The organism is Roseovarius sp. MBR-51, assembly GCF_053628575.1.
The window spans coordinates 1-54,297 of record NZ_JBRJGQ010000016.1 but is presented as its reverse complement, the minus strand read 5'-3'; the positions used below and the strand labels follow the sequence as shown (position 1 = coordinate 54,297).

The 54,297-nt window shown below is 61.1% G+C and carries 63 protein-coding genes and 1 pseudogene (1 of these 64 only partly in view); 40 read left to right on the top strand and 24 right to left on the bottom strand.

The features are described from left to right. Together ACSSVY_RS18920 and ACSSVY_RS18915 are read left to right on the top strand one after the other, a co-directional pair. Positions 1-1,070: the 3' portion of a heavy metal translocating P-type ATPase gene (locus ACSSVY_RS18920; RefSeq protein ID WP_454271304.1), read on the top strand. The gene continues 1,327 nt to the left of window position 1, outside the view; the window shows 1,070 of its 2,397 coding nt (coding positions 1,328-2,397); its start codon lies beyond the left edge, outside the window; its stop codon occupies positions 1,068-1,070. Positions 1,071-1,169: 99 nt separating this feature from the next. Beyond that, complete coding sequence (locus tag ACSSVY_RS18915; protein WP_040643433.1) at positions 1,170-1,646, top strand: L,D-transpeptidase family protein; 477 nt, start codon at positions 1,170-1,172, stop codon at positions 1,644-1,646. A gap of 3 nt (positions 1,647-1,649) precedes the next feature. Here the strand turns inward: ACSSVY_RS18915 and phnE are convergent, their stop codons facing one another. From phnE to ACSSVY_RS18895, 4 genes are read right to left on the bottom strand one after another with little or no spacing between them, the layout of a single operon-like run. Next, a complete protein-coding gene (gene phnE, locus ACSSVY_RS18910; RefSeq protein WP_046002642.1) occupies positions 1,650-2,408 on the bottom strand; it encodes a phosphonate ABC transporter, permease protein PhnE in 759 nt (252 codons plus the stop codon). Beyond that, the gene (locus ACSSVY_RS18905) at positions 2,408-3,190 is read right to left on the bottom strand and encodes a phosphonate ABC transporter ATP-binding protein (RefSeq protein WP_046002643.1); all 783 of its coding nucleotides are present in this window, start codon (positions 3,188-3,190) and stop codon (positions 2,408-2,410) included. The genes phnE and ACSSVY_RS18905 overlap by 1 nt, the downstream gene beginning before the upstream one ends. Further along, on the bottom strand, positions 3,187-4,062 hold the full coding sequence (locus tag ACSSVY_RS18900; protein WP_454271302.1) for a phosphate/phosphite/phosphonate ABC transporter substrate-binding protein: 876 nt from the start codon (positions 4,060-4,062) through the stop codon (positions 3,187-3,189). Before ACSSVY_RS18900 ends, ACSSVY_RS18905 begins: the two co-directional genes overlap by 4 nt. Further along, positions 4,062-5,942 (bottom strand): cytochrome c peroxidase, encoded by a 1,881-nt coding sequence (locus ACSSVY_RS18895; RefSeq protein ID WP_454271300.1) that lies wholly within the window; start codon positions 5,940-5,942, stop codon positions 4,062-4,064. The genes ACSSVY_RS18900 and ACSSVY_RS18895 overlap by 1 nt, the downstream gene beginning before the upstream one ends. Before the next feature lie 94 nt (positions 5,943-6,036). Here ACSSVY_RS18895 and mntR point away from each other — a divergent pair, with 94 nt between their 5' ends. Next, positions 6,037-6,507 carry a manganese-binding transcriptional regulator MntR gene (gene mntR, locus ACSSVY_RS18890; RefSeq protein WP_005641374.1) on the top strand — a complete coding sequence of 157 codons (471 nt, stop codon included), beginning with the start codon at positions 6,037-6,039 and terminating at the stop codon, positions 6,505-6,507. A gap of 237 nt (positions 6,508-6,744) precedes the next feature. Here the strand turns inward: mntR and ACSSVY_RS18885 are convergent, their stop codons facing one another. From ACSSVY_RS18885 to ACSSVY_RS18825, 13 genes are read right to left on the bottom strand one after another with little or no spacing between them, the layout of a single operon-like run. Next, positions 6,745-7,737 (bottom strand): cytochrome c oxidase assembly protein, encoded by a 993-nt coding sequence (locus tag ACSSVY_RS18885; protein ID WP_076695163.1) that lies wholly within the window; start codon positions 7,735-7,737, stop codon positions 6,745-6,747. Continuing rightward, positions 7,734-9,671: a penicillin acylase family protein gene (locus ACSSVY_RS18880; RefSeq protein ID WP_454271298.1), complete on the bottom strand. Its 1,938-nt coding sequence runs from the start codon at positions 9,669-9,671 to the stop codon at positions 7,734-7,736. Before ACSSVY_RS18880 ends, ACSSVY_RS18885 begins: the two co-directional genes overlap by 4 nt. Before the next feature lie 24 nt (positions 9,672-9,695). Continuing rightward, complete coding sequence (locus ACSSVY_RS18875) at positions 9,696-9,863, bottom strand: hypothetical protein (protein WP_008282832.1); 168 nt, start codon at positions 9,861-9,863, stop codon at positions 9,696-9,698. Next, a complete protein-coding gene (gene lnt, locus ACSSVY_RS18870) occupies positions 9,863-11,434 on the bottom strand; it encodes an apolipoprotein N-acyltransferase (RefSeq protein ID WP_050775788.1) in 1,572 nt (523 codons plus the stop codon). Before lnt ends, ACSSVY_RS18875 begins: the two co-directional genes overlap by 1 nt. Next, positions 11,431-11,925 (bottom strand): signal peptidase II, encoded by a 495-nt coding sequence (gene lspA, locus ACSSVY_RS18865; protein WP_008282830.1) that lies wholly within the window; start codon positions 11,923-11,925, stop codon positions 11,431-11,433. The genes lnt and lspA overlap by 4 nt, the downstream gene beginning before the upstream one ends. Further along, on the bottom strand, positions 11,906-12,691 hold the full coding sequence (locus ACSSVY_RS18860; RefSeq protein ID WP_008282829.1) for a ZIP family metal transporter: 786 nt from the start codon (positions 12,689-12,691) through the stop codon (positions 11,906-11,908). The genes lspA and ACSSVY_RS18860 overlap by 20 nt, the downstream gene beginning before the upstream one ends. Positions 12,692-12,713: 22 nt before the next feature. Next, the gene (locus ACSSVY_RS18855) at positions 12,714-13,172 is read right to left on the bottom strand and encodes a DUF411 domain-containing protein (RefSeq protein ID WP_454271296.1); all 459 of its coding nucleotides are present in this window, start codon (positions 13,170-13,172) and stop codon (positions 12,714-12,716) included. Between the two features lie 3 nt (positions 13,173-13,175). Continuing rightward, entirely contained in the window at positions 13,176-14,549 is a 1,374-nt protein-coding gene (locus ACSSVY_RS18850; protein WP_058243489.1) for a M23 family metallopeptidase, read from the bottom strand. Next, complete coding sequence (locus tag ACSSVY_RS18845) at positions 14,546-15,172, bottom strand: SCO family protein (protein WP_037275514.1); 627 nt, start codon at positions 15,170-15,172, stop codon at positions 14,546-14,548. Before ACSSVY_RS18845 ends, ACSSVY_RS18850 begins: the two co-directional genes overlap by 4 nt. Next, on the bottom strand, positions 15,172-15,639 hold the full coding sequence (locus ACSSVY_RS18840; RefSeq protein WP_008282825.1) for a copper chaperone PCu(A)C: 468 nt from the start codon (positions 15,637-15,639) through the stop codon (positions 15,172-15,174). The genes ACSSVY_RS18845 and ACSSVY_RS18840 overlap by 1 nt, the downstream gene beginning before the upstream one ends. 28 nt (positions 15,640-15,667) lie before the next feature. After that, positions 15,668-16,327, bottom strand: coding sequence for a DsbA family protein (locus ACSSVY_RS18835; protein ID WP_008282983.1), 660 nt, complete (start codon positions 16,325-16,327; stop codon positions 15,668-15,670). Continuing rightward, on the bottom strand, positions 16,324-16,746 hold the full coding sequence (locus ACSSVY_RS18830; protein ID WP_037239850.1) for a disulfide bond formation protein B: 423 nt from the start codon (positions 16,744-16,746) through the stop codon (positions 16,324-16,326). Before ACSSVY_RS18830 ends, ACSSVY_RS18835 begins: the two co-directional genes overlap by 4 nt. A gap of 5 nt (positions 16,747-16,751) precedes the next feature. Further along, positions 16,752-17,318 carry an SCO family protein gene (locus tag ACSSVY_RS18825; protein ID WP_008282981.1) on the bottom strand — a complete coding sequence of 189 codons (567 nt, stop codon included), beginning with the start codon at positions 17,316-17,318 and terminating at the stop codon, positions 16,752-16,754. A gap of 618 nt (positions 17,319-17,936) precedes the next feature. Between ACSSVY_RS18825 and ACSSVY_RS18820 the strand changes: the two genes are divergently transcribed. From ACSSVY_RS18820 to ccmI, 4 genes are read left to right on the top strand one after another with little or no spacing between them, the layout of a single operon-like run. Next, positions 17,937-19,928, top strand: coding sequence for a heme lyase CcmF/NrfE family subunit (locus ACSSVY_RS18820; RefSeq protein ID WP_008282980.1), 1,992 nt, complete (start codon positions 17,937-17,939; stop codon positions 19,926-19,928). Position 19,929: 1 nt separating this feature from the next. Further along, complete coding sequence (locus tag ACSSVY_RS18815) at positions 19,930-20,484, top strand: DsbE family thiol:disulfide interchange protein (RefSeq protein ID WP_273183981.1); 555 nt, start codon at positions 19,930-19,932, stop codon at positions 20,482-20,484. Further along, on the top strand, positions 20,481-20,966 hold the full coding sequence (locus ACSSVY_RS18810; RefSeq protein WP_454271292.1) for a cytochrome c-type biogenesis protein: 486 nt from the start codon (positions 20,481-20,483) through the stop codon (positions 20,964-20,966). Before ACSSVY_RS18815 ends, ACSSVY_RS18810 begins: the two co-directional genes overlap by 4 nt. Beyond that, positions 20,963-22,114, top strand: a complete 1,152-nt coding sequence (gene ccmI, locus ACSSVY_RS18805; protein WP_027263709.1) for a c-type cytochrome biogenesis protein CcmI — start codon at positions 20,963-20,965, stop codon at positions 22,112-22,114. Before ACSSVY_RS18810 ends, ccmI begins: the two co-directional genes overlap by 4 nt. 99 nt (positions 22,115-22,213) lie before the next feature. Here ccmI and ACSSVY_RS18800 read toward each other — a convergent pair whose 3' ends face one another. After that, the gene (locus tag ACSSVY_RS18800) at positions 22,214-24,316 is read right to left on the bottom strand and encodes a protein-disulfide reductase DsbD family protein (protein WP_008282976.1); all 2,103 of its coding nucleotides are present in this window, start codon (positions 24,314-24,316) and stop codon (positions 22,214-22,216) included. A 573-nt stretch (positions 24,317-24,889) separates the two neighbouring features. Between ACSSVY_RS18800 and ACSSVY_RS18795 the strand changes: the two genes are divergently transcribed. From ACSSVY_RS18795 to ACSSVY_RS18775, 5 genes are all read left to right on the top strand, one after another. Then, the gene (locus ACSSVY_RS18795) at positions 24,890-25,318 is read left to right on the top strand and encodes a MerR family transcriptional regulator (RefSeq protein WP_008282975.1); all 429 of its coding nucleotides are present in this window, start codon (positions 24,890-24,892) and stop codon (positions 25,316-25,318) included. Position 25,319: 1 nt separating this feature from the next. Further along, positions 25,320-25,646, top strand: a complete 327-nt coding sequence (locus tag ACSSVY_RS18790; protein WP_454271290.1) for a YnfA family protein — start codon at positions 25,320-25,322, stop codon at positions 25,644-25,646. Positions 25,647-25,824: 178 nt separating this feature from the next. Beyond that, positions 25,825-26,355, top strand: a complete 531-nt coding sequence (locus ACSSVY_RS18785) for a c-type cytochrome (RefSeq protein WP_111405380.1) — start codon at positions 25,825-25,827, stop codon at positions 26,353-26,355. A 105-nt stretch (positions 26,356-26,460) separates the two neighbouring features. Beyond that, positions 26,461-27,231, top strand: a complete 771-nt coding sequence (locus ACSSVY_RS18780; RefSeq protein WP_454271288.1) for a transglutaminase-like domain-containing protein — start codon at positions 26,461-26,463, stop codon at positions 27,229-27,231. Further along, a complete protein-coding gene (locus tag ACSSVY_RS18775; RefSeq protein WP_454271286.1) occupies positions 27,221-28,183 on the top strand; it encodes a cation diffusion facilitator family transporter in 963 nt (320 codons plus the stop codon). The genes ACSSVY_RS18780 and ACSSVY_RS18775 overlap by 11 nt, the downstream gene beginning before the upstream one ends. Before the next feature lie 415 nt (positions 28,184-28,598). Here the strand turns inward: ACSSVY_RS18775 and ACSSVY_RS18770 are convergent, their stop codons facing one another. Beyond that, a complete protein-coding gene (locus ACSSVY_RS18770; RefSeq protein ID WP_454271284.1) occupies positions 28,599-29,021 on the bottom strand; it encodes a MerR family transcriptional regulator in 423 nt (140 codons plus the stop codon). A gap of 106 nt (positions 29,022-29,127) precedes the next feature. Between ACSSVY_RS18770 and ACSSVY_RS18765 the strand changes: the two are divergent. The 17 genes and pseudogenes from ACSSVY_RS18765 to ACSSVY_RS18685 all read left to right on the top strand — a co-directional run. Further along, positions 29,128-29,892 (top strand): annotated as a pseudogene (locus ACSSVY_RS18765) (HAD-IC family P-type ATPase); the annotation flags it as partial. 10 nt (positions 29,893-29,902) lie between these two features. Then, positions 29,903-30,307, top strand: a complete 405-nt coding sequence (gene cueR, locus ACSSVY_RS18760; RefSeq protein ID WP_454271282.1) for a Cu(I)-responsive transcriptional regulator — start codon at positions 29,903-29,905, stop codon at positions 30,305-30,307. A gap of 95 nt (positions 30,308-30,402) precedes the next feature. Then, a complete protein-coding gene (locus ACSSVY_RS18755) occupies positions 30,403-30,750 on the top strand; it encodes a hypothetical protein (protein ID WP_454271281.1) in 348 nt (115 codons plus the stop codon). A 138-nt stretch (positions 30,751-30,888) separates the two neighbouring features. Continuing rightward, positions 30,889-32,337 (top strand): multicopper oxidase family protein, encoded by a 1,449-nt coding sequence (locus ACSSVY_RS18750; RefSeq protein WP_454271279.1) that lies wholly within the window; start codon positions 30,889-30,891, stop codon positions 32,335-32,337. 10 nt (positions 32,338-32,347) lie between these two features. Further along, complete coding sequence (locus tag ACSSVY_RS18745; protein ID WP_454271278.1) at positions 32,348-33,283, top strand: WD40/YVTN/BNR-like repeat-containing protein; 936 nt, start codon at positions 32,348-32,350, stop codon at positions 33,281-33,283. Between the two features lie 16 nt (positions 33,284-33,299). Next, positions 33,300-33,779, top strand: coding sequence for a DUF411 domain-containing protein (locus ACSSVY_RS18740; RefSeq protein WP_454271277.1), 480 nt, complete (start codon positions 33,300-33,302; stop codon positions 33,777-33,779). Positions 33,780-33,911: 132 nt separating this feature from the next. Continuing rightward, on the top strand, positions 33,912-34,088 hold the full coding sequence (locus ACSSVY_RS18735) for a hypothetical protein (protein WP_454271275.1): 177 nt from the start codon (positions 33,912-33,914) through the stop codon (positions 34,086-34,088). Then, entirely contained in the window at positions 34,085-34,567 is a 483-nt protein-coding gene (locus tag ACSSVY_RS18730) for a c-type cytochrome (RefSeq protein ID WP_454271274.1), read from the top strand. The genes ACSSVY_RS18735 and ACSSVY_RS18730 overlap by 4 nt, the downstream gene beginning before the upstream one ends. Then, positions 34,564-35,136, top strand: coding sequence for a DsbE family thiol:disulfide interchange protein (locus ACSSVY_RS18725; protein ID WP_454271273.1), 573 nt, complete (start codon positions 34,564-34,566; stop codon positions 35,134-35,136). Before ACSSVY_RS18730 ends, ACSSVY_RS18725 begins: the two co-directional genes overlap by 4 nt. Continuing rightward, a complete protein-coding gene (locus ACSSVY_RS18720; protein WP_454271271.1) occupies positions 35,133-35,648 on the top strand; it encodes a TlpA family protein disulfide reductase in 516 nt (171 codons plus the stop codon). Before ACSSVY_RS18725 ends, ACSSVY_RS18720 begins: the two co-directional genes overlap by 4 nt. 8 nt (positions 35,649-35,656) lie before the next feature. Continuing rightward, positions 35,657-35,929 carry a hypothetical protein gene (locus tag ACSSVY_RS18715; RefSeq protein WP_454271270.1) on the top strand — a complete coding sequence of 91 codons (273 nt, stop codon included), beginning with the start codon at positions 35,657-35,659 and terminating at the stop codon, positions 35,927-35,929. A 28-nt stretch (positions 35,930-35,957) separates the two neighbouring features. Beyond that, positions 35,958-36,221 (top strand): hypothetical protein, encoded by a 264-nt coding sequence (locus tag ACSSVY_RS18710; protein ID WP_454271268.1) that lies wholly within the window; start codon positions 35,958-35,960, stop codon positions 36,219-36,221. Positions 36,222-36,298: 77 nt separating this feature from the next. Further along, the gene (locus tag ACSSVY_RS18705) at positions 36,299-36,928 is read left to right on the top strand and encodes an SCO family protein (RefSeq protein WP_454271266.1); all 630 of its coding nucleotides are present in this window, start codon (positions 36,299-36,301) and stop codon (positions 36,926-36,928) included. Then, a complete protein-coding gene (locus ACSSVY_RS18700; RefSeq protein ID WP_454271265.1) occupies positions 36,925-37,365 on the top strand; it encodes a copper chaperone PCu(A)C in 441 nt (146 codons plus the stop codon). Before ACSSVY_RS18705 ends, ACSSVY_RS18700 begins: the two co-directional genes overlap by 4 nt. After that, positions 37,362-37,964 (top strand): TlpA family protein disulfide reductase, encoded by a 603-nt coding sequence (locus ACSSVY_RS18695; protein ID WP_454271263.1) that lies wholly within the window; start codon positions 37,362-37,364, stop codon positions 37,962-37,964. The genes ACSSVY_RS18700 and ACSSVY_RS18695 overlap by 4 nt, the downstream gene beginning before the upstream one ends. Continuing rightward, entirely contained in the window at positions 37,961-38,461 is a 501-nt protein-coding gene (locus tag ACSSVY_RS18690; protein WP_454271261.1) for a hypothetical protein, read from the top strand. The genes ACSSVY_RS18695 and ACSSVY_RS18690 overlap by 4 nt, the downstream gene beginning before the upstream one ends. Continuing rightward, a complete protein-coding gene (locus ACSSVY_RS18685; protein WP_454271260.1) occupies positions 38,454-39,182 on the top strand; it encodes a cytochrome c biogenesis CcdA family protein in 729 nt (242 codons plus the stop codon). Before ACSSVY_RS18690 ends, ACSSVY_RS18685 begins: the two co-directional genes overlap by 8 nt. 109 nt (positions 39,183-39,291) lie before the next feature. Here the strand turns inward: ACSSVY_RS18685 and ACSSVY_RS18680 are convergent, their stop codons facing one another. Together ACSSVY_RS18680 and ACSSVY_RS18675 are read right to left on the bottom strand one after the other, a co-directional pair. Continuing rightward, positions 39,292-39,915 carry a methyltransferase family protein gene (locus ACSSVY_RS18680; RefSeq protein ID WP_454271258.1) on the bottom strand — a complete coding sequence of 208 codons (624 nt, stop codon included), beginning with the start codon at positions 39,913-39,915 and terminating at the stop codon, positions 39,292-39,294. Positions 39,916-39,918: 3 nt separating this feature from the next. Continuing rightward, complete coding sequence (locus ACSSVY_RS18675; RefSeq protein ID WP_454271256.1) at positions 39,919-42,186, bottom strand: heavy metal translocating P-type ATPase; 2,268 nt, start codon at positions 42,184-42,186, stop codon at positions 39,919-39,921. Between the two features lie 89 nt (positions 42,187-42,275). On the opposite strand from ACSSVY_RS18675, the gene ACSSVY_RS18670 reads away from it, so the two are divergent. The 5 genes from ACSSVY_RS18670 (at position 42,276) to ACSSVY_RS18650 (ending at position 48,561) form a co-directional block, all read left to right on the top strand. Further along, positions 42,276-42,716, top strand: coding sequence for a MerR family transcriptional regulator (locus ACSSVY_RS18670; protein ID WP_454271254.1), 441 nt, complete (start codon positions 42,276-42,278; stop codon positions 42,714-42,716). After that, on the top strand, positions 42,713-43,048 hold the full coding sequence (locus ACSSVY_RS18665; protein WP_454271252.1) for a YnfA family protein: 336 nt from the start codon (positions 42,713-42,715) through the stop codon (positions 43,046-43,048). The genes ACSSVY_RS18670 and ACSSVY_RS18665 overlap by 4 nt, the downstream gene beginning before the upstream one ends. Before the next feature lie 487 nt (positions 43,049-43,535). Further along, the gene (locus ACSSVY_RS18660) at positions 43,536-43,931 is read left to right on the top strand and encodes a FixH family protein (protein ID WP_454271251.1); all 396 of its coding nucleotides are present in this window, start codon (positions 43,536-43,538) and stop codon (positions 43,929-43,931) included. Continuing rightward, positions 43,928-45,391, top strand: a complete 1,464-nt coding sequence (locus ACSSVY_RS18655) for an efflux RND transporter periplasmic adaptor subunit (protein ID WP_454271250.1) — start codon at positions 43,928-43,930, stop codon at positions 45,389-45,391. Before ACSSVY_RS18660 ends, ACSSVY_RS18655 begins: the two co-directional genes overlap by 4 nt. After that, positions 45,388-48,561: an efflux RND transporter permease subunit gene (locus ACSSVY_RS18650; RefSeq protein WP_454271247.1), complete on the top strand. Its 3,174-nt coding sequence runs from the start codon at positions 45,388-45,390 to the stop codon at positions 48,559-48,561. Before ACSSVY_RS18655 ends, ACSSVY_RS18650 begins: the two co-directional genes overlap by 4 nt. Positions 48,562-48,631: 70 nt before the next feature. On the opposite strand, the gene ACSSVY_RS18645 is transcribed toward ACSSVY_RS18650, so the two are convergent. Both ACSSVY_RS18645 and ACSSVY_RS18640 read right to left on the bottom strand, forming a co-directional pair. Then, positions 48,632-49,474, bottom strand: a complete 843-nt coding sequence (locus ACSSVY_RS18645) for a hypothetical protein (protein ID WP_454271246.1) — start codon at positions 49,472-49,474, stop codon at positions 48,632-48,634. 238 nt (positions 49,475-49,712) lie between these two features. Next, positions 49,713-50,369 (bottom strand): hypothetical protein, encoded by a 657-nt coding sequence (locus ACSSVY_RS18640; protein ID WP_454271245.1) that lies wholly within the window; start codon positions 50,367-50,369, stop codon positions 49,713-49,715. Between the two features lie 300 nt (positions 50,370-50,669). Between ACSSVY_RS18640 and ACSSVY_RS18635 the strand changes: the two genes are divergently transcribed. Beyond that, positions 50,670-51,866 (top strand): Fic family protein, encoded by a 1,197-nt coding sequence (locus ACSSVY_RS18635; RefSeq protein WP_454271243.1) that lies wholly within the window; start codon positions 50,670-50,672, stop codon positions 51,864-51,866. Between the two features lie 67 nt (positions 51,867-51,933). On the opposite strand, the gene ACSSVY_RS18630 is transcribed toward ACSSVY_RS18635, so the two are convergent. Next, positions 51,934-52,209 (bottom strand): hypothetical protein, encoded by a 276-nt coding sequence (locus ACSSVY_RS18630; RefSeq protein WP_454271241.1) that lies wholly within the window; start codon positions 52,207-52,209, stop codon positions 51,934-51,936. A gap of 189 nt (positions 52,210-52,398) precedes the next feature. Here ACSSVY_RS18630 and ACSSVY_RS18625 point away from each other — a divergent pair, with 189 nt between their 5' ends. From ACSSVY_RS18625 to ACSSVY_RS18605, 5 genes are all read left to right on the top strand, one after another. Then, positions 52,399-52,764 (top strand): hypothetical protein, encoded by a 366-nt coding sequence (locus ACSSVY_RS18625; protein WP_454271240.1) that lies wholly within the window; start codon positions 52,399-52,401, stop codon positions 52,762-52,764. After that, on the top strand, positions 52,712-53,488 hold the full coding sequence (locus ACSSVY_RS18620; RefSeq protein ID WP_454271318.1) for a lytic transglycosylase domain-containing protein: 777 nt from the start codon (positions 52,712-52,714) through the stop codon (positions 53,486-53,488). The genes ACSSVY_RS18625 and ACSSVY_RS18620 overlap by 53 nt, the downstream gene beginning before the upstream one ends. Continuing rightward, positions 53,485-53,775 carry a TrbC/VirB2 family protein gene (locus ACSSVY_RS18615; RefSeq protein ID WP_028095512.1) on the top strand — a complete coding sequence of 97 codons (291 nt, stop codon included), beginning with the start codon at positions 53,485-53,487 and terminating at the stop codon, positions 53,773-53,775. Before ACSSVY_RS18620 ends, ACSSVY_RS18615 begins: the two co-directional genes overlap by 4 nt. A gap of 9 nt (positions 53,776-53,784) precedes the next feature. After that, positions 53,785-54,063 carry a type IV secretion system protein VirB3 gene (locus ACSSVY_RS18610; RefSeq protein ID WP_045682577.1) on the top strand — a complete coding sequence of 93 codons (279 nt, stop codon included), beginning with the start codon at positions 53,785-53,787 and terminating at the stop codon, positions 54,061-54,063. Further along, the coding region (locus ACSSVY_RS18605; protein ID WP_454271237.1) for a hypothetical protein at positions 54,053-54,297 on the top strand (245 nt) is incomplete at its 3' end. The genes ACSSVY_RS18610 and ACSSVY_RS18605, both read left to right, overlap by 11 nt.

Here is a 54,297-nt window from a genome sequence, read left to right as displayed (position 1 = left end):
CGGCACGGGCGGGGGTGCTCATCAAGGGCGGCGCCTATGTCGAGGCGCCGGGGCGGACCACGGCACTGGCGATGGACAAGACCGGGACGATCACCATGGGCGAGCCTGAGGTGGCGGCGGTTCACCCACTGGTCGGCGTTTCCGCACGCGATCTCATGGCGCTGGCAGCAAGTCTGGAGGCGCGGTCTTCACACCCGCTGGCACGCGCCATCCTCTCGCGCGCCGAAGCCGATGGTGTTTCCGTGTCTGCCGCAGAGGACACCCGCACCGTGCCCGGGCGCGGTCTGGAAGGACGCGCCGACGGGCGCGCTATCTGGCTCGGCTCGGATCGCTTCGCCGAAGAGAAGGGGTTCGGCAATGCCATTCCGGCGGATCTGCGGGATCGGATCGAAGGGGCAGGGAGCACCCTCGTTGCCGTGGGTGACGAGACCGGCGTGACCGGCGTACTGGAGCTTCGCGACCGCATCCGCCCAGATGCAAAGGGGATCGTTGCGCGCCTACACGCGCAGGGCGTGAAGACAATCGTCATGCTGACCGGCGATAACGAGCGCACCGCGCGTGCAGTGGCGGCCGAGGTCGGCATTGACGAGGTGCGTGCCGATCTCTTGCCAGAAGACAAGGTGACGGCCATCGAGGAACTGGTGGCAACCCACGACATGGTGGCGATGATCGGTGACGGCGTGAACGACGCACCGGCGATGGCGCGGGCGCATTATGCCATCGCCATGGGGGCTGTCGGTTCGGACGCGGCCATCGAGACGGCCGATATCGCGCTGATGACCGACGATCTGGCTCGAGTGCCGTGGCTGATTGCTCACTCTCGCCGGACAATGACGATTATCCACCAGAATATCGGTATATCGCTGGCAACCAAGGCGCTGTTCGTCGGGCTGACCGCGTTCGGGATGGCCTCGATGTGGGGCGCCATCGCTGCGGATGTAGGCGTATCCCTGTTGGTGGTCGCCAATGCGCTGCGGCTTTTGAACGGGCATCGGATCAAGGACGGGCCTTCGGGCGGTGAACCGGTGGGCGAGCAGATGGCGAAGGGAGCACTGGCGCACGGTCATTGATCCGACGTCTTCGTTAGAGTAACCTCTGGCACCAACAGACCTCGCAAAAAGGGGCGTCGAGCAGTGACAAACACCAGATTTCCACGGCGCGCCTTTTTGATGGGCGGATTTGCCGCCTTCCTGTCAGGCTGTGCCAGCAAGTTCCGGTCGTACAACGGACCCGAAGTGGCCCGGCTACGCATGTACAAGGCAGAGCGGTTTCTGGTTCTGGACGGGGCGGATGACGTCTTGCGGACCTATCCCATCGGATTAGGCTTCGCGCCCGAAGGTCACAAGCAGTTCGAGGGGGACGGCCGTACGCCGGAGGGTTCCTACGTGATTGATCGGCGCAACCCGGACAGCCTCTTTCACCTGTCAATCGGCATCTCATATCCCAACGCGGCAGACATCGCTTTTGCGCAGGCCCAAGGAAAGTCGCCCGGTGGCGACATTTTCATCCACGGCGGACCGCGCAAGGGGACTGACCCAATGAATGTCCGCGACTGGACAGCAGGCTGCATCGCCGTCACTGACCGCCAGATCGAGGAAATCTATGCCATGGTCAGGGACGGGACACCGATCGACATATACGCTTAAGGATCAGGTGAAGCGGCGCCGCAGCGCGACGTTGATCGCCTCAATGGCGATGACCATGGCGACGACCGCCATCGTGACGCTGGCCGCCTTATCATACTGGAAAGAGCGCACGTAGGTCTGGATGTAAAAGCCTATCCCGCCCGCGCCGACAATGCCGAGGATTAGCGACTCGCGCAGGTTCAACTCGAACCGGAAAATCGTGTCGCGGGCGACGACCGGCGCCATCTGCGGCCAGATCGCGTATCTGAGCCGCACGAGCGGCCCGGCGCCCGCGCTTTCCAGTGCGGCGATCGGCGCGCGGGACACGCCGTCGATCGCCTCGGCATAGAACTTGGCGAGCATCCCCGTTGCATGAAAGGCGACCGCGATGATGCCGGGCAGCGGCCCGAGCCCCACAGCGCCCACCATGAGCATGGCCACGAGGATCAGCGGAATCGCCCGGATGAAGGCAAGCAGCGTTCGGATCGGCCGGAACACCGCAGGCGATACCATCGTTTCGGAGGCGAGGATGGCCAGAGGGATCGACAGGATCACAGCGCCGAGGGAACCGAGGATCGCTATTCTCAGCGTTTCCGCGCTGCCCTTCCTGATCTCGGCCATCACTGTCGGATCGGGCGGGAACATCCGCCCGAGAAAGTCAGCGATCCGCGGACCGGCCGAAACGAGACGCGACAACTCGACATCGGTCGTGGCGAAGGACCAGAGGATCGCGCCGGCGATCAGGGCGCTGGTAACGAACCCGCCAAACCCGCCAAACTGCATCAGGACACCGCCCTGAGGCTGAGACCGGGCAATGGTTCGACCTCGCGGTAGAGCTCCGCCGTCGCATCATCGTTCAACTCGGAGGTCGGTACATCGAAGGCGATCCGCCCATCCCGCATGCCGATGATGCGCTGCGCGAAACGCCGCGCCAGGTCGGGCTGGTGCGAGGAAAACAGCGCCGTTGCGCCGCGCGCTTGCGCCGCCCCGGTCAGCAGCGCCAAGACCTCCCCAGCGCGGGTGGGGTCGAGGTTGCTCACCGGCTCGTCGGCGAGGATCAGCCGTGGCTCCTGCGCGAGACACCGCGCAATGGCCACGCGCTGCCGCTGGCCGCCGCTGAGACTGTCGACCCGGCGTTCGGCGAGATCGGCAATGCCGCAATCGGTGAGGGCTGTGCGCGCAATGTCGAGATCATGTGGCGTTGGCGACCCCAGCAGGGCGCGCAGGGGCGCCATCCGGCCTAGGCGGCCGTTCAGCACGTTGCGCAGAACCGTGGAGCGTTCGACCAAGGCGAATTCCTGAAACACGAAACCGGTATCAGGTCGGCTTGCGCGCGGCGGCGGTTGGTCGGGATCGAGCGGCGCACCCAAGACTGAAACGCGCCCGCGCCAGCCCTGAAGCCTGCCGTCGAGCAATGCCAGCAGCGTTGTTTTTCCTGCCCCGGACGGGCCGAGCAAAGCGACGCTTTCGCCGGTCGAAATTGTAAGCGAGACCCGCTCCAGCGCCGGAACACTCCCGCCCGGATGGGCAAAGTTCAGGTCGTCGATCCGGATCGCAATGTTCATTCCAGGAGCCCATATCGCCGTGCCATGTCGCGCACGCCGCCATAGGCGGCGGAGTCGGCCCTGACATAGCCGTCCGGCCCGTAGAGATAGCGCAGCTTGTCGCGGTTCTCAGGTTCGTTGAGCTGCAGCATCGCGTTGGTGAAGCGGTCTTGCACCTCGGCATCCAACCCGGGTCGCGCGATCACGACATGGCTCGGGATTGGCGGGCTTTCCGCGATCCATGTCACCTGTGCCTGCTGCTGCGGCGTCAGGAGCAGGTCCGCATACTGGCTGGCACCCGCGGCATCGACCAGACCTTCGGCCATCGCCTGCATGGCCTGCTGATAGCCGCCTGCGAAGAAGACGCGGCCGAAGAATGCCTCCGCCGCGCCCGGACCGTCGATCAGCCCAGCCTCGACGAATTCGGCGAGCGGATAGAGATAGCCAGATTCCGAGATCGGATCGGCAAAGGCGATGTCGCGCCCGCGCAGGTCGGCAAGCCCTGCGATGCCACTATCGCGCCGGACGAAGATGCGACCCGTGTAGCTCGGCGCGTCGCGGTAGACCTCGGACAGGAGTGGCACGGCACCGATCTCGGCCTCGGCCAGGACGAAAGGCAGGGCGCCCATGAAGTAGATATCCGCGTCGCCATTGCGCAGCGCCTCGACCGCTGCCGCATGGTCGATGGTAACAAACCCTTCGACGGGGACGTCGATCTCACTAGCCAGCCAGCCGGTGATGGCTTCAATGTCGCCCAGAAGCTTCTCGGGGTTCTCCTGCGGGATGAAAGCCAGCCGCAACGCAGTGTCCTGCGCGGCCAACGGGGTTGCGAGCGATACTGCGCCCGCACCGGCCAGTGCCAACATCGTTCTGCGATTCAGATGGATTGCCATCAGAATGCCCTCTCTTCGATTGCGTCGGCTTCGGACTTGAACGCGGTCCAACTGGCTTCGGCGGCCACCCAGTCTTCACCGCGCACGGCGGCACCGACCTCGGCCAGCCGCTCGGCCAACGCGTAGACCTCGGGCCGCGCAGCCAAGTTCGACATTGTGCTGGCGTCCGCCGAAAGGTCCGCGGCGACGGTGTCGGTCAGCAGCAGAATGTGCTCCGCATCCCTCTGTGGCAGCAACGTATTGAGCGTCGAGGCGAATGTCGTCAGTTCGGAGAATGCCAGCCGGAAGGCGGTGTTCTCGGCGTCGAATGCCTCATAGGGCTCATTCGCTGCGCCCACGGTCTCCAGATAGGCCGTCAGGTCAGCCCTCTCCGCCGCGGTCAGCCCGAGCGCTTTCGATTCGTCGAACCAGTCCACGACAGCGGCCAGCGTCGGCAGAGATCCGTCATGGAAATAGGGTGCGGTGTAGGCCGTGCCGAGCAGCGTGGGTGTATCCATCGCACCGGTGCGGGCGCCATCGTAGGCCGACGCAACCGAGCCGATATCATGGGCCTGCCGGTCCAGGAAGTTCGTGTCCGGGACGTGGCAGCTGGCGCAGGAACGGTCGCCGAGCGCCGCGAAGGGCGTATTGAAGATCGCTTCGCCGCGCTGCGCGGCCTCGGGAGCGGCTTCGGTCAGCTGACCATCCGGTGTCAGCATGGAGTTGGGCAGGAAGTCGAATTCGAGCATGTAGGCGAGCAGAGCATCCAGCATGAAGGGCGTCGGTTCATCGCCGCCGAACTCGTTGACGATGACGTTGCGGGTGAAATCACGCAAGGAGGCGAAGCGGCCATCGCGGCCGTAGGGCCCGGTGAAACGCAGGCCACGGAGGCTGGGGATGTCAATCGGATCATCGCGCCGGTCATTGAAGATCGGATTGAAGAAGGCGCCATCGACATCGATCGCGCCTGGCTGATGGCTCGCACCCGGAATGAAAAGCCGCTGGTTGACGTCCGAGCGGTTGTGACAGGTCGAACAAGCGACCCCGAGGTCCTGCGCCGGATTGCCAAAGATTTGCGCGCTGTCGAACAACATGTCGCCATATGCCACCAAAGGCAGGTCGGTCTCGTCGATGCCCTGCTCCTCGAAATTGAGGACGAGGCGCGGCAGCGGATCCTGATCGAACATGTCAGACCCCGGCGGCAGGCTTGGCGGCACCTCGATGGTGCGGCCACTTAGGACAACAGTTTCCGGCAGCGCGCTCAGCGTCCGGCGGGGCGCGAAATCGTCAACGAGGTAATTCTCGGCGAGATAGCCGGAGATGACTTCGCGCGCGGCTTCCATGGTTTTGCGACTCGCGGGTGTGGCACCAGCACCAAGAACACCGGCGGAGCCTGTGCTGCTGTTGAGTTCCAGCCAGGCGAGGCCGATGCGTCTCGAAGCGTCGGGATCAGCAGCCGAGATACCGTCCGCGAATGCGCGATAGAGTTCTCGAGCTGTCCGCACGGCCTGCTGTGCACGTGCAGGGTCGTCGGCCATGACTGCCCGGTCCAGTTCCTCGTCGATCCTGCGCGCTATCAGCCGCGTCGCCTCGGCGAAGACCGCCTGGCGGTCCTTGCGAGTTATGGCGTTCAGAAGGGGCGCGGGTCCAATGTCGCTGCTGCCGTTCAGCCATGCCAATGCACCGACAGCGAATTCCGAACCCCGGTAGGATTCGGCCCAGGCGGTCCCGACGTCATCCCAGGGCAGCAGTTCGAGATTCGCGAGGAAGAGAGTCAACCGGTAGGCCGCCGCCTCTGGAAGCCATGGGGCCTCCTTGGCGGGCGTCGCAGCGACAGGTCCGGACAGGACGAGCGCACTTGCGAGTGCGGCAATGAACGCTCCAAGGAATTTCTGAATCACCGTGGTCTCCCAACTTCAAAGTTAGCCACGGCTAATTTATCTACCCTATGCAAACAAGTTGTCAATCCTGCAGTTTCCCTGCAAAGTCCCAAGTATGACAAAGCTGCAATCACAGGAACATGAACCGTTCGAAACTGTCGACAGGGCTCCCGAAGCACAGGCTGAGGGATTCGCGACCGTGCGTCAGGCACATGAGAGCGAAATGGCGGAAGATTACGTTGAACTGATCGCCGAACTGATCGAGTCGCGCGGAGAGGCAAGGCCGGTGGAAATCGCCGAACGGTTTGGAGTGAAGCCGCCGACCGTGACCAAGAACATCTCGCGACTCAAAGCTGCTGGCCTGGTGCGGCGGGAACCTTACCGCGCCATATTCCTCACGGATGCCGGTCGGGAGTTGGCCGAGGCCTGCCGCCGGCGGCACAGGATCGTCGTCGCGTTTCTCCTCAGCCTGGGAATCGACGAAGAGACTGCGGAACGCGATGCGGAGGGGATCGAGCATCACGTCAGCACGACCACGCTGGAGGCCTTCGAACACGCCCTCCTGCAATCTGAGAGCGGCAAGTAGCGCAGCATCAAGTTCTCGCGAAATTCAGCAAAGCAAGACTCAGGAGGCGGCGGCGTCAGCAGTCAAAGGCTGGTGGGTCTGTTCTGATGGTCAACTTTAGTGCAGAAAATCGTTCGTGTCCTCTGAGCTTGGCCAGCCCGAGATAGTGTGCCCAAAATCTCTGACTGCGACGACGGTGCAGCGAAAATGTCGATCGCGGGAAAAGACGTGGGTACAACCTTTGATTTGCTCCTCTGTTCAAAGCGCATAGACAATAGTCACCACCGTCGTCATGACGATGAAGAACATGACCAAGGCGCCTATGGCGAGCGTCCGGCCCATGTCGCGGTTTGGCTTTGCCACTTTCAGACGCAATTCTTCGGCCGTTTCCGGAAACTCGAGCGCCGCGGAGTTCGAGCCTCGCACCAACTCATATCGTGAATTCCAGCGACGCACCTCGGCCGCGTTCCACCCGTTCATGACCAGAATGATCGCGGCGATCATCAGCATCGAGGACGGGACCCAGATCGTATAGCCACCCATGGTTTCGTCGGACAGGGGATCGAGCAACCCGGTTCCCGCCGTTTGGTAGGAGGCATAGAGGCTCACCTCTTTGAGTGTCGTCAAGGAACCCAGAAAAATGTTTGAAACGATCACCGCAAAACCAGAGATCAGCCTTGCGCCGCGCCTCGCGCCCTCAGGGGGATCTCTCGGGTCGAAGAGCATGCCGAAATACCAGATCCCTGCCAGCACCATCGCAAAATGGGCGAACACCTCGATCGCCGCGATGCGCTGCGCAAGTCCGTAAAGCACTGGAATCTGCCAGATAAAGAGCGACGTGATGAGCGCAGCAGTGGCGGTTACCGGATGTGCCAAGAACCGCAAAGTAATAGATTTTCCAAGAGCGCCGAGGTATCGACGCCACCGTCTGTTCAAACCGGCTTGCAATAATCGCCACGGCTGAGTGACCGCGATGAGTAGTGGTCCTGCAAGGCGGAGGAGAAGGTGCTCCACTTGATGCGCCGAAAAGAGGCTGTGCCCCAACGAAGCCAGAGGCGCATTCGTGGCCGCGAGAATGCAGGTCAAGCCAGCGAAGAACAGGGCTTGCCGCCAAATGGAAACCGTCCCGCGCAGCCGTGTGGATCGCGCGACGCCGCGCATGTAGATCCATGCGGCCAAGCTGACGGAAACAAGGGACACTGGCGAAATCGCGTATCCAAACGGGTCGAAAAGGAGGAAGTAGGCGATCATTGGCTCCTGTCATCTTGTATTGTTGGCCTTTGGACAGATGCCGGTAAAAGTCGGGATGTTCCCACAGCGCCACCCCGGGCCAAGGACAGATCAGTGGACATCGCGAGGTATTTGCCCTGCATCCACATGAGAAAAAGGTTTTCATAGAATCGTGAGAGCGGGTGGCCGGACTGACCGGCGGGCGCGATGAAATAGGATCCGGCTTCTTCCGAAAACGACATGACCGCCTGAAAATTGGTGCCCGCGCTGGTCGCGAACGGGCGGTCATTGTCAGAAGTGAACAGTGTTGCAATCAGTGTGTCGGGATCGCCGGAAGATGGGGCTTCGAGAGACAGCAGATCGCTGATGATCCCGCTCGATCGGATTGGTGCCCACCCCATATTCAAAGCGTGTGCTTCGCCCCAGGCCCAGGCGGACGGATCGGGTCCGTAGCGGTCGACAAGCCAGCCGATGGCATCATCCAGGGCCGCACGAACCTGATCCTGGCAGGTCTCGATGCGGGTAGACGGGCGGATGTCGCACCAGATTGCGCTCCCTCCGCGATCTGAAAGCACCGCAAATAGGACATCGGGATTTGGCCTGGCCCAGACCTTCGTCGCGGATGGAAATTCATCCTGAAGTATTCGCTTTTGCAACGCGCGCGCCCAGGCCCAGAACACGAGCGGCTCCGGTGAAAAGCGATCCATGTCGCCATTCCATTGGGCAAGTTGATCCAGAATATCGCCGCGAAGCTCATTTGCGCGGTTCTCTTCGAGAGCACCTCTGGAACCCACGAACCAAAGCTCTTTTGCCATTATAGGAAGAAGCGCCCGCGCGGCAGCGCTGACCGTGTCGCGCTGCACCGTAATCGCGCCCTCGACCGAGAATATCGGCTGCCGCTCATCAAGAGCAGCCAGACGGGCGTCTCGAAACGATAAAGGAGTTTCGACCTCCCTGTCAGGCCAGCGAGCAAGGGTTTCTCGGTCGATCGCAAGAATCTCCAATCCGGCTGGTGACAGGTTCATGCATGCGTCCATAGCATCGTTCACATCGGCGGACCGCGCCAGACGGTCAAGCATCATCAGAAAATTGCTGGCCTGCGCGGCCGTGGGATTCTCTGGCTCTTTAACGGCTTTCTGGGACACAGATCGGAACGCCCAAGCGACGCGTTCGCTGCGACCGACGACAATGAAGGGCACACCCGGCAATGTAGCCCCAATCGCGGCTCCGGTCGGGAGTTGAATATCCGCCAGGTACCATTCAGAAGGCAGCGATAAGGGGCCACGTATATCGGCGGCGAGAATTGGTGCTCCGGTAGCTGTTCTGTCTCCAGGCAACGCCCAAGCATCGAGGCTGACCTTGGGCGAGGTCACAAATAGCTCGGGCAAAAGAGGTCGATCCGACGGGATCGGTAGATCTGACAAGCCGGACAGGTCATTCTGCCGTCTCTCGGGTTGAAGATCGTTCAGAAACGCTTGGGCAAGTCTGAGACTATCGACGGGTCTCCAGGCTGCGATCATTCTCTCATCCGCGATCAACAGATCGGGTGAGCCTCTGCCGCGCCCGCCTTCGGACACCAGGCCAAGCCACGCGTTGACACCTGCGGCATATGCGTCGAGCGCTTGGGCTGTCGAAGGCTCAACTTCGATCGTCCGGTCAAGTGGCATCAAGGCTTGCGCTGCCCGCCTTGCCCTCAATAACTGGCCAAGCCTGTCCTGAGCGTGAACGAAACCAAGCGCGAAATAGGCGTCCGGAGCGGAGTCTGCAGAAATGTGCGGTATGGCCGCAGCATCTCGCAGAATATCGACTGGACCTTCGATACCCGCAACACTGAAATCCTCGTCATAGTCGGGGACGGAGGCGCGCAAAAGAAAGTAGACGACACCGGATACGGTCAGTCCTAATGCAAAAACCGCCAGGAGCAAGTACAGTAATATGTTGAATAGTCGTTTCAATTCGTTGCCGGTGCCAAAGTAATCTCAAGACGTGATGCGCAAGAGGATCACCGAGGCGAAAAAAGCGAGCAGGCCGAAAGCAATACCGAAGCTTGTCGCGTATTGAAGTATATCCAGGCGGTTCCCTTTCCGCCGTTGCGCCAGATAGCCACCCCAGAGCGCCCCTCCGACAAAGCCTGCGAGCACCAGCATCACGATTCCTCCGATTTTGATTTTTCTGAATTGAAACGTCGTCTGACCAATCCGACGGTAAAGGCTAGAGCCCAGACCGCACAGATGAGCGCCAGCGATGTCCAATCACCGAAACGTGCGTAAGGTGTGGGCGCAAGCGCTGTCGGCAGGCTGGCATCTATGACTCCAGTTTGTCCGGTCTCGAGGCGCGCGATGATCTCTCCCTTGGCGTCGATGATCGCGGAAATCCCGGTGTTGGCCGCCCGGACTACAGGAAGCCCTTCTTCGACCGCGCGCATGCGCGCGGAGGCGAGGTGCTGCTCGGGTCCGATGCTGGTCCCGAACCAGGCATCATTTGTGGCGTTGAAAATCCAGTCGGGGCGAAAAAGGTCATCGACTACCTGGCCCGGAAAAATGATTTCGTAACAGATCGCCACCGCGACCAGAGGCGCACCCGGGATCGCCAGCGTGCGTGGCCCTGGTCCTGGCGTGAAATCACCCAAACCTTCGGTCAGCCGCTCGATCGGCAGCCAGCCTCTCAGGGGCACATATTCCCCGAACGGAACAAGATGATGTTTTGCATATCCCGTCAGAATTTCGCCGCTGCCGTCATAGGCTTGAACCGTGTTGAAATATCGGGTTCCCCCATCGCCCTCTACGCGGTCAGGCACGCCTGTCAAAAGGATCCTGCCGTCTGGCAGAACCGTGGATAGCCGCCTACGCGCCAAGGCGTCCTCGTCCAGAAAACCGGGAAAGGCCGTTTCCGGCCACAGCAACAGGTCGAAGCGTCCAGGTTGCGCCGACAAGCCCAAATATTTCTCCAGCGTTCGCTCGCGGCTGCCCGGTGCCCACTTCTCGACTTGCGGCACATTGCCTTGGACGATGCGCAAAGCGCTGTCCGTCGGAGGCACATTCGTCCCTAAACGCAGCGCGCCGCCACCCCAGAGGCCCATCACCACAACGGCGAAGAGCACGAGAACAGGCACGCGTCTGTTTGGTGCCGCCACAATCAACACACCGGGCAACAGCCCTATAAAGACCGTGAGAAAGCTCAGCCCATAGCTTCCTACCCAGGCGGCGGGTTGGCGCAGAGCGGCGTGTTCGACAAGGGCATAAGCGGCAAGGTTCCAGGGAAACCCTGTCAGGACATGACCACGCAGCCATTCTGCGGCAACCCAGCAGGTTGCAAGCAGAAGACCTGCCGTAGTGTCGCCGACAGCACGGCGCTGCATGATGGTGGCAAATAACATCGCCGCAATCGCCGGGAAAATGGCCAGTCCGGCGGACAGTCCCGCGACTGCCGGGATCGCAAGGGCACCGAAACGTTCGGAATCGACGTAAAAGCTCTCGGCGATCCAGGAAACTCCAAACCCGAACTGGCCCATTCCGAAGACCCAGCCGATGAAGAAGGCAGGCGCTGTCGAAACCTGCCGGAGGACGAGAAAGAGTGCTGAGAAGGCGACTGGAACAACGATGAGCCATGAGAATGGTGGAAGGGTTAAAACCGTTAAACCGCCCGCTGCAAAGCTAATCCCTGATCGCAGGGGAATGTAACGGCCACGACCCGTCAGTGGTCGCAAGCCCGCCATCATGTGCCTGTTTTCAACTTGGCGCTCAACCAAGGGGCTATGAGCAGTAGGCCCACGCCACTGACCACGAAAACATCCGCCATGTTGAAGGCGGGCCAATGCGTGGATCCGACATAGAAATCGAGGAAGTCCGTCACACTCCGAAACCGGATGCGGTCGAGGACGTTGCCGAGCGCGCCACCGATAATCGCACCATAGGCGATAGCCTCAACCGGGTTGGCAGTGCGCACCAACATGACGGTCAACCAGCCGCAGACAGCGAGGGCCAACGCCGTAAGGCTCCACCATGGCGCGCCACCAAGTAATCCGAATGTCACGCCATCGTTGCGCAGGTAGATGAGATTGAAACCGGGAAAGACCGGAATTCCGGCGCTCAAATCTGCCGCATTGGCGACGACAATTGCTTTTGTCACCTGATCGACAAGAAAAGCAGTTCCAGCCGCAATGAAACCTTGGAAATGGGTCAGTTTCATCTCATCCTCCCAGCCATACATCGAGGAACAACATGATCACGAGGCCGGCTGCGAGACCGAGTGTCGCCCTGTTTTGATGGCCTGAACGGTGGGTTTCGGGAATGATTTCGTGGCTGATGACGTAGAGCATCGCCCCGGCGGCGAAGGCGAGCCCCCATGGCAACAGCGGCTGCGAGATGCTGATGATCCCAGCCCCAAGAAGCCCGCCTACCGGCTCGACAAGACCTGTCAGGGCGGCAATCCCCCACGCACGGCGCCTGGAATAACCCTCACCAAGCAATGAGACCGCTACGGCGAGACCCTCGGGAGCGTTTTGCAGCCCGATGCCAATCGCAAGCGGCAAGCCACCAGACAGACCGTCAGCCCCAAACCCGACACCAACGGCGAGTCCTTCGGGGAAATTGTGGATCGTGATCGCAATGATGAAGAGCCAGACGCGGCGCAGCGAAGCAGCGTCTGGGCCTTCCCGCCCCGTCTTGAAATGCTCATGCGGCAGCCATTCGTTCATCAGAGCGACCGCGCCCATGCCAAGCAGGATCGCAACACAAACGATGGCCGCCGGGAGAGCACCGTTGTCGAACTGTCCTTCGGCTGCATCGAGAGCCGGGATGATCAGCGAGAAAAACGAGGCCGCGAGCATGACACCCGCTGCGAAGCCAAGTAGCAGATCGCGTGTAGCCCGGGATGGGATGCGCCCGAAAAGAACGGGGATCGCCCCGACCGCGGTCAGCGATCCGGCGGCCAGGCTTCCAAGAAAGCCAAGGGTAATTGGGGAGAAGGGTTCCAAGCGCTGAGGTCTCGCCGATACGTCAGTCAGCGGCCGAATAACTGCTAAAGATCTCGGTCGATCCATCGCCGCGGATCAGGAAGACCTCATAAGCCTCACGATCGTCTTCCGGTCCCATGCCGGGCGATCCATAGGGCATTCCGGGCACCGCCAACCCCACTGCATCTGGACGCTCATCCAACAAACGCTGAATGTCTGATGCCGGTACATGTCCTTCGATCACGTAGCCGTCGACCAAAGCCGTATGGCAGGAGACCATGCGCTGAGGCACGCCATTGTCGAGTTTGAAGCGCACAAGAGATCCCCCGAACATGTCCTCGCCTGTCGGCGCAAATCCGCTTTCCTCGAGGTGCTTCATCCAGGACAGACAACAGCCGCAGCCGTTTGTCTTCCGGACATCAATCTGGATCGCATCGGCGACAGCTTGCGCCGCGGGGAACCAGGCCAGCGTGACTGCAAGGGCGAGAGCCAGTCGTTTCATGGATTAAAGCCTTTCGGTTGTTGTTTGCATAAATTCGCTGGTGAGCCTCTCGGCCAGTAGCGTGCGTGCCTCAGCCAATCGCTCAAGTGCAGCCGTGTCATCCGCATCCCGCTCGGCCGCCTCTGCCAGTCGGTCGTCTGAGAGAGGATCCGTCGGGCGACCATCGACAAGAACCTCATAATGCAGATTGGGGCCGGTCGCGGTGCCGGTCGCACCGACGCGACCGATCATGTCTCCGGCCATCACGCGCTGCCCTTGTTCGAGTGTGTCCGGCACCTCGCTGAGATGTGCGTATCGTGTCAGGGTGTCGGATCCATGCGCTATCTCCACCACCCGGCCATATCCACCGCGACGTCCGATGAAGCTCACGCGTCCGGGCGCCGTCGCTTTCACCGGCGTACCGCTTGCTGCAGCAAAGTCGACGCCGGTGTGCATGCGCACATTCCCATAGACTGGGTGTGTGCGACGGCCAAAGACGGAACTCAGCCGCGCTCCTTCCACCGGTTGGGCAAAGACACGCAGGACCTCTCCATCAACATAGATCGTCGCTTTGCCGCTGCCGTCATCCGGCCAGACGATCTCGTAGACCGTTTCACCAAGATTCAGTGCGGCAAAGGCAAGTTCGGGCTGACCGATCCTCTCGTTTCCGTCGCGCGCTTCGCGCCAAAGAAGAAGCATCGTCTCGCCACCGGAAAGTTCGCGTCGAAAATCCACTGTGCCGCCCAGCATCTGCGCCATGTCGACCGCAAAGCGAGCAGGGATGCCCGCCTTGTCCAATGCCGCGAAGACAGAGCTTTCGATCACTGCCTCGCCCGCGAACGTCACCATTTCAGGGTCTGGCTCCAACACGCGTGTGACAAGTTCCTGACCAAAGACCGTTTCGATCCGCACCCCATCGTCAACTGCCAGTTCCACGCGGCTCGGATTTCCGTCCACCTTTGAGATCACAGTGATCTCATGGCCCGGGCGCAATCGGCGCAGGTCATATTCTGCACCAAGCGCGAGCGCGATTTCGGCACGCGCAGGCGCAGCGATACCCGCGTTCGCCAGGACCGCATCCAGCGTCTCGCCCGACGCGATCTCACGCGACCAGGTTATCAAAGGCGGTTCAATCTCGGGCAAGGCGGTTTCTGCGAAGACGGATTGCAAGAGCGGCAGAGGTCGCATTGGGCTAGCATTGTCGGCGTGAAATGCAGCGGGCGGTGTCACATCGTAGTCGGCGATCTGAGGCATCGAGAGCGGATCGGGAGTCCAGAGGGTGGCTTCAGCAATCGCAGGAGGCACTGGCTCTTTGGAAAGAACGCCAGATATGGCGATGGCGGTCACCGAAAAAGCGCCTGCGACCACAGCGCTCGCCAAAACAATTCTAATATTCATGTTGCCCCCTCTACGTCTTCTGTCAGTGCACGCCGGATCTTCGGCACTGCGAATTCTCTTGGCTCGTGATAGTCAATCATGGTGACGAGTTCACCCTTGGCATCGAACAGGAATACGCTTGCCGTATGGTTCATTGTATAGTCGCCGCCTTCGGTCGGAACGCGCTCATACGAGGCACGAAATGCTTCTACAGCGCGGGAAATCTGGTCTTCCGGTCCCGTCCAGCCGCGAATGGCCGGATGAAAATAGCCGACATATTCGGCCATGGCCTCGGCCGTGTCCCGCTCTGGATCGACTGTGATGAAGACCACGTTCATCCGCGCGGCGTCGTCCCCGAGATCTTCAAGCCAACCTGAGATATCCGATAACGTCGTGGGGCAGACATCCGGGCAGTAGGTGAACCCGAAAAACACCATGGTCGGGCGTCCAATCAGGGCTTCTGGGCCCACTTCATTGCCTTCGTGATCGGTCAGTCGGAAATCCATCGCCGACAGGGGGAGAGGCCTTTGGCCGGCCGGTTTTGGTGCGCCGGGACCGTCTACCCGCCACCAGCCGACCCCGAGCATCAGAGCGACAGCGCCTACACCGGCTGCACCGTATTGGACCACATGCCGACGCTGCATCAGCTCTCCGGCCCGCGCGCGGCGATCCCCAGAATTGGGACCTCAACAGTCACTTCACCACCGTCCGAGAACGTCAGTGTCAGTGGGAAGGTCTCGCCTTCGATCATCGGGTTTTGCAGCTTCATGAGCATGGCGTGCAGTCCGCCCGGTTCCAATGCTACGCTTTGGCCCGGTTCAATCGTGATTTCGTCAGCAGGCGCCATAGAACTGACGCCGTCGGCGTTGGTTTTCGTCTCATGGATCTGGGGCATCACGGCCAGTGGTGTTGTAAGCCCGGTCAGCGTGACCGTGTCTTCACCGGTGTTGCGCACAGTCATATAGGCGGCACCAGGGCGGTTGACCCCGATTGAAGCACGGGACCACGCGTTTTCGACGACCACATCCTCCGAACCGGCAAATGCCGGAGTCGACATGCCCGAGAGCAGTAAGACAAGGGTCAAACCGTTGATGTAAGATAGTTTTGTCATGAAGAATTCTCCTGTATCTGGCCGAGCATCAACTTTGGCTGGCCGCAACTTCCGCCGCGACCAGTCGCCGCAGTTCTGCCTCACCAAACGGGTCCAATGGCTTGGCGTTGACGAAGAACGTGGGCGTTTGTCGAACGCCAACCGCTTCGACATCAGCGCGGTCCTGATTGAGCACGGCCACGACACCGGGGGCCAGCATCTGTGTCCGAGCAGCTTCGACATCCAGACCACCGCTTGCGGCAATCTCAAGGATCAAACCCGGTGCCGGAGTGCCATGGGACGCCCATCGCGGCTGCTCGCGCAGGACCGCTTCCAGCACGGGTTCGAACACATGCTGCATCCGCGCAGCTTCGAGAACACGGATCGCTTCCACCGAAGCGTCCCCGTGAAAGGCAGTGTATCGAATGACGACACGGACCGCATCACCGTGCTCAGTCATGATATCCTTGACCACGGGATAGAAGGCGCGGCAGGCCTCGCAAGCTGGATCGAAAAACTCGACAATCGTGACAGGTGCCGTTTCGGGGCCGAGGATCGGGGAATAGGGCCGGATCAGCACATCGTTCACTTCAGGCGCGACAGGGACTGCCTCTGCAATGGGTTGGGGGCGGGTGGCATACCAGGCCGCGCCGCCAAAACCTGCGGCACCAACAGCCAGAACGGATAGAACGAGACCGCGTCGATTCATGTTTGTTTTTCCTTCAGTGAAATGGCCGACAGCACCCCGATCATCGTGAAGGCGACAAGCGCCATCAGCGGAATCGGAATGCCGAAGACCACCTGGTTGTCGTCGGTACAAGAGGGGCCGGTCGCCTTGCAGGGCTGGATCGCCTCGGGGATCAGCCCGACATAGAGGCCGATGTGATACAACGCCACCGCCGCCCCCCCAAGCGCCAGCGCAACGCCATAGCGCCCCACGCGAGGATCTTGCCACCACAGCCCGAGCCCAAGAACGACAGCCAGGGGGAACATGAAGGCGCGCTGGAACCAGCAAAGGACGCAAGGCGTTTGACCAAGAACCTCGCCAATAAAGAGCACGGCAAGCGATGAGATAAGCGCAATGATCCAAGCAAGAACAAGGGCCGTTTCTCCGGAAAGTCGGGTCATGGCGATCAGATCCTCTCTCTCAGATCCGCAAGGATCTCTTCGGCGGGTGTGCCGTAGGGCCAGGAATCGGCGAAGCCCGCCTGCGGATCAAAAAGGAACAGGTGCGATGTGTGCCCCATTGTATAGCCATCCGGCGCGCTGGCCTCTTCGATCCGTTCGAAGTAGATCGGAAAGGTTTCAGCGGTCTCAGCGATCTGATCGGATGTTCCGGTCAGACCGATGATGCCTGCATCAAAGCGCGGCACAAAGTCGGCAAGAGCCATTGGCGTATCGCGTTCGGGATCAATCGAGATGAAGATCGGCTGCACTTTTGCGGCATCCTCGCCAAGTCCATCCATGACCGCCGCCACCTCTGCAAGCGTCGTCGGGCAGACATCTGGGCAATTGGCGAACCCGAAGAACACAAGCATCCAGCGACCCGCAAAGTCCTCTTCGGTGCGGATCATGCCCATATGGTCCGTCAGTTCGAACTGCGCAAGGAAAGGTGGTTCGGTCTCGGCTTGGGAAATATCGGCGCGGTAGTCCGCCCACAGTAACAGCCAGATGAAAACGAGCGCCGCGACGCCCGCCAATACCCATAGCACTTTTTGAAGACCTGAAAGCTTCACGCCGCTCCGCCCGAATTTGATTCTATATTTTAAGCGCGTTTACACCCTCTAGCTACTGTAGGTTCAAGCGTGATTCTTGCCCTGCGGCAGCACGTCACGCACCTGTGAAGCTAATGCTCTCTATTCAGCGCTTCAAAACCTGCCGTCACTCAATGTTTCGCTGCTTCGTCTGACCCTGCAGGTGGCCATCAAGGGAAGGCAACGGCAATTTCCGCTAAATCCGACGCCTGCGGAAACCGGGCCTGCAGATACAAAGCTGCTACGCAGATGCACTGCAAGCATGGGTCATTTTTTAAGGTATCAGTCTAAAATAACGCTTGAACCTACAGCGACTACAGGAACTACAAAGGACGCGAATCAACTGTCGGATCCTGCTCACGGCATGCACGCGCAAAGAACTTCATCCCATTCGGTTTTCCGCCCAACCCCAACTCGGTTGCGATTCACAGAAGCGAACACAGGCGGAAAGTGGAGAATGTCGCGATATGATCTCACTAGAATGGACGATGAACATGCTGAACTATCCCGATGCGGAAACCTTGTCCGGCTCGGATGCAGAAGCGCTACTCAGGAGGACGCAAAATGACACCTGAGATCGGACAATTCGCCCTTACCCTCGCGCTTGCCGTCGCGATTGTTCAAAGCATCTTGCCAATTGTCGGAGCAAGCACGGGACGCGTGCTTTGGATGGAAAGTGCAAAGACAACAGCGGTGCTTCAGGTGACGTTAGTTGCAATTGCGTTTGGCGCGCTCATGCGCTCCTTTGTTGTCAGTGATTTCACGGTTCGAAACGTGGTTGAAAATTCCCACTCTCTGAAGCCGATGATCTTCAAGGTTGCCGGCACTTGGGGCAGCCACGAAGGGTCTCTAGTTCTCTGGACCTTTATTCTCGTACTTTTCGGGGCTGGGGTCGCGCTGCTGGGCAGAAACATTCCGGTTGGTCTCAAAGCGCGAACTCTATCCGTTCAAGCCTGGATCAGCGTCGGTTTCCTGAGCTTCATGCTCTTTACATCCAATCCGTTCGAGCGGGTGTTTCCGCCGCCTCTGGATGGCACAGACCTTAATCCTCTGCTGCAGGACATCGGGTTGGCGATGCATCCCCCGCTCTTGTATTTTGGGTATGTCGGCTTCTCGATCGTCTTCTCCTTCGCGGTCGCGGCTCTGATAGAGGGTCGGGTGGATCCCGCATGGGCGCGTTGGGTGCGGCCTTGGACTCTGACGGCCTGGATCAGCCTCACTGCGGGGATCGCACTCGGCTCTTGGTGGGCCTATTACGAACTTGGCTGGGGCGGCTGGTGGTTTTGGGACCCGGTGGAAAACGCATCCTTCATGCCATGGCTGCTGGGTACGGCACTCCTGCACTCCGCTATCGTCACGGAAAAGCGGGACACGTTCAAAAGCTGGACCATTCTTTTGGCCATCCTGACCTTTTCACTGTCACTTCTGGGGACATTTATCGTCCGATCCGGCATTTTGACATCCGTTCACGCGTTCGCGGTCGACCCGGCGCGCGGCGTGTACATTCTCGGCCTTCTTGGCGTAACCATTGTCGGCTCACTGACACTTTACGCATGGCGCGCGCCTCAGCTTGGATCGGGTGGCGTATTTCGGCCGATTAGCCGCGAGGCGGGGCTTTTGCTCAACAACCTTCTGCTCGCGACCGCAACGGCGACCGTCCTTTTTGGAACACTCTATCCGTTGTTTGTGGAAGCGGTGACTGATGAAAAGATCTCTGTAGGACCACCGTATTTCAACGCGACGTTTATCCCTTTCATGCTGCCGCTAGTCATCATCATGGGAATTGGCCCATTCCTGTCTTGGAAACGGGCCGATCTTCCCGGTATCTGGCAGCGGCTGCGTTTGGTTTTTGGTATCGCGATTGGTGTTGCGGGGATCGTTTGGTACCTTCAGACAGACGGGCCCCTGCTTGCAGTGGTCTCAATAGGGATTGCAGCCTGGGTTTTTGTTGCAACGTTGCGCGAATGGGCGTTGCGCATCAAGCTCTTTGATTTACCCCTTTCACAGTCGCTGCGTCGCGCGCGGAACTTGCCGCGCGCTGCGCACGGTATGACGCTCGCGCATCTTGGCGTTGCAATGCTTGTGCTTGGGTTTGTAGGTTCCACAGCCTGGAAGGAAGAACGTGTTCTTTTCGCAGAACCGGGGACGACCGTGGAAATCGCCGGTTTTGAGGTAATATTCGACGGTGTCGAACGGTTGCGTGGTCCAAACTACATCGCACAACAAGGCCAGCTTCGCGTCTTGAAAGATGGACGGGAGATTACGCTTCTTCGTCCGGAGCGCAGAAACTATCCAGTTGCGGGGACGTCCACAACCGAATCTGCAATCCGATCAACGCTCAGAGGTGATCTCTACGTCACCATCAGTGAGCCTGCGACCGAAAAGGCGTCGGGCCAGTGGAATTTGCGCATTCTCTACGAACCACTGGTTAATTGGATATGGATCGGAGCGACGATGCTGGTGCTTGGCGGGTCCCTTTCGCTATCGGACCGCAGATTGCGGGTGGGTGCGCCGTCGCCAAAAAGCCGGTCGTCAGCGCTTCAACCGGCGGAATGATATGATGAAGAAAATCCTTCTCGCGATGCCAGCGCTGGTCGCAGTGGTCTTGGGTGGATTTTTGTTCTGGGGGCTCAACCCAGACCGAGATCCTAACGCAATTCCTTCCGCTTTGGTCTCCGAACCAGTTCCGGATTTTGAGCTTCCACCGGTAGAGAGCACGCAGACCCCCGGACTGTCGGCCGCAGCCCTTCGTAGCATTGGCGAGCCGGTTTTGGTCAATGTATTCGCTTCATGGTGCGTGCCCTGTCGTGCTGAGCATGCGGTGCTAACCAGGCTTGTTGAACAGGACGGTGTTCGGCTGATGGGGATTAACTACATGGACAAACCAGCAGATGCCGCAAACTGGCTGGAGGAGCTTGGCAACCCCTATGAGAGGATCGGATCAGACAGCGAGGGCCGGGTCGGTATCGAATGGGGTATTTCGGGGGTGCCTGAGACGTTTGTGATCGATGCGAACGGTATCGTAGTCTATCGCTACGTTGGTCCCATTGTGACGCCAGAGGCACAGGATGAAATTCGTGCTGCGTTGGCCGCAGCAGGTGGTCAATCATGAAGAGTTGGCTCTATTCACTGGTGCTGATGCTTTCCGCAACAACCGCGGCATGGGCTGTGGAGCCAGATGAGTTGCTGGATGATCCGGTGCTTGAGTCGCGCGCCCGGGAGCTCTCAAAGCAGCTACGCTGCGTTGTCTGCCAGAATCAGGATATCGATAGCTCAAATGCGGGTGTTGCCCGAACGATGCGCACCTTGCTGCGCGAACGTCTGATTGCAGATGAAACAAATGACGAGATCATTGCGTTTTTCGTAGATCGATATGGTGACTTCGTCCTGTTCAGGCCGCGACTGAAACCCGCCACGTATCTGTTGTGGTTCGGACCAGCGGTTCTTTTTGCCGTTGGGATTGGCGTTGTCTTTGTCACAATCAGGTACCGAAGCAGGGCCGTTCTTGATGGCACTGCTGATCCACTGAGCCCCGATGAAGAGCGTGAGTTCGAAGCCATTTTTCATGAAAATGAAGGACGGAGAGACCCATGATTTGGTTGGTGTTAGGCGCGATGGCATCCATCACTGTCCTTCTGTTCTTGTCCGGTCTCTATCGAACGGGTGAAGTCCTGAACAGAAAGGATGGAGCGTTGGTTATCCTCAAGGATCAGCTTTCCGAAATTGATACTGATCAAGAGCGGAATCTGATATCCGTTACCGAGGCCGACGCGGCCAGGGTTGAAATCAAACGCCGCATTCTGGCTGCCGGTCGGCTTGCGACACGTGAATCGTCGCGCGCAAGTGGGCGAAGCACCATCTTCGCGTCCGCCATTGCCACGCCATTGGTAGCCTTCGCTCTGTATTCTCAAATCGGCTCGCCACAGATCGAAAGCCAGCCTCTGGCGTCTCGCGCATCTGAAACCCAGGAAGCCGCAAACCTCTCAGAGTTGACCCAGAGACTAAAAACCCGGCTTGAAGCAGACGAGTCTGGTGGACCAAGTGATGGTTGGGTTCTGCTCGGTCAGACCTATATGCGTATGGCTCGTTACGATGATGCCGCCGATGCATTCGAACGCGTCACTGTCCGCGACAATGCAGATATCTCAACCCTATTGCTATATGCCGAGGCCTTGATCGCAGCCGAGAACGGGATCGTGACGCCGCAAGCGGAAAGCGTGATCGAACGCGCATCGGAGATGGACCCCGATGATCCAGGCCCAATTTTCTATAGAGCCCGGATCCTCGAACAGGACGGGGTTCCAGATGAAGCGAGGACGCTTTTGATCGAGCGCCTCAAGAGAGCGGATCGCGCCTATCCGTGGATGGAACTTTTCCTGTCTGTCGCCAACCGATTGGGGGAACAGGTTGGAGAGAGCCCTGTCACCCTAGCTGATTTCTTTCCGGACTCTCGGGACGCGCGTAGCCCCGGTGCGGCCGATATCGAGGCCGCTCAGGACATGTCGGTCGAGGAACGCAGCGCTTTCGTCCGCTCCATGGTTGACCGCTTGGCGGCGCGATTGTTGGATGACCAAGACAATCTTGAAGGATGGCTTCGGCTTGCGGAGGCGTACAGTGTATTGGGTGACTTTGATGCTGCCCAGAACGCCGCCGACAATGCGCGCACCTTGGCCGAAAGCCTTCCGGAAACCGACCCTATGCGTGCCGCCGCCACGGCCCGATTGGATCGGATCAACAAATAAATTGGGGCCGCGTGGTCTCAGATACATAACAGCTTTCCTTTCACCTGAAACTAAACCACTGTAGGTTCTGCCTCCCTTGAGCAATGCAACGGCACTATGTCATCGTTTTCGGACAGCGCTGAGATTGGCAGCCGACAGTGCTTCGAGAACGGCATCCGCAGATAGTAGTTCAGATAAAATGATACCTTCAGGAGCATCTGGACCGTAGACGATGTTGAGCGGAATTGCGTATCTGCCGTGCGCCTCGAGATAGGATTGGATTTTCGCGTCCGGTCGCGTCCAATCCGCGCGCATCGCAATCACGCCTTCCTCGCCAAGTGCTCCCAAAACTGGTTCACGATCCAGGACCAGGGTTTTGTTTGCTTTACAAGTGATGCACCAATCCGCAGTAACGTCCACGAAGACAGTTTTGCCCTGCGACACTTCACGCGCGATCCGGGACCGGTCGAACTCGACCCAGTAAGAAGTGATCGAGGCTGTTACATCATCGGAGCTTTTTGGCAGCAGTGCAGGGGCCGCCAACGTCATGCCCAAAACCGCAGTCATTCCCCACAGCAAACCGTTACGAGGCTGAACCTGATAGGCTCTCGCCGCCAGTACGATGAGCCCAAGACCCAGCAGCACCAGGCCTGTGAGAGTTGGCGACGTCACACCAATCAAGACCCAGCATAGCCATGCAACGGTTCCGGCAAGCAGCAATCCGAGAACGATCTTCACGCTTATCATCCAGGGTCCCGGTTTGGGCAGTCGAGACAGGAAACCAGGCCAAGCGGCAACCAGAATATATGGCAGTGCAAGCCCAATCCCCATCGCTGTGAAAACCGCAAGTATATCGCCTGTCGTGCCAGAAAGGGCGAAGGCAATGGCTGTCCCCAGCAACGGGGCTGAACAAGGCGTTGCAAGTATCGCAGCCAGAGCGCCGGTGGAGAAGTCTTCGGCATACCCCCGCCCAAAGCGGCCAGATAGCCTAACCATCCAGCTGCTGGGCAAAGAAATTTCAAAAACTCCAAACAAATTTGCCGCAAAGAGTCCGACAACGAGAATGAGTGCAATTAGGAAATATGCATTCTGAAACTGCACACCCCATCCAACGGCATATCCGAGCGTCTGCAGCGCTATGACCGCCAAGGCCAGCACCCACATAAAAGCAACAGTTCCCACAGCCGTAGCGAGAAATCCCGCGCGCAATTGTGAAAGGGAGCGATTCTTCATTCGGAGCGCCGACCCGAACTTAATCGATAGAACTGGCAAGACGCATGGCATTGCGTTCAGTATCAACCCTCCCAGGAAGGACAGCAAGAGAATCGGGAAAAACTGACCCCTATCTTGGCTGGTCTCGGATGCGTAAGGTGGCGCAGGTACAACGTCGGTAGTGTTCACATCATCGAATGTAACCGCGACACCCTCGTCTACGACCGTAATTCGAAGGGAGGTTTGTTCCTCGCTTAACGCGAGAATCGGGATACTTGCCCAGAGACCGGTGCGATCACTTGTAAGGCGGATGTCGGGTGCGCCGAATGCAGAGCCTGCACCAAACTCTGGAAAAAGATCGGGATTGTTCCAGCCAGAAGGCCGCGTCATTTGAACAACCAATGCCTGATCCTGCTTCAGCGATGCGCCCGAGACCGCTATTGCACTTTCTGGCCCTGCAACAGGTACGCGAGCGGCCCATGTCGCGATATCGGTCGCGGCTTTCGCATCGACGCCCGTTCCCAATGGCACAGGGAGTGTCAATTCAAACCTTTCCGGAATGCACACATTGGAGCAGATCAGCAGATCGACGAGTCCCTTCAGCTCGGCCGCTCTATCAGAGTTCGCAAGCCGCAACTGCAATGGAAATATTACTTGTTTGGCATAGCCGAAATTTTCAATTCCGAAGGCGCGGAAACGCGTGGGTGCGGGCCAAAGCATGTCGACGGATTCAAGGTTTGTGGACCCCTCCCAATCGATCTCTGGCGGCAGGCCAACCTCGCCTGGCGACCGCCAGTACGCTTTCCATCCTTCCTCCAGTTCAATCTTCAAACCCGCCGAAAGGAACTGCGATCCTGGGGCGATTCCTGCTTCCGCGACGATCAAACGTGCCGTCAGAACTTCGGAACGATACGCATTGGATTCCAAGGCGCGAACAGGGCTTGCCACAAAAACAAGAAAGAGTGCGAGACTGATAAGCAATCCCTGATACCCTGCCAAGGTTGTACGCATATTCTGACCTCTTTTTCTTCGCGCTCAGTCTCGGGAAGTTACAGCAACGTGCTAGTCCCGAACGCCTTTGTGACGGCGTCGACCCCTCAAACAGTGGGCAGAGCCAAGACTCCGACTAACTAGGCGACAGCGATGCTCGTCTGGGCTTCCTACAAAACAGTCGTTTTTCCGCGTCGAACGCAAGCTGGACCCGCTCTCCATGGTGTCGCGCTCTCAGGCTAGCGCCGTTTCAAGGTTAGTCCTTTTTTGTCTGTTCACGATACTTACGATAGTGCGCCCGTCGAGACCCGATGCTGGGCGACAAAATAGTCGCACCACAACAACGACCAGATGAAAACGAGCGCCGCGACGCCCGCCAATACCCATAGCACTTTTTGAAGACCTGAAAGCTTCACGCCGCTCCGCCCGAATTTGATTCTATATTTTAAGCGCGTTTACACCCTCTAGCTACTGTAGGTTCAAGACCTATTCTGGATGAAAGAGCGATGTTCACTGACCTGTGAGATGCCGAGCGGAACTTGTGCAAAAAAACGCTTGAAGCTACACGGGCTGTAGATAGTTTGGAGAGGTGATATGCTCACAATCGGCACTTTGGCAAAAAGGACCGGGACGAAGGTGCAGACGATCCGCTATTACGAGCAGATCGGACTCCTCCCCGAGCCCGGGCGATCGGCTGGCGGTCAGCGGCGCTATGGAGATAGTGAGCTTGACCGCTTGTCTTTCGTCCGGCATGCGCGGCAACTCGGGTTCTCGCTGGACGCAATCCGTGAGCTTCTTGATCTGAGCGATCATCCAGACAAGTCGTGCGCGGAGGCCGATGCCATCGCTCGCCGACAACTCAAGCAGGTTGAGCAACGTATGGCCCGACTTGAAGCCCTTCGGACAGAATTGCAGAGGATGGTGCATGAATGCAGCGGCGGGCACACGGCCGATTGCCGTGTGCTGGAGGTGTTGCGCGACCATTCCGAGTGCCTGACGGACCACGACGAGATCGGCGCCTGAGATGACCGCAGTGCTCGTCTATCCGCTCGCGGCCTTGGCCGAGATCGCCGGATGCTTTGCCATCTGGGCGTGGTGGCGTCTCGGCGCATCCGCCCTCTGGCTCGTGCCTGGCGTGGCCGCGCTGGTGGCGTTCGGCTGGCTTCTGGCGCAGGTCGACACCGTGGCGGCGGGACGCGCCTTTGCGGCCTATGGCGGGGTCTATATCGCGGCATCGGTTCTGTGGATGTGGCTCGCGGAAGGACACAGGCCGGATGGGTGGGACGTTCTGGGGACCGCGGTGTGCCTGGTTGGCGCCGCAATCATTCTGGCCGCCCCGCGCGGGGCGTGAAACGCGCGCTGGCGGCTCAAAAAGGTCGGCACGCTTGACCGACCACGGAGACATCAGTGCGTTCGCCTTTCAAATCTACGGATTCGCTATCTGCTGGCCGCATTCATGTGATAATGTCAGAGAACAGACCCGCTGCAGGTGTGGGCGCGAAGAATAACAACAATGGGAGTGAACCGCAATGAAGCAGAAAACCTTATTCGGACTCGCCGTGGCCGCAGTGCTCGGCCTGTCGGCGGCAGGTGCTGTGGCGCAGCAGCATAACGGTGGCTGGTGGGGCTCCGGCCACATGGGATCTGACCACATGCAAGGTTGGGGATGGGGTCATATGGGCCCTGGTCAACAAATGCGCATGCAACGGCATTGGACGTATATGAACGAAGGGGTCCCTACAGCCTATCGCGGCGCCCGCAGCACGGTACGCGGGACGGCACAGGTCATTGAGGAAGGCAAATCACTCTACGCGAACAACTGCGCAAGTTGCCACGGAGCACAAGGCCTCGGAGATGGTGACGCCGGGCGGTCACTGGTTCCGTCCCCGGCTCTTATTCAAAGCCTTGTTCAAATGCCCATGGCGGAAGATGAATATCTTCTCTGGACGATTTTCGAGGGTGGCCAACGGTTCGGCACCGAAATGCCGGCCTTCGAGGGCAAACTGAGTGAAGACGACGTCTGGAAGATCGTTGCCTACATGCGTGCCGGATTTCCGTGATTGGCGGCTTGTACTGGATGCCGGCATAGTGGGCATTCTTAGTTCTTGAACCTACAGTCGCTGTAGCAATTATCTCTCTCCCATACCGATTCGAGGAGAGATGTCATGATCCACGCCGACCCATTGCTCGCCCCCACGTGCCTCCTTGATTTCGAGAGCCCGGCAATCGCGGCACTATTTGAAACCCGGGGCTGGAAAGCTCTGCCGCCTGACGCGCGGATCGGGGCCATCTACGATTTCGTCCGCAACGAAATAGCCTTCGGCTACAACCGCGCCGACGACATTCCCGCCTCTGCGGTGCTGACCGACGGCTACGGGCAGTGCAACACGAAAGGGACGCTTCTCATGGCACTGCTGCGCAGCGTAGGCATCCGCTGCCGACTGCACGGCTTCACCATCCACAAGGCCCTGCAGCGTGGCGTGGTGCCCGAATTAGTCTACCCCCTCGCACCGTCCGAAATTCTGCACTCGTGGGTCGAAGTCGAAACAGAAGAGGGCTGGATCAATCTCGAAGGCTTCATTCTAGACGCCACCTTCCTGCAGTCGCTTCAAAAGGAATTCAGCGAAACAGAAAGCCTTTGCGGCTACGGCGCTGGAACGGATTGCCTGAGTGCGCCACCAGTCAGTTGGAGCGGCGGCAGCACTTATATTCAGAAAACCGGTATCGTTCGTGATTTCGGAACCTTTGATACGCCCGACGACTTTTACGTGAAACATAGCCAGAATTTCGGATCTGCGCGTGATTTTCTCTATCGCCACGTCATCCGTCACTGGATGAATGCTCGGGTTCGCCGCATCCGTCGTGGAATGTTGCCAAAGGTCCCTGGACTCAGTCGACCGAACCACAGCCATGAGGAGAAGAACCGTGCCGCATGATCATGGCCATACCCACATTGATCCTGAATCAGGTGATCGTAGGGTCTCCATCGCAATCTGGGCCAACGGTCTTCTGACCGTCGCGCAGATCATTGGCGGCATCTTTTCCGGCAGCCTGGCGCTGATCGCCGATGCCCTGCATAATTTCTCGGACATGGCGTCACTGGTGATCGCATTCGTTGCACGCAAAATCGCTAGACGACCTGCCGATGAACGCATGACATTTGGCTATGGTCGGATTGAAATCGTCGCGGCACTCATCAACTACACGACCCTGATCCTGATCGGTTTCTACCTGAACTATGAGGGTGGCATGCGGATGATCGACCCGCCCGAGGTCGCTGGTTGGACAGTGGTGATCCTGGGCGGTGTGGCACTGGTCGTCGACACGTTGACGGCGCTGCTCACCTATTCGATGCAGAAAGGTAGTGTAAACATCCGTGCGCTTTTCCTGCACAACCTGTCGGACGCTTTGGCCTCTGTGGCAGTCATCATTGGAGGGTCCCTGATCATCCTCTACGACATGCGATGGGTCGATCCAGCAATCACCATCGGCATTGCCCTATACATCCTCTATCTGGCTTTTACCGAGATCGGCGGCCCGATTCGAACCCTGATGCTTGGCAGCCCTCCCGACATCGACAACGCAGCCGTCGTGGAGGCGATGCGGAATGTCGATGGTGTCGCGGACGTTCACCACGTGCATTTGTGGCAGATGCAGGAGCACAAGCCGGCGCTGGACTGCCACGTGGTGCTGACAGCGGACGGCTGGGGTGAAAACGAAAAGATCAAGGCTGCGATCAAGGACCGGCTGAAGGAAGACTTCAAAATCACCCATTCCAGCCTGGAGTTCGAGCACGAAGACCGCGCGCATGAAAATGCCGACCTCTACGGTCACCGCAAGCCGGAAGAGGAGGAGAACCATGTTCACCAGGATCATAACAGGTCATGACGACGTGATTGGCATCGCCTGCGAGTGCAAGCTCAGCGAAAGCTGACCTGAAACGGATGCACGCCTGCTTCAAGAGCGTTTTTCTGAGACAAGCAAGCCTCGCAAGGTCCTCGAACTCACGAGGTTCGAAGCCTTCAAGGTTTCGCCTGCTATTGAGCCAGTCCAGAACTGCTGAGAGGCCGACTTCATCCTATCCGCCACACAGATTTAGGCAGAACCAATTTTAGGGCGATTCGAAACTCATATGACGATCAAGATGGGCACCTTTGAGGGTGAATGTGACACGGGCGAAGTGAACGGCACGGCTGAGGCGCTCTAGGTCAACTTGAGGATCGAGGCCTGACTGGACTGAGTCCGGCTGCGGCCCGATTTTTGTAGGAGAATGAAGGGATGAGACAAGTCTCGCATCGCGGCTTCAACGGTCCAGCGATCCGATCGTATCGAGAACGGGACAGTCGGGGACGTCGTCGCCGGAGCACCTGCCGGCGGTCTCGGCGAGAACGAATTCAATGCGTTGAAGATCTTCGATCCTCGCGCGGACATCGGCAAGGTGGCGCTCCGTCCGCTCCTTGACCTCGGCGCAGGTCGGCGCGGCACCGTCTTCGAGCCCCAACAGCCCGCGAATATCCTCCATCGAGAACCCGAGTTCGCGGGCGCGCAGGATGAAGCGAAGGCGTGTGACGTGTGCGGCGGAATATGTCCGGTAGCCTGCGGCGCTGCGCGGCGGGTCGGGCAGCAGGCCGGTTTTCTCGTAATAGCGGATCGTCTCGATGTTGCATCCGGTCGCCCGGGCCAGGTCTCCGCGTGTGAAGCCGCTCTCGCGCTCGTGATCGGTCATGGGCAATTTTCCTCTTGAGCCTGTAGTTGCTACAGACCCTACACCCATCGTCAATCACAGACGAGAGGTGCGCGACATGGCGCTGACGGACGACAGAACGGACAGCACGGGCGCGGATCGTCTGATGGGGCTCGAGGGGCTGGACCCCGGCGACCTTGCCAAGGCGGAGGCTGACCTGGCTGCAAAGGGCCGTACAGCGCTTTATGCCGCCATTGACGGGCGGGTTGCCGCCGTAATCGCCGTGGCCGATCCGGTGAAATCCGCCAGCGCCGAGGCGATCCGCGCCCTGCACGGCATGGGCCTTCGCGTGGCGATGATCAACGGCGACAAGCGCGAAACGGCGGAGGCCATTGCCCGCGAGGTCGGGATCGACACGGTGATCGCGGGTGTGTTGCCGGATGGCAAGGTGGCCGCGCTCGACACGTTGCGTGAGGGCAGGGCCCGCGTGGCCTTTGTCGGTGACGGGATCAACGATGCACCCGCGCTGGCCCATGCGGATGTGGGCATCGCCATCGGCACCGGCACAGACGTGGCCATCGAATCCGCCGATGTGGTGCTGATGTCGGGCGACCTGCGCGGCGTGGTGAACGCCGTTCAGGTGTCCCGCCACACGATGCGCAACATCCGGCAGAACCTGTTCTGGGCCTTCGGCTACAATGCCGGTCTCATTCCGGTGGCGGCAGGTGTGCTTTATCCAGCGTTCGGGCTGCTTCTTTCCCCGGTTCTGGCGGCGGGGGCGATGGCGCTCAGCTCGGTCTTCGTGCTGACAAACGCGCTGCGTCTGCGCAGATTGCGCCCGGAGATGGATGAAGGTGAGCGCGCCGGCACCTCAAATAATACGCACGCAGCCCAACCAGCCCCGGCAGAATAGGAGACACGCCATGAATATCGGAGATATCGCGCGGATCACCAATCTGCCCGCCAAGACAATTCGCTATTATGAGGATATTGGCCTGGTGAATCCGGCACGCGATGACAACGCCTATCGCCGGTTCAACGAAACCGATGTGCATAAGCTGGGGTTTATCGGACGCGCAAGATCACTCGGCTTCACCATTGATGATTGTCGTGCTCTTCTGGCTTTGTATGAGGACAAGGCCCGCGCCAGTGCGGACGTCAAAAAGATCGCGCAACATCATCTCGACCTTATCGACGCGAAGATAACCGAGTTGAAAGCGATGCGCACAACGCTTGGCCACCTGATCGAGAATTGCCCGGGAGACCACCGGCCGGATTGTCCGATCCTCGAGGATCTGGCTTTGATTTCACAGAAAGAGCCAGGCTGATGCAAGCCGTGTACCCGAAAGGCCAGATAGTCGCAGCGCGACAGGTCACAGGGTCGTGGCTGGACTCGCGCTCGCGCTCAAACTATTGTTTACTCATGCGTCGATATTCCTCCATGTTGCTTTTAGCCTTTCTCGCGATTTTCGCTGCGGGAAATATCGCGCATGCGGTAAATGCCAATACTATGGCGCTGGACATGGCCCTGATGGATGGCAGCCCGATGTCCATGGAGGATTGCCAAGGCTGTCCGACAGATGGCGAGGGTGCCGCAGATTCGACAGTGTGCCAACTCGATTGCACTGCCCCCGGTGTGGTGACCCTGACGTCATCCGCGTCTCTTGAATTCCTGATGCCGATTATTCGCCAGGATCGCCCCCTGAGCGTGACTGCGCCGAATGGTCTGCGGGCACCGCCGGATCCGTTCCCACCCCGACACCTTATCTGATCCGACGCCACGGGCGCTGACGCCAGCGTTTTCGTGACAGTCGGACTGCGTCTTCTGGAACCTGAACGGTTTCGGGACGCACTCGATCGCGTGACCTCAGCGCGACCCCCAATGGTAGAGATCAGATGAGACAGACACATGAAATCGACATTCACACCGGCGCTGTCGCGCCGCGGCTTTCTGGCCGGTAGTGCTGCGGCAGGTGCAGCAGTTTCTGCGCGCCCGGCCTGGGCGAACATTACAACGCCCTTCACCCTGCGCGCCGCTCCTGGACGGGCGCGGCTTGTTCCCGAGCCCTGGGGCGAGACTGACATCTGGTGCTATGGAGGCACCGTTCCGGGGCCCGAGATCCGGGTGCGGCAAGGCGACCGGCTGCGAATCGCGGTCGAGAACGCGCTGGATGAGGGTACCACCGTGCACTGGCATGGACTGCGGGTGCCCAACGCTATGGACGGCGTGCCGCATCTAACGCAGGCCCCGATCGCGCCGGGCGAGACCTTTACCTACGACTTCGATGCGCTGGATGCCGGAACGTTCTGGTATCACCCGCATCAGCGCAGTTTCGAGCAAGTCGGGCGCGGGCTTTACGGTGCGTTGATCATCGAAGAAGCAAACCCGCCCCGCGTGGACCGCGAGATGGTCTGGGTTATGGACGATTGGCGGCTGACCCAGGAGGCCGGGATTGCCGAAGACTTCGGCGGGTTCCACGACATGAGCCATGCCGGGCGGTTGGGTAATACCGTCACGATCAATGGACGCGTGCCGGATGCTGTGCCGGTGCGGGCGGGCGAACGCGTACGCCTGCGTCTGATCAATGCCGCCAATGCCCGCATCTTCGCGCTGGATTTCGGCGATCTGGCACCGCAGGTCATCGCACTTGACGGCCAGCCAGTCACACCGCATGTGCCGCAGGACGCGCGCGGATGGGTGGTGATCGGCCCGGCGATGCGGGTCGATCTGATGATCGACATGACGGGCGCGCCGGGCGAGACCCTGACGATCACCGACCGGTTCTTCTCGGACCGGAATTTCGAAGTAGTCGATCTGGCCTATTCCGAGGCGCCCCTGCGCGATGCGCCGCCCGACTGGGACATGTCGCTGACCCCCAACCCGCTACCCGAGCCCGACCTGGCCCGTGCCCACCGTCATGAGGTGACCTTTACCGGCGGCATGATGGGCGGGATGGTCGAGCGCGAGATGGGCCTTTCCGGTAGTGGTGGCATGATGGGCGGCGGGATGATGAGCCGGATGCACGACGGCGGCATCTGGTTCGTCAACGGCGTGGCGGCGGAGGGCCATATCCTCGACCCGATGCTAACGCTGGAAAGCGATGCAAGCCACGTCATCGCCATGACCAACGCCACGGCGTTTCACCATCCGATCCACCTGCACGGGCATTCCTTCCGCGTGATCAGCCGCAACGGCGTGCCTACTGCGTATCGTGAATGGCAGGACACGGTGCTCATGGCCCCGCGCGAGCGGGTCGAGATCGCCTTCGTCGCCGACAACCCCGGCGACTGGATGTTCCACTGCCACATTCTCGAGCATCAGGCTGCGGGCATGATGGGTGTGATCCGTGTGGCGTGAGGAGAGCAAGATGATGACCATGAATGACCCTATCACAAGACCACTCGGACGGCGCGGCGTGCTGGCCCTGCTTGGCGGTGTGGCCGCCGCCGGGCTGCTGCCAGCGCGGTGGGTGCGCGCCGAAGACACGTCACACTCTGCTCTGGCGTTCGACGGTGATGCGCTTGTCGTGGCTGGCGCGCAGGTGTTGCGGTTTGATCCGTCCGGCGATGCAATCCTTCTGCCAGCACCGCGCAGCCCGATCCGGGCGCTGGCCTGTCACTCAGACCGGCCGGGGCGGCTTTTCGCGGCGCTGGAGGGGGGCGGTCTGGACCTCTCCGACGATGGGGGCCGAACATGGGCTGCGGCCTCGGGCGGCTTGCCGCTTGCGCAGGTCACCGCGCTCGCCATTGCGGCGGGGGCACCGGACACGGTCTATGCGGCGCTTGCGGGCGACGGGCTGTGGCGCAGCGAAGATGCGGGGACCAGTTGGTCTTTCGTGATGGATCGCCCCTGGCTTGCCGAGACCGAGCGCGAGGTGCTGACCCTTGCTTCGGTCAATCTCGCCAGCGGTATGGGCGGTATCTGGATCTACGCAGGGACCAATCAGGGCGTGACCCGAGTGCCTGACTGTTTCTGCCGCTGGCAGGACGTGGTGGCGGGTGACGCGATGGATGCGCTGGCGGCGGGCACGCCGCCCGCACCCGAGGCACCGTTGCCTAGGGGCGAGCCCGTCAGAGCATTGGTTTCCGCCTATAGCGCCCCGGAACGGCTTTACGCGGCCCTGCCGTCCGGGCTTTGGGCCTCTGTCGATGGCGGCGTGGCTTGGGAAAACAGGTCCAGCCTGCATGCACGGGCGCTTGCCGTTGATCCGGCAGACCCGAACCACATCGCCGCCACCTCTGAAACTGAATTGAAACACAGCCGGGACGGGGGTGCCACATGGGCCACCCTTGCGGCTTTCTGAGAAAGGAACATCGATCATGAAAAAGATGCTTGCCATCACACTGGGGATCGCCGCCGCCGCTACAGCCGCCTATGTCGCGACCGACAGCGATACCCGTCCGACCCTTGTCGCATCCGCCGCCGCACAAAGTGCCGAGCCTGTTACCATCTGGCGGGATCCCGGCTGCGGTTGCTGCGACGCTTATGCCGAATATCTGCGTGCCGAAGGCTTTGCGGTCGATGTGATCGACGACCGCGATTTCGACCAAAGGTCGGTCGAGATGGGCGTGCCCGAGCGGGGCATCGGATGTCATCTCGCCATGATCGACGGCTATGTCGTCAGCGGCCTCGTGCCGTCCGAGATCATCGAGCGGTTGCTGGACGAACGTCCCGACATCACTGGCATCACCCTGCCGGGCATGCCCGGCAACGCGCCGGGGATGGCACCTGCGAAAACCGGAACCCTGCGCACCTATGCCTTCGGGCCGGACGGCGTGGCGGTTTATTCCGATGAATGACGGTGCGGGCCTGTTGGCTGACACGTTCGGGACAGCGGTTGCAATCCTCGCGGTGACTCTCGGACCCATTCTGGCCGTGGCTGCGCTTTGCCTCGTGGTCCGCGAAATCTGTAAATACTTTAGGAGTTCAACATGAACGGAACTGTAGATGGCCCGGGAACGGGCTTCATGGCTGAGTGCATGGGCCAGATGATGGGTGGGCCCATGATGGGCATGATGTTGGGGGGTGGGGTGGTCTTCCTGCTGCTGATTGCGGTGCTGATCCTCGCGGCGGCCGCGCTGATCAAATATCTGCGGCGGCCAACATGACACGCGTTGGATTGGTTTCCGGAGGCGCCCTCGTACTGATCGCGGGCGTGGCCGCCTGGGTCGTGGCGGCTGAGCCGCGGGACATCCCGGAAGGGTTGACCTTTTTGGGCGCGCCGGTGACGGCCGAACAGGTCGCACTCGGGCAGGATCTCTATTCCGCCAATTGCGCGTCCTGTCATGGGGTCAATCTTGAAGGTCAGCCGGATTGGCGCAGGCGGAACGAAGACGGTCGCATGCCCGCGCCGCCGCATGACGCCAGCGGTCATACCTGGCACCATGCCGACCGGCAGCTGTTCACAATCACAAAACTGGGCGTCGGCGCGATTGTCGCCGGCTACGAAAGCGACATGCCCGCCTTCGAAGGCATCCTCTCGGACGACGAAATCACTGCGGTGCTGGCCTACATCAAGAGCACCTGGCCCGAGCGCGAGCGCGGGTTTCAGGCAGAGGTAACAGCCAATGACGGAGACGGATCATGACCGCGGGGGCACAGCCAACCAAGCGGCGGGTCTCGCCGCTGGCGGTGTTGCCCGTCGTGATCTTTGCAGGACTTGGCGCCGCCTTGTTCTGGGGGCTGTTCAACAACGATGATCGGCTGCCCTCGACACTGATCGGCAAGCCGGTTCCGGACTTCGATCTGCCACCAATCGAGGGGCGCAGCGATGGGTTGACCACTGCCGATCTAGCCGGCGAGGTGTCGATCGTCAATGTCTGGGCGTCCTGGTGCGTACCTTGCAGGGTCGAGATGCCCTTGCTGGTTGAACTGGCAGCCACCGGTTCGGTTCCGATCTACGGCATCAATCACCGCGACCCACCCGGCGCGGCGCTGGCCTTTCTGGACGAGCTCGGCGATCCCTATACCGGGATCGGGGCCGACCGGAACGGACGTGCTTCCATCGATTGGGGCGTCTACGGCCTGCCGGAAACCTTCGTGATCGATGCTGAGGGACACATCGCCTACAAGCATGTCGGCGCATTCGGCCGTCGCGCGCTGGAGGAAGAGATCCTGCCCGTTGTTCGCCGGTTGCAAGCGGAGGATGGAACATGAGGCGCCGCGACCTGCTGGCCGGTGCGCTGGCTTTTGCTGCGACACCCGCCGCCGCACGCCCGGTGATGCCGCTGCACGAGAGCCCGCGCGAGATGCTCTCGCCGCCCTTCGTGGACGGGGACGGGCGTGACCTCACCTTGGCGGATTTCCACGGTCGCGTGGTGTTGCTCAATATCTGGGCCACCTGGTGCGCGCCTTGCCGCGAGGAAATGCCGACGCTCGATGCGCTGCAGGCGCGGCTTGGTGGCGACGATTTCCATGTCCTGCCGCTGTCTATCGACCGAGCGGGGCTGGGACCGGTGCGGCGCTTCTACGACGAGATCGGCATCCAGCATCTGGAGCTGTACCTTGCCGAGGACATCCGCGCGATGCTGGCCTTTGCCGTCATCGGCCTGCCGACAACGATCCTGATCGACCGGCAAGGGCACGAGTTGGGCCGACTTTCCGGCCCGGCTGACTGGGACAGTCCACGCAACATCACGCTCTTCGAGACAATCATAGCAAAAGGATAAGACCCACCATGACCAACATACCTCTTGTGCGTCGCCGTCAGGCCGCACCCGCGCGCTGGCCATTCAGCCGCCGTCAGACCGTGATCGGGGCGATGATCGCGGTCGGGGCGGGCCTTTGGTTCAACTGGGGCTGGCTTGCCGCGATCGGCGTCGCCCCCCTGATCGTGAGCCTCGCCCCCTGTGCGGTGATGTGCGCCACGGGATACTGCGTCATGTGCAAAAGCAAGGACTGTGACACGGAAAAGAGCCCGGCCGATATGCCGGATATGACGAGGGACTGATTTTTCAACACAACCCAAGGAGACGACCATGAAAACGACCAAGATACTGTGCCTTCTTGCCACCTTCGCAGCCTTTATCGCGGCCCCGATGGCATTTGCGCAGGACGACACCGCGCCCGCACCGATGGATGGGCAGATGATGCAAGGTGGCGGCATGATGGGGGATATGTCCGGCATGCAGAACATGATGGGCATGATGCAGCAGATGGGCCCGATGATGGAGACCTGCTCCGAGATGATGCAGGCGATGTCTGATCAACCGCATCAGGGCATGCCAGAGCAAAAAGGGTGACACTTGCGCGGGCTTCGTCCTGACATGGCCCGCGCGACCATACTGAAAGCAAACCGATGACAACAACAAACATATCCATGAGCACCCTGCGCCGTAGTCTCTGGGCGTTGACAGGCGTTGCCGCGCTCGGGCTCGGGGCTACCTTCCTTTGGCAGGCACAGACCCCGCAGGACCTGCCCGCCCCCCGCATCACCGGCGAGGCAGCGATCACCAATGCCTATACCATGACCGACCATACCGGACGTGCCGTGACTGCGGACAGCTTCGACGGCCAGTGGCAGCTGGTGTTCTTCGGCTTCACCCATTGCCCCGATATCTGCCCGACGACGCTGGCCTACATGGCGCAGGTCATGGATGAACTGGGGACTCATGCCGCGCAGGTGACGCCGATCTTCATCACCGTGGACCCGGCCCGTGACACGGCGGATGTCATGGCCGCCTATGTCGAAGCCTTCCATCCCCGCATGGTCGGCCTGACCGGAACCGAGGCGCAGGTCGCCGAAGCTGCGGGAAATTTCCGCGTCTGGTATGAGCGCGCCGAGGATGCCAGCATGCCCGACGGCTACTCCATGGCCCATGCCGGGCACATTTATGTCATGGCACCGGATGGCCGCTTCGTCGACGTCTGGCTGGAGGGCGACACGCCCGCCGAAGCCTTTGCAGCCGATCTGCTGACCCTCATTCAATCGACAGGATCTTCATCGTGAGAAACATTGCATTGGCCGTCTTTTGTGCGGCCCTGCCGACCATCGCCGCCGCCGAAGTGACGGTGTCCGAGCCGTGGGCGCGCGCCAGCATTCTGGCCAACCGCCCCGGTGCCGCCTACCTGACACTGCAAAGCGATGTCGCGGACCGGCTCATGTCCCTTCGGACGCCGGTCGCAGGTCAGGTGATGCTGCACGGCACTGAGACGGACGCAAACGGCGTCGCGCGCATGGCCCATATCGAGGCGCTCGATATCGAACCCGGCACCCCCGTCACCTTTGCCCCCGGCGGCATGCACCTGATGCTGATGGGTCTGGCCGCGAAGCTGGAGGAGGGCAGTACCTTCCCCCTGACCCTGACCTTCGAGAATGCCGGGGAGATCACGGTCGAGGTTCAGGTTCTCGGCATTGCCGCGACCGGACCGGAGGGCGCGGAATGAAAGGAATCCTTGTTTGTATTGTGCTTGCCCTGTCGCCGGTGCCGGGATTCGCGCACCATCCGGGCGAGCGGATCGACGAGGTGATGGCCGCGCGTGAACCTGCTTTCGAGCCGACCGACCTGCGACGCACCCCGCATCTGCGCGGGACCGAGGCCGAAGGCGCGCCACTGCGTCTGGACGCCTTGCAGGACCGGATCATCGTCATCAGCTTCGCGCCCGAGGGCTGTGGCGCACCCTGCGGGGCGCAGCAGGCGCTGTTGCGCGAGGTGCAGGCAGGCGTGAATGTCACGCCAATGCGCGAGATGGTCACCTTCCTCACCATTGGTCCCGCAGGAGAGGGCTGGGACAGCACGAACTGGCACGCAATTTCTATCGAGGGCGGTATCCCTGAAGCTGCCGATGACTACGCCGCCCTGTCGAGCCGCGACACCGACGGACCGATGATCCATGTCATCGACCGTGGCGGGCGACACGCTGCGATCTTCCACGGCGCGGAATTCTCCCATGTGAACCTCATTCTCTACATCAACGAATTGACCAACGCAGCACCGCCGCCCGAACCGGGCCTTCTTGAAAGCATCTTCGGAGCCTTCCGATGACAGCAGTCCCGTTCACAGAAGTCAGGGAGTCGCACAATTGGCTGGGTGCGCTGCGCCGGTATTTCGTCTTCTCCGCTATCGCGCACCTTATCTGGGAATTCGCGCATATGCCGCTCTACACGATCTGGCTGACCGGAACGCTGGGGGAGATCATCTTTGCGGCGGTTCACTGCACCGGTGGCGATATCCTGATCACGCTCAGCACCTTCTTTCTGGCGCTTCTGCTGCTCGGCCGACCCACGTGGCCGCAGACGCAAGGGCCCCGTGTTCTGCTTGCTGCGCTGATCTTCGGTCTCGGCTACACGATATTCAGCGAATGGTTGAACATCGAGATCCGTGAAGCCTGGGCTTACCGCGATCTCATGCCAGTCATTCCCGTGATCGACGCAGGGCTGAGTCCTGTTCTGCAATGGGTGGTCATTCCGACTGCGGCCTATTCCTATGCTCTTGGCTGGTGGCCGTGGCGACAGAGAACGCTGGAGGCTTCGCATGGCTGACCTCTCGCTCATCGGCATGACTGCGGCTCTTCTTGCAGGTGCAATATCTTTCGTCTCACCTTGCGTACTCCCGCTCGTGCCCGGCTATGTCTCCTATATCGCGGGGCGCTCGGTGGGCGGCGCAGTGACCCCGGGCCGCGGCCAGGTTGTCTGGCTCAGCCTTTGGTTTGTGCTCGGATTCTCCACGATTTTCATGATCCTCGGGGCCTCTGCCACGGCCCTCGGGCAATCATTGCTGCGCTGGCGGTACGAGCTCAACTTCCTCGGCGGTGGGATCATCATCCTGTTCGGGCTCTTCATGCTGGGGGCGGCACGTATTCAGGCGATGGAGCGGGATTTTCGGTTCCACCTAGACCTGCCGGGAGGACGCCCGACGGGCTCTTACGTGCTTGGGCTCGCCTTCGGCTTTGGCTGGACTCCTTGCATCGGCCCAATCCTCGGTGCGATCCTGACGGCGAGCGCGACAAGTGCAACGATTGGGCAGGGCGTGACACTGCTTGCGATCTACTCCGCCGGACTTGGCATCCCGTTCCTGATCGTCGCCGCGTTCACCGACCGCCTTACGGGTCGTTTGCGTGGCGCGGGACGTGTGGGCCGCCGTCTGCATCAGGGTGCGGGCGTGGTGATGATCCTTATGGGGATCGCCATGATAACCGGTCAGCTCAGCGCGCTCTCATACTGGTTGCTTGATGTGTTTCCAATGTTGGGAAAGATCGGGTAAACCAGAACCTTTCAATCATTTCATATCCCTTGCGTCACGTTTAAATTGGCGTCTTTTATGTCAGGCTCCAATTGATCACTCGGCAGCGGTGATATGACCGCAAAGCTGGCTACAAGATGAACTGGTGATTGATTCCGATCCAGCGAGGAACCGATGCGGTGTAGCGGTCATACTCAGGCCCGATCGCCGCGCGCAGGGCCGTTTCTTCCGACCGAACTTGTGTGCTGGCCGACCAGAGAAACAGGATTAGCGCGATGAGTGTCGGGACTGATGGAACCGCAATAGCAACACCCGCCAACAGGGCCGCTTGCCCCACAAAGGTCGGGTTGCGGCTGAAACGGTAGAGCCCGCCCGAGACCAGATCGCCCGTCTCGCCGCCCACCACGCCGACGCGCCAGGATGATCCCATCGACATCTGCGCGGCAAAGGCCACCATCGCGCCAAGCCCCGCGACAAAAACCCCGATCAGGCCAAGGAGGACGGCGCGCCCCTCGGTCCAAAGCGGATCGATCTTGTGCAGGATAGGCACGGCGAGCCAGAGAAGCGGCCCGAAGAACGCCAGGGCAAAGGCCACGCGGAACCCGATTGCCGCCAGCCGGTCGCGTCCGGTCGCACGGTCGAACAGCCAGACCGGACGCCCCGCCGCTTGTGCGGCCAGCGCGCTGCCCCAGAAGAACAGTGCCAGATAGCCGAAGAGAAGGGCCAGTGCGGCCCAGCCAAATCCGGAGATCATCGATTACGCCTCGCGTTCAGGGTTGAACCGCAGCAGGCGCAGGGCGTTCAGCGTCACAAGCACGGTTGCACCGGTGTCGGCGAGAATTGCGATCCATAGGCCGGTAAGACCGAGGACCGAGGTCACGAGGAACACGGCCTTCAGCCCCAAAGCGATGGTCACGTTCTGGCGGATGTTGGCCATTGCCGCGCGCGACAGGCGGATCATTGCAGGAATGTCAGTCACCCGGTCGCGCAGGATCGCCGCATCGGCGGTTTCCAAAGCTACATCGGTGCCTGATCCCATGGCCACGCCGACCGATGCTTGCTTCAGCGCGGGCGCGTCGTTGATGCCGTCGCCGATCATCATGACTCCGCCTTTGGAGCCGATCTCGCGGATGTAGGCGAGCTTGTCCTCGGGCATCATGTCGGCTTCGAACTTCAACCCGAGGCTTCCGGCAATCGCGGCGGCCGTGCGCGGGTTGTCCCCGGTCAGGATCACCGATGTCACCCCCATGGCAGTCAACTGGCGCACCGCGTCTTTGGCATCCGCACGCGGCTCGTCCCGCATGGCGATCAGGCCCAGCGGGGTCTTTTCGCGGAACACGGCGACGGCGGTCTTGCCGTCCTCTTCAAAGATCGTGGCCTGCCGCAGGCCAAGACCATCGAGCCCGCCGTTTTCCATCGCGTAACGGGGTGAGGACACATAGGCCGCAGCGCCGCCCACGATTGCAACAACGCCTTTGCCCATCAGCGCTTTGGCGTCTTGCGCGGGCAGCGCGGAAACGCCCGCGTCCTTCGCCTTGTTCAGGATCGCAATCGCCAGCGGGTGGCTCGATCCTGTTTCGACGCCCGCAGCAACGGCCAGAAGCTCGGCCTCGGTCGTGGACCCGAACGGCACCACATCCGTCACCTGCGGGCGGCCATGCGTCAGCGTCCCGGTCTTGTCGAAGGTCACGACATCCACCTTCGCCGCCGCCTCGATCACAGCGCCGCCCTTCATCAAGAGCCCGCGGCGCGCCCCGGCGGACATGGCCGAAGCGATGGAGGCGGGCACCGAGATGACCAGCGCGCAGGGGCAACCGATCAAGAGGAGCGCGAGGCCGCGGTAAATCCACGTATTCCAAGGCTGACCAAAGGCCAGCGGCGGCACCACGATCACCAGCGCGGCAACCGCGACAATGGCGGGCATGTACCAGCGGCTGAAGCGGTCGATGAAGCGCTCGGTCGGCGCGCGGGCCTCCTCGGCCTCTTCGACCAGGCGGATGATGCGCGCGATGGTGTTGTCTTCCGCGCCCTTGGTGACCTTTACCCGCAGCGCCGCCTCGGTGTTGATTGCGCCTGCAAAGACGGCATCTCCCGGCCCGCGCGACTTGGGCACGCTTTCGCCAGTGACCGGGCTTTCATCCACCCCCGAGGTGCCGTCCATGATCTCGCCATCGGCCGGAATCCGGTCGCCGGGGCGGACAAGGACGGTCTGGCCGATGGTCAGGCTGGCAGCCGGCACCTCACGCGTTGTGTCGCCGGTGACCAGTTGCGCGGTCTTCGGGACAAGGTTCGCCAGCGCCCGGATCCCGTCGCGTGCCTTGCCTGCGGCCACGCCTTCCAGCACCTCGCCCACGGCGAAGAGAAAGACCACGAGCGCCGCCTCCTCGGCCGCATTGATGAACAGCGCACCGATGGCGGCTATGGTCATCAGGCTCTCGATGGTAAATGGCTGACCCATCCGGAGCGCCGCAAAGGCACGCTGCGCCACCGGGGCCACGCCGATCAGACAAGCCGCGACAAAGGCCCATTTGCCGATCTCGGGTGCAAGATACTCGATGATCCACGCGGCCCCCAGCAGAAGCGCGGTGAAGATGACAAGCTTGCCCTTACCCGTCTGATACCAGCGCTTGCCGCGATCTGCGGGGTCGTCATGGACATGGCCGGGGCTGCCGTGCCCGCTGTCGTCGGTATTTGCACTGGCCATCGCTGCCCGGCCGTGGTCGTGGCCCGCAGCGTCCTCAGGTTCGGCCACGGGGGCGGCGCCGGGCAGAACGAAGTCCTTCTTCGCGCCCGCCTTGCGGGGCTCGATCCCGTAGCCAAGGGCTCGCACGGTCTTCTCGACCTTGTCGCGCCCGGTCTGCGCCTCATCAAGCGTCAAACGCAGACGTTCCGACATGATCGCAACCTCTACACCGCTGACGCCGGGAAGCCGCGCCACCGCATCCTTGATCTTGGTCGCACATGACCCGCAGTCCATGCCGGACACGGTCCAGTCGCAGGATGTTTCGCTTGTTGAACCTGTCATCGTATTCCCTCCTGCCCAGAAGCGGGCAGTTGCCTTCATCGAATCAGGAACCTAATGTCTCTAGCAACTATAGCTTCAAGGGGAATCTGATGCTGACCATCGGAAAACTGGGCGAGGCCGCCGGGGTGAAGGTTCCGACGATCCGCTACTACGAGCAGATCGGCCTGCTCCCAGAAGCCGAACGCAGCGCGGGCAATCAGCGGCTCTATGGACGCAAGGCGATGGAGCGTCTGGCGTTCATCCGGCATGCGCGCGATCTGGGCTTCACGCTGGAAGCCATCCGCGATCTCCTCAGCCTATCGGACAGACCGGACCACTCCTGCGCTGCCGCCGACGCCATCGCAAGGTCGCAACTGATCGAAGTCGAAAGCCGCCTTGCGCGACTGACCGCGCTGAAGGCCGAACTCGAGCGCATGGTCGTTCAATGTGCGGGTGGCAAGATTGCCGATTGCCGCGTCATCGAAGTTCTGGGCGACCATTCGCTTTGTGCGACCGATCATCGGCATCCGGAGACAGAGGCGACGCAATGACAGCACCCGCAACGCTCGCCATCTACGCCGGCGCCGCTCTTGCCGAGATCGCCGGTTGCTTTGCGGTATGGGCTTGGATGCGGCAAGGAGCGAGCCCGCTCTGGCTGGTTCCTGGGATCCTCAGCCTTGCGGTCTTTGCCTGGCTGCTTACTCTCGCGCCATCGGATTTCGCGGGGCGCGCCTATGCGGCCTATGGCGGTGTTTATATTGCCGCTTCGCTTTGCTGGCTTTGGATTGTCGAGAAGCAACGCCCGGATGCGTGGGACATGACCGGTGCCGCGATCTGTGTGCTTGGCGCGGCAATTATCCTCTTTGCGCCCCGGGCAGCATGAGCTTCAACTGCACTCCGTTCAACCGGATGTGCGTTGCCGATTTTTTCTTCTCATGTCATGCATTCTGAATGTCGTGGATAGTCCGTCCCTTTTTAGCAGTGCTTTTGGCTGTGTCCCTGTTCGGGGCCACAGTCAGTGAGGTATCAGCGGGACTTGCGGCAGAGATTGCGGCAGCTGCCGACCCTTGCTGCGAGGGCGATTGCCCTGATGACATGGCATGCGGCGTCGCCTGCGAAATGATGGCGCGTGGCGGAACGACAATGCTCGCGCTGGTGCAAGTCCCCGGGCTTTCTTTTGCTGGCCGGGACTCCGCTGCAGTCCTGATGCTGCCTGACAGGCATCCACCCTCCGGGCTTGCACCGGATGGCTTGAGGCGACCTCCCCGCGTTTGACCCTGCCGCGTGCGTGCGCACGCGGATGATGCCGTTTGCACCTGCGCCAATTGGCTTCGCGGGTGCGCTATCGCTGCAATCAAAGGGTCTTCCTCATGACACATATGTTCCGCCGCATCTGCGGCTCCGTTCTGGCACTTCTCATCGGCGTATCTGCCCTGTGGGCAGGTGCAGACGACTACCTTTTCGAAATCGTCTCGACGGACCACCGTGTCGGATCAGGGGTGACGATTGAACTTCGTCTGACTGACCTTCGCACCGGCCAGCCGGTTGAGGGCGCGGTCATCTATGCCACTCGTATGGACATGGCCCCCGACGGGATGGAGACGATGACATCACCCGTCACTGCATTGCCGACCGAAGCTCCAGGCACTTACCTGTTCAGCACGGATCTCACCATGGCGGGGGGGTGGCGGTTTTCGGTGGCGGCCAAAGTGCAGGGTGAACCAGACACCGTAAAGGCAGAGCTGGAACTGCGAGCCGAGCCATGAGCGCCTTTGGCAAGCTGACAGCCGCAGCCCTTGTCGCGGGAACAGCCGGATGGGTCGGGCTGACCGCTGGCGAAAAGGGGATCACCGTGGCCAGCCTGGTGGGCATGGCCGAGAGGCAGCTTGCCGTGTTGATGGGCAATGACGCCGTCGCCATGCCGGGTGCCGATGCCCCACAAGCAGAGCCTACCGGTCCGGTGATCTATTGGAGGCATCCAGACGGGTTGCCCGAATGGTCGGCGACCGAACGGCAGACGGCGGATGGGCGGGCCTTCCTGCCTGTCCAGGCCAGCCAGGATCTCACGCTGGGCCCTGCTCCCGAGCCCGCTGCACAAACGGCCATGGCGGAGACAGGTGAACGGACCATCCTTTACTACCGCAATCCGATGGGCCTGCCCGACACCTCGCCGGTGCCGAAGCAGGACTCGATGGGGATGGACTACATTCCCGTCTATGACGGCGAAGGCAGCGACGACGGGTCCGTCACCGTCAGCCCTGGAAAGTTGCAGCGCACCGGGGTGCGGACGGCGGAAGCGGTGCTGGCGCCCCTGGCGGCGACATTGCGCGCGCCGGGACTCGTGGAACTGGACGAACGCCGTATCAGCGTGATTTCGCTGCGCGCCGACGCCTTCATTGAATCCGTTGCCGATGTGACCACTGGCAGCACGGTCACCGAAGGCGCGCCGCTGGTAACGCTGTATTCGCCCGAGATTGCCGCCGCCCTTGCACAGTTCCTGACCGACGTGCGGTCGGAAGGGCGGTTACGGGAAGGCGCGCGGCAACGGCTGGAAAACCTTGGCGTGCCGGGTGAGGTGATCGACCGTATCGCGACCGAGGGCCAGACAACGGTCAGCATCCCGATCATGGCGCCGCGCGGCGGCGTGGTGCTGGAAAGGATGGCGGTCGAAGGCATGATGTCGGAGGCGGGCGAGACCCTGTTTCGCATTGCCGACACCTCGACTGTCTGGGTGATCGCCGAAGTGCCCGAATCCGCATTGATGGAGATTGCCATTGGTGCAGAGGTTCGGGTGAGTTTCCGGGGCCTTGGCGGGGAACCGATGGCGGGCCGGATCGACACCATCTACCCCGAACTGGACATGATGACCCGCACCGGCAAGCTGCGGATAGAACTGCCGAACCCGGACGGGCGCCTGCGTGCCAACATGTTCGCCGATGTCGAGATCATGTTGGCGGGTGCGCCCGTGGTGCAAGTGCCCGAAGGGGCCGTGATCGACACCGGCGACCGGCAAGTGGTGATCCTCGATCTGGGCGAGGGGCGGTTCCGGCCTGAACCGGTGACCGTGGGCCGCCGGGGCGGCGGCATGATCGAGATCGTCAGCGGCGTGGTGGCGGGTGACATGGTGGTCAGCGCCGCCACCTTCCTGATCGACGCCGAAAGCAACCTCAACGCGGCCCTTGCTGCGTTGGTTGCGCCTGAATCCACCCCGGAGGCCAACCCATGATCGCCCGCATCATCGAATGGTCGGCCCGCAATGTGCTGCTGGTTCTGTTTGCCACCGTCTTTACCGTGGCGGCGGGTCTGTGGTCGCTGCGCACCTTGCCGATCGACGCCATCCCCGACCTGTCGGATGTGCAGGTGATCGTGCTGACCGAATATCCCGGGCAAGCGCCGCAGGTGGTCGAGGATCAGGTTACCTATCCGCTGACTTCGGCCATGCTGACCGTGCCGCAGTCGCGGGTCGTGCGGGGGTTCTCATTCTTCGGCATCTCGTTTGTCTACATCATCTTCGAGGATGACGTGGACCCCTATTGGGCGCGGTCGCGCGTGCTGGAATACCTCAACGCCGCCGCCGCACGTTTGCCGGACGGGGTGACGCCCGCGCTTGGGCCGGATGCAACGGGCGTGGGTTGGGTCTATCAATACGCGCTGAAGGGCGAGAACCTGAGCCTGGCCGAACTGCGGTCCTTGCAGGACTGGGTGATGCGCTTTGGCATAAGCCGGGCGGATGGCGTGTCCGAGGTCGCCAGTGTCGGCGGCTTCGTCAAGCAATATTCGATCACCGTTGATCCGGTGCGGATGCGGGCGCTTGGCATCACACTGTCTGACATCGGCCGCGCGGTTGCGGCCAGCAACATGGACACCGGCGGGCGCACGGTTGAGCTTTCCGAATTCGAGTTCATGGTGCGCGGGCGTGGCTATCTGGACGGCATTGCCGATCTGGAGATGGTGCCGATCCGTGCCGAAGGGGGCGTGCCGGTCCTCTTGCGCGACGTGGCGCGGGTCGAGATTGTGCCCGATGAGCGTCGGGGCATCGCAGAGCTTGACGGCGAGGGCGAGGTGGCGAGCGGCATCGTGCTGCAACGCGTGGGCGCCAATGCGCTTGACGTGATCGACAATGCCAAGGCCGAGATCGAGACCATCGCGCAAAGCCTGCCCGAGGGGGTAGAGATCGTGACCGTCTACGACCGGTCCGACCTGATCCTGTCGGCGATCAAGACGCTGCGCACCACGCTGATCGAGGAAATGCTGGTGGTCGCGGCGGTCACCTTCCTGTTCCTACTGCATGTCCGGTCATCGCTGGTGGCGATCATCATGCTGCCGGTGGGCCTCTTGATGGCCTTCATCGCCATGCGGGCGCTTGGTATGGGGGCAAACATCATGAGCTTGGGCGGCATCGCTATCGCCATCGGCGCCATGATCGACGCCGCCATCGTGATGGTCGAGAACGCGCACAAACACCTTGAAAGGGCCGCGCCCGGCAAGCCACGGCTTGAGGTGCTGATCGAGGCCGCCTCCGAGGTTGGCCCGGCGCTGTTCTTCAGCCTGCTGATCATCACCGTGTCTTTCCTGCCGATCTTCGCGCTGGAAGGGCAGGAGGGGCGGTTGTTCGGTCCTCTTGCCGCCACCAAGACCTTTGCCATGGCGGCGGCGGCGCTTCTGTCGGTCACGCTGGTGCCCGCGCTGATGGTGATCTTCGTGCGGGGAAAGATCGTGGCAGAGCACCGCAACCCGGTGAATCGCGTGCTGATGGCCGCCTATCGTCCCGTCATCACGTGGGTGTTGAAGGCGCGAGTCCTGACTCTGGTGCTGGCGCTTGCGGCGCTGTTTGCCACCGTATGGCCCGCGCGGCAGTTGGGGTCTGAGTTCATGCCCGCACTGGACGAGGGCACGATGATGTATATGCCCACCACCCTTCCGGGCCTGTCCGTCACCAAAGCGGCGGAACTGATGCAGATGCAGGACCGCATCATCCGCACCTTCCCCGAGGTTGAAACCGTGTTCGGCAAGGCGGGCCGGGCGCTCACGGCAACCGACCCAGCTCCGACCGAGATGTTCGAGACGATCATTCAGTTGAGACCGCGCGACGAATGGCGCCCCGGCGTCACGATGGAAAGTCTGCGATTGGAAATGGACGCCGCGCTGCAATTCCCCGGTGTGTCGAACGCCTGGACCCAGCCGATCCGCGCCCGCATCGACATGCTGGCGACCGGCATCCGTACGCCGGTCGGGGTCAAGGTTTATGGTACTGACCTGACCGAGATGGAGGCCGTCGCGCGGCAGGTGGAGGCAGTGCTGCGCAATGTGCCCGGCACCACCAGCGCCTATGCCGAGCGGGTGATCGGCGGCTATTACCTTGACATCGTGCCTGACCGCGAACGGCTGGCGCGCTATGGCCTGTCGATTGCGGACGTGCAGGAGGTGATCGGCATGGCACTTGGTGCGCAGGCGATCACACAGACGGTGGAGGGGCGAGAGCGCTATAACGTGGCGCTGCGCTATCCGGCGGCTCTGCGGCAGGACCCCGACGCCATCGCGCGCGAGGTGCAGGTGGCCTTGCCCGGTGGCGGCACAGTGCCTTTGGGCGAGGTCGCCACGGTGGAACGCACGCGGGGTGCCACGTCCATCCGCACCGAGAACGGGCAGCTGGCCGTCTACATCTTTGTCGACATCGCGGGCCGGGATCTTGGCGGCTATGTCGCCGAAGCGCAGGCGGCAGTTGCGGGCGAAGTGACCCTGCCGCCCGGCTATTCTCTGGGGTGGAGCGGACAGTTCGAGTACTATGAGCGTGCCAAGGCGCGGCTTGCCGTCGTGGTGCCGATCACGCTGGCGGTGATCTTCCTGCTGCTCTACCTCAACTTCCGCAGGATGACGGAAACCCTCATCGTGATGCTGTCGCTGCCCTTTGCGCTGGTCGGCGGCGTTTGGCTGATGTGGGCCATGGGGTTCAACCTGTCTGTCGCAGTAGCCGTGGGCTTCATCGCGCTGGCGGGTCTCGCAGCGGAAACCGGAGTGATCATGCTGATCTACCTCGATCACGCTTTGAGCGAAGCCCGGGCCAAAGCCGCAAGCGACAAGCGTCCCTTCACCCGCGATGACCTAAACGCCGCGATCGTGGTCGGTGCGGTCGAACGGCTGCGCCCGAAGATGATGACGGTGACCACTGTCATTGTCGGGCTGATGCCAATCCTCTGGGCCACCGGCACCGGGTCCGAGGTGATGAGCCGCATCGCCGTCCCGATGATCGGCGGAATGGTGTCGTCCACCATCCTGACGCTGGTCGTCATCCCCGCGGTCTATGCACTGATCAAGGGGCGGGGGCTGGCGCAGGCAGCGGTCAAAGCATCTGATGATAGTTTCGTGGAATCAGGCGGTCGGTCCAGACTCGGATGAAAACTGTAGACCTCGGGTGATGGGCAGGGTTCAAACAGGCGCGTTTTGCAGGCTACGCGCCAAGACAGGGTCATCGTGCTATCTCGCCCGCTAACACAGCTCGCCCATGCACCGCGAGCGTCGCCGTGAATCTGGGGCATGCGAACTGCCGGATGACGTCATGGATACGCGCTTCATAGGCAGATTGCCCGATGAGGCGACACAAGTCAGACGCGTGAAACTGCCGGTTCGAACTCGGTGCAGCCTTGATCTGGTTGTGCAGCTCCTGGTCTCGTGGATCAGGCGCCGGCGCCGGCGTGGCCTCTGGCTTCTGTCGGTTCACCGTGCCGGGTGCGGTTCGCCAGCGACGCATGAAACCGAGCAGAAAACCGGCCGGAACCTTGTCGTTTCCTCGCGTCCGGTTGAAGGCTAGGAAGCGGTCCCAGATCACCTGCGTGTCGACGTTCCAGCAGGGCAGGGCCTTCTTCGCAGCTTTGATCAGCTCCGACCAACAGGTTTGGAAGACGTTCGAACCCGCGACAATAGTGATTTGCCCTGAGAATACAGTTTTGTTATCTTTATCTCTAGATAGTGATGTGTCGCCTGTGCCTGACTCAACATCCTGATCATCCCCCGCTGCGTCAAAGGCCGCAAAACGGAAGAGCCAGGGCGCGAACTTGCCGTTTGGCTTCTCTCGCCTCAGCTCCAGTTCGGACGCCTCGAGTTCCGCCAGCAGTTCGGTCAGGTACTGGCGCGAAATGTTCATCTTGGACGCGAGGCCCGCGAGCGTGAAAGCGGCCGTCCCACGCGATAGCCCGTTGAAGCCCTCCTTCCACGCGATGGCGTCGAGGATGACTGTTGCCAGCTTGTGGGCGGATACGGACAGCTCTGTCTGTGTGATCCGTCGAAGGATCAAGCCGGTTGTGGGTTCCATGGTCGGTGTCTCCTCGAGAGACGACCCCATGCCGAGAGCAAACAACATTCTTGCAAGCAAAACAACTTTGCTGGTTGCAGAGGTTCGGACAGTGCGCTAGAAGATCCTTGTTCACGGGTTCTTCTAGCACGGCGTCAGGCTTTTCGGTCTGGCGTCGTTTCCCTTTTTGAGTTCGGTGCACAGTCTCCGGTGCAAGGTGAGTTTGTGGCGGGCCTGCCCGATGGAGGCCCGGCCGGGTTCAGTAGCGGACCTCTTCGAAGCCGTAGTTGCCTTCATGATCGCGCCAGTCGACGAAGACCGAGCGATAACTCACCCAGTTGCAGTGTCCGGTGTTGGGCAGATCGGAGGCGGGCGGCACCTGGGCGACGCTGGACCGGGTCCAGTGATAGTCGCCTTGGACCCCGTAGGAGCCGAGGCGCGTGGAGTCCGAGGTGATGCAGTCGCCGTCTCGGTTCCGGCGCTGGCTGAACTGGATGTGAAACACGCGGATGCTGCGGACGAAGTCGAAGGCATCACCCGAGATGTCGACGTCAGCGCGTTCGTCAGACTGGACCCGGACCAGAGGCAGGAGATCTTGCGGGACACTCAGCGGAGGCCCGTCCCGGAAATCGATGTCGTACAGACGCTCCATTGGCGAAAGCGGGGCAGGGGCGTTGAACGACGCCCCCATCGGGCAGCGCCAGATCTGCAAGGGCGGTTCGATCGGCCAAGGCGTAATCCGACGGATGAAGACCGCGCGTGCATGGGCACAGGGTGCGGATGCCGGCCAGCCACCTGCCAGGCAAAGCAAGATGGCGCAGTCGACCTGATAGGCCTGCGCTGGCTCGACCGACCCGACAAGGCTAGATACGGTGATTGCCGCGGCTGCCGCCGCGGTCCGGACGCTGTGCTTCATGACGCTGACTCCCGCTATAATGGTGCTGCGATACAAAACAACACTACCGATATCAATACAATTTCAGCGCTTCGGTTGCGATGTTGTCCCCAGACGGTGGTCGCAGATGCCCGCCCAAAACCTGATTTCGCTTCGACGTACTGATTGGGCAGTTGCAACCACGATCCACGCGCAAGCGGCCAGTGAAGCGGCCAAGTCGCAGGGCGCGTTCTCCGTATCTTGTTACGCAATACTATGATAAACATCATTTTTGATGGAAGTTCGCACGGCCAGTGAAGCGGCCAAGGAGAAGGTCATTCGATGGTTCGCGACGATGGAGAAACGGTAGGCCTGTTCGAGCCACTCATGGTCTCGGAGGGCTCTCCCGCCCGCGCAGGCTTGAATGATCTCGTGCTTGAGTTGGCGGAGAAGTCCGCAGGCTTCCGCAGCAGCTTGCCCGCTTCAATGGCCGAGGCGCTTGCCGATCTCGTGCGGTCGATGAACTGTTACTACAGCAACCTCATCGAAGGGCATGACACCCATCCCGTCGACATCGAACGAGCGATGCGGAACGACTTCAGTGCCGATCCATCGAGGCGAAACCTTCAGCTAGAAGCGAAGGCGCATATCGCCGTTCAGAAATGGATCGACGAAGATGGCATGGCCGAACCACCAACAGCGCCCGCGTCGGTCATCGAACTGCATCGCCGGTTTTGTGAGCTTTTGCCGCCCGAGCTTCTCTTCGTCGAAAGCCCAAAGACAGGTGAAAAGATCCCGGTAGTACCCGGCGAACTGCGCACCCGATACGTTGAAGTCGGGCGCCATGTCGCCATCAGCCCTGGTGCTGTTCTCCGCTTTCTGGAGCGAATGCACAAAGCCTACAGCCTTCCCGGCAGGATCGAGCCGATCCTAGCCGCGGCTTGTGCCCATCACAGGCTTCTCTGGGTGCACCCCTTCCTTGATGGGAATGGTCGCGTTGCCCGCCTCATGTCCTACGCAATGCTGCGCAATACCCTAGATACGCGGGGACTGTGGTCTGTGGCGCGCGGGCTTGCGGGACACGAGGCAGCCTACAAGGAACACCTCGCCGCGTGTGACGGCCCCCGCCGCGGCGATCGTGACGGACGAGGCACGCTCAGCGAGGCCGCTCTTGCCTCCTTCGCGCAGTTCTTCCTGCGCATCTGCGTTGACCAGGTAGAGTTCATGGAAAGCCTGATGCGACCGGACCGGCTGCGCGACCGCGTCCTGATCTGGGCAGAAGAAGAGATGCGTGCTGGAGCGCTGCCACCAAAAGCCGATACCGTGCTGAAGGCTGTGCTCTATCAGGGGCAGATCGAGCGCGGAGAGGTCGAGACCATCCTTGGCACCAGCGACCGCACTGCGCGACGGGTAACATCAGCGCTTTTGGAAGCTGGTGCTCTGTCGTCAGAATCGACCCGTGCGCCGCTGAGACTGGCCTTCCCTGCCAAGTATGCTGGGCGGTGGATGCCGGGGCTGTTTCCCGACCGCAAGGGCTGAGGTTCGCGGGCGCGCAATAGGCGCAGCGCGGCCCATCTTCGTGGTGGTCCGGTAGAGAGGAAGTCTACTATTCCACGGCGTCCACGAACCGCCCGTAGTCCTCGCTCACCTCCCTGGCCTCAATAAAAGCCCGCGCGCGTTCATCGTCGATGCAGCGGAAGTACTCCTGCACATCGGCGATGTAGGCCTCGAAATCCCCTCGGATCAGATCCGCGTAGGCGCGCATGTCTTCGCGTGACGCGGGCAGGAACGGCCGCTCCGGCGGGATGCAGGCATGGGCCGGACCACTCACCACGAGCACGGTGATCAGCAGCACCAGGGGGATGTTGCGCGCACAGGTCATGTGCAGGGCAAAACTCCTTTGCCGCCTTTAAGATCACAAGTTTGTCAGATATCACCGTTATCGAAGCAAGGCGATCTTCGTCAAGTCGTTTTAATTGTCTTGCTATCGTTCATGTTGTCTTGTATCGCCCGCGGTGTTGCGACTCCGTGGGCCCGAGACTGCACCCAAGCAGAAAAGGACCTGAAGCGGATGGCCATGATAGAAGAAGCCCCGAATGTGGTTACAGAAGATGGACTGCGCGGCCTCCTTGCTGAAGGCTACCTCATCGAGGTGGTCTGCAAGGAAGGGGCCGAGAAGCGCCACAACAGCTGGTACGGCGCCTGGGTCATCCGGGCCGTTGCCCCGGATGGGCGCGACGACAAGATGCTCGTCACCAGCCGCAGCGTCCTCAAGCTGCGCGATTTCAAGACAATCGTCGGCCTTGTCAGCTTCCTTGCCGACATGGGCTGCACGACCGCCAGCATCCCGCTCGTTGAAGGCGCCCGTGAGCGTCACGCAGCACCTGGGCGCACGTCCGAACCGAGGACCGGCCCGGTTTTGGTCAAGGACAACTGACCGCGCGTTTGCGCTCGTCGTTGCACTGGGTACAGGTGTTTGTTCAGCACCCCCGGCCCTCCTTGCACAAACTGGGGCCGATGGTTTCATCTTCCAGGTCAGCCCTGATGGCCGACTGATCGACACCGCCGAGAGCACGAGCACTCTGCGCTCGCTCACCGGCGAAGACGATGCCCAGACTGGGCTCCTTCCAGATCGTCTCTTTCTCTTTGCAGCACCGCAGTCCCGCGGGGATGATGGTCCCCTGAGCGATGTGACGGCTGCCGCAGCGGTCGCCCCGCGCGCCGTCCGCGCCTCACTCGAAATCCTCCATGCCATCGAGACCACCGCCTTGCGTTACGGCAGTCATGACGCCCTTCGTCAGGCGGGCCTGTCGGTCAGTGATTGGGCGCTGTTCTACCGCGCTAATATCGAGGTCGAGAGCGCCTACAATCCTGGCGCTCTGAGCCCGGTCGGGGCAATCGGGCTTGGGCAACTGATGCCCGACACCGCGCGCGATCTCGGCGTTGACCCGCACGACCTTGCTCAGAACCTCGACGGCTCGGCCCGTTACCTTCTGATGATGCTTGAGCAGTTTGGCGATCCCGCGCTGGCGCTCGCTGCCTACAATGCCGGTCCCCATGCGGTCACCCGCCATGGCGGCATTCCCCCCTTTCGAGAAACCCAAGGCCATGTGGCCCGTGTGACAGCCGTGTTCCAGCGGCTGAGAGGAGACCTGTCGTGACGTCCAAATCTTCCTTTGTCGCGCTCGGCGCGATGGCCCTTATCGTGCTGGCGGGCCCGGCGCTGGCCCAAAGCATCGACCTCTCGCCCGTGCAGACGCTGCTACAGGGCATCGTCGACGCGATCACCGGCCCCTTGGGCATCGTGATCGGCACGCTCGCGCTGATCGGCGTGTTTCTGTCCTGGCTCTTCGGAATCTTGGATTTCCGTCAGGCGCTCTGGGTCGTAGTCGCGATCGCAGGCATCGCCGCGGCGCCCACCATCGTCGCCGCCATCTGGACGACCTGAGCAAAACCGATGTCCGACCAATCCCGCGTGTTCATCGGCCTTCTGAGGCCGCCCAAGCTGATGGGCTTGCCGATCATGTACGCCATGGTCTGGCTCTTCGGCTCGACGCTCCTGTTCCTCTGGGTGCAGAGCTGGGTGGTGGCCGTCTTCGCGGGGCTGGCCTGGCCGGCGCTCTGGAAGGCCGCGGACTGGGATCCGAACTTCCTCGATGTCCTGGTGATCACCTTGCAGGAAACCCCGCCCACGGCGAACCGCAAGCTTCACGGGGGCGACAGCTATGCCCCGTGATGGAATTGCCGATGAGGTTGAGAACGCCATCGACCCGGTGACCGCGCTGCCGGCATGGGTCAAAGGCGAGAAGCGGCTCTCTTCCATGCTGCCTTACGTCAGCCTTGTGACCGACCGGACGATCCGGACGCGCGGCAAGGAGAGTACCGTAAAGTGTGGGGCAATCATGCAGCCATTTCGGTTTCGGACGAAGGCTTCAACGCCGGATGCCATTGCTCGAACTTGGCGCGCAGG

Bases quoted from the DNA above. Each gene is read 5' to 3' on its own strand.
- ACSSVY_RS18745 (WP_454271278.1), top strand. From the start codon at position 32,348: ATGATGACCATGAATGACCCTATCACAAGACCACTCGGACGGCGCGGC.
- ACSSVY_RS18690 (WP_454271261.1), top strand. From the start codon at position 37,961: ATGACAGCAGTCCCGTTCACAGAAGTCAGGGAGTCGCACAATTGGCTG.
- ACSSVY_RS18845 (WP_037275514.1), bottom strand. From the start codon at position 15,172: ATGCAGCGTCGGCATGTGGTCCAATACGGTGCAGCCGGTGTAGGCGCT.
- ACSSVY_RS18610 (WP_045682577.1), top strand. From the start codon at position 53,785: ATGTCCGACCAATCCCGCGTGTTCATCGGCCTTCTGAGGCCGCCCAAG.
- ACSSVY_RS18795 (WP_008282975.1), top strand. From the start codon at position 24,890: ATGCTCACAATCGGCACTTTGGCAAAAAGGACCGGGACGAAGGTGCAG.
- lspA (WP_008282830.1), bottom strand. From the start codon at position 11,925: ATGTATGGCTGGGAGGATGAGATGAAACTGACCCATTTCCAAGGTTTC.
- ACSSVY_RS18885 (WP_076695163.1), bottom strand. From the start codon at position 7,737: ATGATCGCCTACTTCCTCCTTTTCGACCCGTTTGGATACGCGATTTCG.
- ACSSVY_RS18790 (WP_454271290.1), top strand. From the start codon at position 25,320: ATGACCGCAGTGCTCGTCTATCCGCTCGCGGCCTTGGCCGAGATCGCC.
- ACSSVY_RS18665 (WP_454271252.1), top strand. From the start codon at position 42,713: ATGACAGCACCCGCAACGCTCGCCATCTACGCCGGCGCCGCTCTTGCC.
- lnt (WP_050775788.1), bottom strand. From the start codon at position 11,434: ATGATGGCGGGCTTGCGACCACTGACGGGTCGTGGCCGTTACATTCCC.
- ACSSVY_RS18645 (WP_454271246.1), bottom strand. From the start codon at position 49,474: ATGGAACCCACAACCGGCTTGATCCTTCGACGGATCACACAGACAGAG.
- ACSSVY_RS18720 (WP_454271271.1), top strand. From the start codon at position 35,133: ATGAGGCGCCGCGACCTGCTGGCCGGTGCGCTGGCTTTTGCTGCGACA.
- ACSSVY_RS18810 (WP_454271292.1), top strand. From the start codon at position 20,481: ATGAAGAGTTGGCTCTATTCACTGGTGCTGATGCTTTCCGCAACAACC.
- ccmI (WP_027263709.1), top strand. From the start codon at position 20,963: ATGATTTGGTTGGTGTTAGGCGCGATGGCATCCATCACTGTCCTTCTG.
- ACSSVY_RS18735 (WP_454271275.1), top strand. From the start codon at position 33,912: ATGAACGGAACTGTAGATGGCCCGGGAACGGGCTTCATGGCTGAGTGC.
- ACSSVY_RS18900 (WP_454271302.1), bottom strand. From the start codon at position 4,062: ATGGCAATCCATCTGAATCGCAGAACGATGTTGGCACTGGCCGGTGCG.
- ACSSVY_RS18625 (WP_454271240.1), top strand. From the start codon at position 52,399: ATGGCCATGATAGAAGAAGCCCCGAATGTGGTTACAGAAGATGGACTG.
- ACSSVY_RS18835 (WP_008282983.1), bottom strand. From the start codon at position 16,327: ATGAATCGACGCGGTCTCGTTCTATCCGTTCTGGCTGTTGGTGCCGCA.
- ACSSVY_RS18685 (WP_454271260.1), top strand. From the start codon at position 38,454: ATGGCTGACCTCTCGCTCATCGGCATGACTGCGGCTCTTCTTGCAGGT.
- ACSSVY_RS18800 (WP_008282976.1), bottom strand. From the start codon at position 24,316: ATGCGTACAACCTTGGCAGGGTATCAGGGATTGCTTATCAGTCTCGCA.
- ACSSVY_RS18915 (WP_040643433.1), top strand. From the start codon at position 1,170: ATGGGCGGATTTGCCGCCTTCCTGTCAGGCTGTGCCAGCAAGTTCCGG.
- mntR (WP_005641374.1), top strand. From the start codon at position 6,037: ATGACAAAGCTGCAATCACAGGAACATGAACCGTTCGAAACTGTCGAC.
- ACSSVY_RS18655 (WP_454271250.1), top strand. From the start codon at position 43,928: ATGAGCGCCTTTGGCAAGCTGACAGCCGCAGCCCTTGTCGCGGGAACA.
- ACSSVY_RS18725 (WP_454271273.1), top strand. From the start codon at position 34,564: ATGACCGCGGGGGCACAGCCAACCAAGCGGCGGGTCTCGCCGCTGGCG.
- ACSSVY_RS18815 (WP_273183981.1), top strand. From the start codon at position 19,930: ATGATGAAGAAAATCCTTCTCGCGATGCCAGCGCTGGTCGCAGTGGTC.
- ACSSVY_RS18710 (WP_454271268.1), top strand. From the start codon at position 35,958: ATGAAAACGACCAAGATACTGTGCCTTCTTGCCACCTTCGCAGCCTTT.
- ACSSVY_RS18680 (WP_454271258.1), bottom strand. From the start codon at position 39,915: ATGATCTCCGGATTTGGCTGGGCCGCACTGGCCCTTCTCTTCGGCTAT.
- ACSSVY_RS18830 (WP_037239850.1), bottom strand. From the start codon at position 16,746: ATGACCCGACTTTCCGGAGAAACGGCCCTTGTTCTTGCTTGGATCATT.
- ACSSVY_RS18695 (WP_454271263.1), top strand. From the start codon at position 37,362: ATGAAAGGAATCCTTGTTTGTATTGTGCTTGCCCTGTCGCCGGTGCCG.
- ACSSVY_RS18670 (WP_454271254.1), top strand. From the start codon at position 42,276: ATGCTGACCATCGGAAAACTGGGCGAGGCCGCCGGGGTGAAGGTTCCG.
- ACSSVY_RS18650 (WP_454271247.1), top strand. From the start codon at position 45,388: ATGATCGCCCGCATCATCGAATGGTCGGCCCGCAATGTGCTGCTGGTT.
- cueR (WP_454271282.1), top strand. From the start codon at position 29,903: ATGAATATCGGAGATATCGCGCGGATCACCAATCTGCCCGCCAAGACA.
- ACSSVY_RS18770 (WP_454271284.1), bottom strand. From the start codon at position 29,021: ATGACCGATCACGAGCGCGAGAGCGGCTTCACACGCGGAGACCTGGCC.
- ACSSVY_RS18855 (WP_454271296.1), bottom strand. From the start codon at position 13,172: ATGAAACGACTGGCTCTCGCCCTTGCAGTCACGCTGGCCTGGTTCCCC.
- ACSSVY_RS18785 (WP_111405380.1), top strand. From the start codon at position 25,825: ATGAAGCAGAAAACCTTATTCGGACTCGCCGTGGCCGCAGTGCTCGGC.
- ACSSVY_RS18905 (WP_046002643.1), bottom strand. From the start codon at position 3,190: ATGAACATTGCGATCCGGATCGACGACCTGAACTTTGCCCATCCGGGC.
- ACSSVY_RS18820 (WP_008282980.1), top strand. From the start codon at position 17,937: ATGACACCTGAGATCGGACAATTCGCCCTTACCCTCGCGCTTGCCGTC.
- ACSSVY_RS18875 (WP_008282832.1), bottom strand. From the start codon at position 9,863: ATGCTGGTGCTCGCAGGCTTTGTCGGAGGGGCGCTCTGGGGTGGCTAT.
- ACSSVY_RS18715 (WP_454271270.1), top strand. From the start codon at position 35,657: ATGACCAACATACCTCTTGTGCGTCGCCGTCAGGCCGCACCCGCGCGC.
- ACSSVY_RS18755 (WP_454271281.1), top strand. From the start codon at position 30,403: ATGCGTCGATATTCCTCCATGTTGCTTTTAGCCTTTCTCGCGATTTTC.
- ACSSVY_RS18780 (WP_454271288.1), top strand. From the start codon at position 26,461: ATGATCCACGCCGACCCATTGCTCGCCCCCACGTGCCTCCTTGATTTC.
- ACSSVY_RS18730 (WP_454271274.1), top strand. From the start codon at position 34,085: ATGACACGCGTTGGATTGGTTTCCGGAGGCGCCCTCGTACTGATCGCG.
- ACSSVY_RS18675 (WP_454271256.1), bottom strand. From the start codon at position 42,186: ATGACAGGTTCAACAAGCGAAACATCCTGCGACTGGACCGTGTCCGGC.
- ACSSVY_RS18705 (WP_454271266.1), top strand. From the start codon at position 36,299: ATGAGCACCCTGCGCCGTAGTCTCTGGGCGTTGACAGGCGTTGCCGCG.
- ACSSVY_RS18640 (WP_454271245.1), bottom strand. From the start codon at position 50,369: ATGAAGCACAGCGTCCGGACCGCGGCGGCAGCCGCGGCAATCACCGTA.
- ACSSVY_RS18850 (WP_058243489.1), bottom strand. From the start codon at position 14,549: ATGAATATTAGAATTGTTTTGGCGAGCGCTGTGGTCGCAGGCGCTTTT.
- ACSSVY_RS18660 (WP_454271251.1), top strand. From the start codon at position 43,536: ATGACACATATGTTCCGCCGCATCTGCGGCTCCGTTCTGGCACTTCTC.
- ACSSVY_RS18840 (WP_008282825.1), bottom strand. From the start codon at position 15,639: ATGACAAAACTATCTTACATCAACGGTTTGACCCTTGTCTTACTGCTC.
- ACSSVY_RS18630 (WP_454271241.1), bottom strand. From the start codon at position 52,209: ATGACCTGTGCGCGCAACATCCCCCTGGTGCTGCTGATCACCGTGCTC.
- ACSSVY_RS18740 (WP_454271277.1), top strand. From the start codon at position 33,300: ATGAAAAAGATGCTTGCCATCACACTGGGGATCGCCGCCGCCGCTACA.
- phnE (WP_046002642.1), bottom strand. From the start codon at position 2,408: ATGCAGTTTGGCGGGTTTGGCGGGTTCGTTACCAGCGCCCTGATCGCC.
- ACSSVY_RS18635 (WP_454271243.1), top strand. From the start codon at position 50,670: ATGGTTCGCGACGATGGAGAAACGGTAGGCCTGTTCGAGCCACTCATG.
- ACSSVY_RS18750 (WP_454271279.1), top strand. From the start codon at position 30,889: ATGAAATCGACATTCACACCGGCGCTGTCGCGCCGCGGCTTTCTGGCC.